Genomic DNA, 57,582 nt, shown 5'->3' with positions numbered 1-57,582 from the left:
TAAAATTAATTACACCCAACGGGTTAATATTAATAAAAAACAAGACGTTGTTTTATTTTAAGATAAGGGAACTATTGAATAGAAAATTTAATTTTTAGTTAAAAACTTTTTTTATTTCAGAAAACCTATTTACATTTGCAACATATTTTATTACAGTATGATTTCAGGTAAATTTGCCATAACGGTTCACATTTTGACTTTACTCACCAATTACCCAAATGATTATTTATCATCTGAGTATATTGCGGGAAGCATTAATTTGAATCCTGTTTTGGTTCGAAAAGAAATTGCCAATTTAAAAGCCAATCATATTGTAGAAAGTAAAGAAGGTAAAAACGGCGGAACAAAACTGGCTGTGGATCCTTCGAAAATCACGCTAAGAGAAATATTTGAAATGACTTTTGAAACCATTAATTTAGGGTATGCAAAAAATCAGCCTAACCCGGATTGTCCGGTTGGAAAAAAAATCAATCAAAATTTAAGTTCTTTATATGCTGATATGAATCAAAAAGTTAGTTTACAATTAGAAGGTATTTCCTTGGAAGATTTTGCTAATCAATTCTAAAACTATTTTTTTACGCAAAACTGTAACATTTTTTATTACTAATTAAAATTATATACTATGAAAATCGCACTTATTGGAGCAACAGGATTTGTTGGCTCAGCTATCTTAAACGAATTGTCGAACAGAAATCATGACATTACTGCCATTGCAAGAACGCCAAACGATACCAAAAACGTTAAATGGGTAAAAGCAGATGTTTTTAATGTAGAGGCTCTGGCAGAAACTCTTAAAGGAAATGATGTTATCATTAATGCTTATAATCCTGGCTGGACAAATCCTAATTATACTGCAGATTTCAGTAACGGATCTAAAGCGATTCAGGAAGCTGCAAAAAAATCGTGCGTAAAACGTTTTATCACTATTGGAGGTGGCGGAAGTTTGTATGTAGCTCCAGGTTTACAAGCGGTTGACACTCCTGATTTTCCTAAAGAATATCACGCTGCCGCATCTGCTGCAAGAGATTATCTGAATATTATTAAAGAAGAAAAAGATTTGGATTGGGCATTTTTTAGCCCGGCTTTCGAAATGCATGCCGGAATTACAACCGGAAGAACCGGAAAATACCGTTTAGGTTTAGAAAGTCCTGTTTTTAATGACGAGCAAAGAAGTATTCTTTCTGTAGAAGATTTGGCTGTTGTTATTGCAGATGAAACCGAAACTCCAAAACACCACCAGGTTCGTTTTACTGCAGGATATTAATTTATTTTTCGCCACGAATTTTACGAATTCTTATCATTTTTTTTATATTAATTATGCTAAGCAAATATTTGATCGAATATTTAATTCGTGAGAATTCGTGAAATTCGTGGCAAACTAACTTTTTGAAACTGTTTTTGTTTTCTGTACTTTTACAGTATCAAAAAGTGCATTTTGTCAAGTTCAAAAAACCAATCCAGTAGTTTGCAAGAGAAAGCCGGAATTTCGCCTCCTGAAATTACCAATGTTGCTGCTATCAATCAAATTAAAATAAACAGAAAACAACAACCCTCTTCTACTGAATTGATTGATGGGATTTTAAACCAAAACAGAACGGCGCTAAGCCGCGCCATAACTTTGGTCGAAAGTACAAACCCGGAGCATACTGCAAGAGCAAATGACGTTATTAAGGGGTGTTTGCCTCATGCCAATAAATCGATCCGAATAGGAATTACGGGGGTTCCCGGTGTTGGAAAAAGCACTTTTATTGAAGCTTTTGGCAGTTTCCTGACACAGTTAGGCAAAAAAGTAGCTGTTCTGGCTGTAGATCCCAGTAGCTCCCTCTCGCACGGAAGTATTTTGGGCGACAAAACCCGTATGGAAGAATTGGTAAAGGACGAAAATGCTTTTATAAGACCTAGTGCTTCCGGAGATACTTTGGGCGGTGTTGCCAGAAAAACACGTGAGTCTATTATTTTATGCGAAGCAGCTGGTTTTGACACCATTATTATAGAAACTGTTGGCGTTGGACAAAGCGAAACCGCTGTTCATAGTATGGTAGATTTCTTTTTACTCTTAAAAATTTCCGGTGCAGGAGATGAACTTCAAGGCATAAAACGTGGTATTATGGAAATGGCAGATGCTATTGTCATCAATAAAGCCGATGGCGATAATATCAAAAAAGCGAATCTTGCAAAATTAGAATTCAACAGGGCTTTGCATTTATTTCCTCCTAAAAAATCAAACTGGCAGCCAAAAGTTACCACTTGCAGCTCGATCACAAAAGAAGGCATTTTGGAAATCTGGACTTCTATTTCGAATTACGTTGAGAGGACAAATGAATCTCATTTTTTTCAGGAAAAACGAAAAGAACAAAATCAGTTCTGGATGATGGAAACCATAAATGAGCAACTCAAACTAAACTTTTACAACCAACCTGAAATCATTTCTCAATTAGAGCAAAACAAAAAAGCAGTGCAAAACGATCAAATATCACCTTTTGCAGCTGCTCAGTTTTTGTTAAAATTGTATTTTAATAAAGGCTCAAAGTAGCAAAGGTTCAAAGCTACAAAGTTTTGTACACTCTGTTTCTTTGAACCTTTGTCCCTTTGAACCTATTTTTTCCTCAACTTGTATTTGTTTTCCTTATACAAATTTCCTGCTGTAATGACATGTGCCAAAGCATCTTTTGCTAATTCCTCATTTAATTTTACCGGAATTAAAGTCGTATCGTTTTTGATTTCGAATTGCAACGGTTTCAAGTTTGGTTGCATGATTACAACTTGATTTTCTACTCTAAATGCATTGATATCATTAAACTGCATGATTGATCGTCCTTGTGTTTTTGGATCCAGTTTATTTAAATTTCTACCTACCATTGGTGTTTCAAAAGAAAGTCCCAAATAACTCAATAATGTTGGCGGAATATCAATTTGACTTGCCAATTTGCTATACGAAACTCCTTTTGGCACTCCTGGTCCCATTATCAAAGCCGGAATATGGAATTTATTAATTGGTACTAGATTTTTTCCGTAGGTTCTTGTGTTATGATCTGCAATAACAATAAAAATAGTGTTTTTGAAATAAGGCTCTTTTTTTGCCATTTCGAAGAATTTACCAATCGAGAAATCGGCATATTTCATGGCATTATTTACCGTTGCCGGTTTTTTATCATAAGGTTTTATTCTTCCCTCAGGATATTCAAATGGCTCATGATTTGAAGTCGAGAACATTAAAGAGAAAAATGGTTTATCACCTTTTGCTTTAAAATAATTATTGGCTTTGGTTACCAAATCTTCGTCAGAGTAACCCCATGTTCCTTTAAAAGCATATTTAGTCCCATCAGATTCAAAATCTTCCTGATCTACAATATCTTCAAAACCGTTTCCGTTAAAAAACGAAGCCATGTTATCAAAGTTCGCCATTCCGCCATAAATAAAACTCGTATCATACCCTTTGCGTTTTAAAGCGTCGGCAAGGGTAAAAAATCCTTGTTGCGAATTTCCTAATTTTACCACACTTTCTGATGGCGAAGGCAAAAATCCTGTTACAACAGCTTCAATACCACGCACACTTCTTGTTCCTGTACAATATAAATTGGTAAACAACAATCCTTCTTTCGATAGTTTATCAAATTCCGGTGTTAAGGGTTTCCCTCCTAAAATACCCACATATTCTGCACCTAAACTTTCTTGTAAAAAAATCACCAAATTATACGGTTTCTTCAGGATTGTATCAGGTTGTTGTACATGCAAAAACGGAATCTCGGCATCTGTAAAATCGTTTGGTCCGGCAATCATGTATTTTTTTACACGAGCGATTGCTTCGGCTTCATCCATTTTACCGTACATCTTGGTGTTTCCTTCATTTTTTATCGAATAAGCTGCAAAAGCTACGGTATAAAATGAATTTAAACCTAACGTATTGGTCAGTTGATCTGTTGAGAAAACAGCGTTACTGGCATTTATAGGTCGTTTTGAAGTAAGACTTGAACGGGCTCCAAAAAACAATAAAAAAGCAACTAACGGAAAAAGAATCAATTTAAATTTATACTCCGTACTAGTGGTATAGAAATATTTTTTTCCTTTTTTGAAAGCAAAGTACAAAACAACCCCTAAAATTAAAAAAGTCACAATGATAGAAGTCAGATAACTTTTGAGAAGCATTCCCACCACTTCTTTAGGATAAATAAGATAATCTAAGAAAATCTTGTTAGGACGTGTATCGTATTGCTTCACAAAATCCGGTGTTGCCAATTCTACAAAAAGAATTAGAAACAGGAATAAAAAACTATAAATTACCAAAAATTTATTGGTGAATTTCAATGCTTTATTGGGCAGAAAAGTAATTAATACTGCGGGTAAAAACGACAAATAACACAATAATATCAAATCCATTCGAAGACCGATTGGAAAAATATACCAGAAATTTGGTGTTTCGGCTACCCTTTCTTTAAAGAGAAAAAATAAAAATATTCTACTTAAAGTAGTAATTAGCAATCCGATTGCTATAAAATTAAAAATGGGTTTTAAAAAACTTAATTTTTTCATTTGAAAGATTTAAATTATTTTTTGATTCAGGAGTATTTTAAAACGTATTTGCCAGACATACTGCTGTGCGTCTCTGCCACGTGTTTCTACTCTTCGTAACGCGTTATTTCTCTGTCGTAAAACTCATTTGCCTGAACAATCAAACCTTCCATTTCAGAATTTAATTCTGCTTCATCAAGATCTTCCGCTTCTTCCATAAACTCAACCTCATCATCTTTTAAGTTGATTATGAATCTTGGATAATCAAGGTGAATGATGAAAATATCATCTGGAAAATCAGTGTTATCTCCGAGTAAAAATTTAGGTAATTCCATTTTTATTTATTTTTTGTTTTTATATTTTTTTTGCCACTGATTTCACAGATTAAAAAGGTTTTATAATCTGTACAAGTCACTTAATTTGGCTTGTTTATGTTTTTTGCCACAAATTTTAAAAGAAATCATTTTAATCTGTGAAATCAATGGCAACTTTATTCAAGCTTCAAATTTAACTATTTGAAAGTGAATTATTGATTAATTTTTTTGTTAAGTAATGAAAGCGGATATAAAGGAATATTGCGGCAGAAGTTAATCCTGCCAAAAGTCCAATCCAGACACCTTGCGCTTTTAGCTCTGTATACTCTGCCAAATAATAAGAGATCGGGAAACCAATTACCCAATACGCAATAAACGTTATGTACATGGGGACTTTTACATCCTGAAGTCCGCGTAGAGCTCCGAGAACAACGACTTGTATTCCGTCAGAAATTTGAAAAACTGCTGCGATCAAAAGTAGCTTTGATGCAATACTTATTACTTCGCTATTGTCCAGAAGCTGACCTCCGTTTTCCATATTTAAGAAAATATGAGGCAGGAAATTATGGAAAGCTACAAACAGAATTGCAAATACCGTTTCGATTATAATTGCCAATAAAAAAATAGAACGCGCCACAACAATTAAGTTCTTAAAATCCTGCAGACCTCTTTGATTACTTACCCGAATCATCGAAGTAACACTAAGTCCCATGGCAAACATAAAAGTAAGCGAAGCCAGACTTAACGCAATTTGATTGGCTGCCTGACTGGTTTTGCCAATATTGCCACAAAGCCAGATCGATGCTGTAAACAATACGACTTCGAAAAGCATTTGCATAGCAGATGGAAAACCAATACTGATGATCTTTTTTATGGTTTCTTTTTTAATCTCATCAAAGCTGAAGTTTTTAAAGAAACGTTTTAAATCTTTTCTTCCTGACAGCATAATATGCATGAACATAACCAGAAAAATTCTTGAGATTACGGTACCAAGTGCTGCACCAATAATACCCATTTTTGGAAAAATCCAAATACCGTAAATCAATACATAATTTATACCTACATGCAGGACATTTGCCATAATCATGGCATACATCGAATATTTTGTCATCGATAATCCGTCAGCAAATTGTTTGTATCCCTGATACACGATTAAAGGAATAAGCGAAAAAGCAACCCAATCCAGATATGGTTTTGCAAGCGCAATAACATCCGCCGGTTGTTGCAGTAATTCCATTATGGGTTTTGCTAAAACAATTATCCCAAAAAGAAATAATCCTAAAATAGTACACAAAAATAATCCATGATGAAAGGCTGAACGAATCTTACTGTCGTTTTTCTCTGCATCACCTTCGGCAACAATTGGCGTAATTGCTGTAGAAAAACCAATCCCGAGTGACATTGCAATAAAAATCATACTGTTTCCTAACGAAACCGCAGCAAGTTCAGTACTCCCTAGTTTCCCTACCATTATATTATCTACGATACCTATTAAGGTATGTCCTACCATTCCTAGTATTATAGGATATGCTAATCTTAAATTATACGAAAACTCTTTGGTGTATTGCTTTAAATTCAATGCTACTCTTTTTTAGTCGGCAAAGATAATCAGAAGCTTTGGATTCTTTGATATTATTAAAAACATAAGCAAACATTAAGCTCTTTTTTCGCCAATCCTAATATTATATAACAATTATTAAAAATTATATAACAAGTCCGTTAGACCTTGAAAGTATTTTTACAGTATTAAAAATTCAAAAAAGATTGTCATGAGAAAATTAAAAATGTTATGCCTAGCTACTTTCGCTTTATTATACGCCAATGCTACTTTCGCTCAAGACAGTGAGGTTAAAAATTATGATCAGGGTTTTAGATTGGGTTTTGGTCTGAATGGAGGAATACCAACTGACAAAGATTACAGATGGGCCCTTGGTGGAGATGTTCGTTTGCAATATGATTTAACAAAGAAAACATCGTTGACATTAACGACAGGTTTCACCAACTTGTTTATGAAAGATGAAAATGGAATTGAAACAAAAGATCTTGGATTTATTCCGGCAAAAGCAGGTTTTAAAGCCTTTGTATGGGAAGATCAATTCTATGTTTTAGGTGAGGTAGGTGCTGGTTTTGCTGTTACAAACGGCTACAATGACACTACTTTTTTATGGGCTCCAGGAATTGGGTATGCCAACAAATACATTGATATCAGTGTTCGTTATGAGGACTACAACAAATTCAAAACCAATCAGGTAGCACTACGTCTAGCCTATGGTTTTGACTTATAGAAGAAAAGGTTTATTTTATTTTTTTGTTTTTGGTATAAACCCGGCAGATCGCATAGTCTGTCGGGTTTTGTGATTTTATACCATTGGTCAAAACAAAAGTGCCATTAGTCAAATGATTTTTTAAGATTGATTGAGAACGCGGTAATTCGCATAAAAATTAATCAAATCATGAACAAAGCAGTTTTTTATCTCTTGCAACTTTTTCTTTTACTATTGGTTGCAATCTCGGCACGATCACAATCCGGAATCTCAGGTGAATTCAAAGTCGATTATGTCCCTTTTTCTAAATATGTACGACCAATGGACAGTACTAAAACAAATGCCGAAAGCAATTTTAAAAGGGTACAACTCGCTTTTGAAATTCCGCTTTCTTTAAAAATGGACCAATACAATCATCCCAGATTATGGACTATTTTTATGGATGGAAGTTATGCCAGAATGCAAAACAAGGATTACGAAATTCAATCTCTTCCGGTAGAATTTCAAGGCGGATTCCCAAATGAATTATTGAATACTCAGATTGGTGTTAAACACTTGCGGTCGATTTCTCCATCCTGGTCTTTGTTGGTCATGGCTTCTGTGGGTGTTTATACAGATATGGTCGAAATCAATAAAGATGATGTCCTGATACAAGGTGGTGTTCTTTTTATCAAACAATTTAATCCTAATCTGGCTTTTGGTATGGGGCCAGTTTTAACCAATAGTTTTGGTGTCCCGATGGTACTTCCCGGAATTTATTTTAATTGGGAATCTAAAGGTGCACTGCATTTTAAAGTGGCTTTTCCGGAAGGTGTTGAATTAGGGTACAGGATGTCTGACACTTTTGACTTAAAACTCGTGGGAGAGTTAAGCGGAATGACTGCCGAAACCAAAATTGCAAATAAATCTTCGTTATTGGGATACCAGCAAATTATTGCAGGTTTAAGACCTCAGCTCAAATTTGGCAAACACTGGACATTAGAACCTACTGCCGGAACAACTCTGGTTCGTAATTTCTCGACTACAAACCGAAAAATCAAAGATATCTTTAAAGAAAAAGATATTGCCAATCCAAGATTTACTACTACTTTTTATGGCGCAATAGCACTAAAATGGAAATTCTAGCGCTATCTGCTCAATAAATTTTTATAGACTACCTCTTTCAGTAATGCTTCACGGCGTGTTCTTGAAATAGGTAGTTCTTGTCCTTTTATGAATAATCGTCCGCCAGAAACAGAATCGATATGCGTGATGTTTACCAAAAATGACTTATGGATTCTAAAGAAAATATCCGTAGGAAGTGTTTCTTCTAATGAAATCATGGTTTGATGAATTACAAGTACTTTTTCTTTAAAATGAAGCTTCGCATAATTCTGCATTCCTTCGATATATAGAATATCTACCCAGGAAATCTTCTGAAATCCTTCTTCCTGGCGCACGTATAAAAACGGATCTAATTGATTTTGTTTTGGTGACTGAATCATTTGATGCCATTGTTTTGCTTTTAAAGAAGCTTGATAAAAACGCTGAAATGTAATAGGTTTCAACAAATAATCTACAACCTGCAAACGATAACCATCCAAAGCGTGTTCTGAATATGCTGTGGTAAAAATAACTAATGGTGGATTATCCAGAGATTCTAAAAACTCCAATCCTGATAAATAAGGCATATTGATATCCAGGAACAACAAATCGACCTGTTTTTCCTGAATGTACGAAGTCGCTTCCAGTGCCGAAGCACAAGTACCAATAACTTCAAGAAAATCAATTTTTGAAACAAAATCTACAATTCCGTTTCTTGCAATAGGTTCGTCGTCAATAACGAGACATTTCATGTTCATAGTTTTTTGTTTCAGGTTTTGGTACTTATTGTTTAAAAAGGTTTCGCGCAAAGTTTATTAGCCACGAATTTCACGAATAAACACGAATTAATTTTTTATAATTTGCTAAATTGCTTCGCCTGTTCTCTATCGTTTGGGTCTGGCGAAAAAAATCTTTTTAATACTTTTTAATCTGTGGCAAAAAAACAACAGCAAAGTTTGCAAAGTTTATTAGCCACGAATTTCACGAATCAACACGAATTAATTTGTGGAAATTTGTGAAATTAGTGGCAAACATTTTTATTATTCCAGATCTAAAACCACTTTTACCGTAAAATCTGAATCAGACTTATCGATACTTAGCTGGTATTTTTCCGGATATTGAATCGACAATCTTTTCTTGACGTTTTCAAGACCTAATCCCTGATTTTTAGACGGTATTTTGTATTGTTCTGTATACGAGTTTTCTATTTTAAAACTCAGTTGTTTGTCGACTTGCTCACACGACAAATGCACATAACCTCTTTGGTTGGGAAGTCTGGAAACATGTTTAAAAGCATTTTCTATCAGCGGGACTAACAGCAAGGGTACAATTTGTAGTTGTCCGTCTTCGATTGTCCATTTGCTTTCTACTTCTAATTCATTGCCCCAACGGGTTTTTTCGACAGCAATTAAGTCTTTCAGATATTTGACTTCAAGATGCAATGGCACATATTCTTTGTTGCATTCGTACAACTGATAGCGCAAAATATCTGAAAACTGAACCAGTAAAACCGAAGCTAATTTTACATCGCTTTGCATTAAAATATGAATATGGTTGAGTACATTAAACATTAAATGCGGATTGATCTGATCCTGCAAAATCTTGATTTGTGCCTCCAGGTGAACCTGCTGTAATTGGGCATGGTTTTTTTCGATCACATTATGTTCCTGATAAAAACGCAGTCCGCACGCTGTGCCACAAATCAAAATCGCAGCAGGAATGCTTCCACAAAATCGAGCCCATAAAAACTGAATAGAAGTCATATTCGCTTCTTCGGGATATAATCGGTCACGTGCGTGTGAATCTGAGAAAACAGCATAAATCACAGCCAGGCAAAGTGATAAAAGTAAAACCACTACAAAAGCCTGTACCGCAAATAGTGTCATTTTGCTTTTGCGTAATGCAAGAGGAAGCATCACATCACTAAGAAAATGTGCCAAAACAATAGAGCTTAATAATATTAAAACCGACTGGCCTGTAGCCGACATTGTGCCATAATCGGCTATGAGTTGCGCCCAAATGGTTATACCCAGTATAAACCAAAAAAAGACTAAAAACATCCAATGCCTACCTTTATTTTTTGTAATCATCTAAAAAGTAAAATAAGTAATTATAAGAAAACTGATCGTCAAAATTAACCCTATAATTTCTAAACAAACAGCAAAGAACCAAAAAGATTCTTTGCTGCTGTTTAGGGTTAAAAGATAAAAATGTCGAATTACAGGAAAAAATATCCAACGCCAATGTTAAACGAATTAGGTTTTGAACTAAAATTTTTACTCACATTATTTAGTCCGCCCTGATACGTTACATCTACAGTAAACTTCCAGACCTCAACTCCTGCTCCTACCTGATAGCCAATATTAAACTTATCAAATTTATGATACGAATCTTTTAGTTGGCTCAGTGACGAAAAATTCTCATCGAGAACATAGGAATAAATTCCTCCTGCAAAAACTCTAACATTTAAGGCGTTAAGGTCAATTACTTTATAACCAATAACCAAAGGCATTTCGATACTTCTCCATTTTGCGTTTTTAGTTTCTGCCAAAGAAGTCCTTTCAATTTTAGAAGATTTCTCACTGTAAAGTATTTCATTCTGAATATAAAATCTCTTATAATCAAATCGCGCCATAACGCCTCCAAAATATCCTACAGCATATTTTGAATTAAAGCCATCTGAAACAGGTAATTCAGAATAATTAGATCCCCCTTTTATTCCAATATGAATTGGAAATGTTGATTGCGCATTCATTTTAGAAGAAACGAATCCTAATAAGAAAATTGTAGTTAACAATAATAATTTGTAGATGTTCATGATAATTGTTTTTATTAATTTGATGCAAAGAAGCACAAACCAAAAACACTATTAAAATTAGTTTGATGAACGGCATTACCATTTTGACCAACGGACAGAAAATGTTTTTTTAGCCACAAATTGCACAAATTTCAAAGAATTTTTTTTTCTCTTACTTCTATTCTCTTCCCCCTATAATCTTGCTTCTATAATCTTTTTTCTATAATCTTTTTTCTATAATCTTGATTCTATTCTCTATTCTCTTACTTCTATTCTCTTACTTCTATTCTCTTCCCTCCAAATACCTGTTATCCGTCAATGTTCTCATAAAAGCAATCAGCTGTTGTTTCTCTTTCTCTGATAAGTTTAATTTGTCTTCGGGCAACGTTTGGTTTGGGAGATCGAATCCTAAACCTAATCCTCCGCCCTGGTCATAAAAATCGACAACTTCTTCCAGCGTTTTATAAACACCATTGTGCATATACGGAGCTGTAAGTTCTATATTTCTTATTGTTGGTGTTTTAAACGAATATTTATGAATAGCCGCTTGTGTTATAACAAACTTGCCTAGATCCCCGTCGAGTTTCTTCTTCTGGTTAGGAACACCTAAAATTTCACTTTCTGATCTGTCAAAACCTGGCGGAACAGTTCCGTTTGTAAGCGGAATAAAATGACATGTTGCACATTTGGCTTTGCCGGCAAATAAATTAAAGCCTGCTTTTTCATCTGCTGTAAATTTGGTTTTGTTTTGCATGTACGCGTCAAATTTCGAATCGTACTGACTTAAGGAACGGATGTAAGATGCCAAAGCATTTTTAATCGCAAATTCATTTATTTCTCCTTTTGCAAAAGCCTTTTCGAAATCCCTTACATAATCTGAATTCTTTTGAATTGCCAATGCTGATTTCTCCAGAGATCCGTGCATTTCGTTTTCATTGCGAATAACAGCGATTGCCTGATCTTCGAGATAACTTACTCTTGAATCTGCAAAGAACGCACGCTGGAATGCAATATTAGATAGCGTAGGTGTGTTGCGCTGTAGCATCGATTTTCCGTCTAATGCAGCTGCTCTTTCCTGCCCGTCTGTAAAAGCTTTGCTGACATGATGACAAGAAGCACAGGAACGTGTATTATTTCCTGATAAAACAGGATCATTGAACAACTTTTTGCCTAAAGCGATTTTTTCAGGCGTCGTTTTATAATCCGGAAAACCTGAAAATGCTTCAGCATCAAAAGCATCCTTATCAAACAACGTTTGCGCTGTTACTTTTAGACCTCTCTGCTCTTTCATGAACGGAATCCCTAATTCAGTTTGCGTTTTAAAAAGTCCTTTGCTTAACGGATTTAAAATTTCTTTTATAAAATACGACCGATCAAAAGCATTAAAATTGGTGTTTGTTTTTAAATACTTTTTACCTTTTTCTACAATATAAAGCACCTCTTTAGAATTCGCAACTGCTTTATCCCCGAGATAAACACGGTAATATTTTTCGATAGTTTCTAATGATACGGTTGCTTCCGGAAGCGAGTTTAATACAACAGGCGAATCAAATCCTGTAATTCCTAAAGTAATGATACGGTAAACTTCTAATCTCATGGCATCAAAAACATGCGCATCAGTTAATTCAGTCGAATTTGAAACTTTTTCTAACCGAATTAAATTTGCTGCTAAAACACCCAATTCCTGAAGCAGTTCTTTTTTACTTTCTTTCTTGTATTCAGGAAAAACGAATTCCTCAATAACCTGAAAACCTTCGGGCCTGACTGTCACTTTATCATTTTCTTCGAACTCCGGTATCGCAGGTCCGTTGATCGATTTAGAAACCTCAGGCAAATAGTATGCACTAATCATTTCGACTTTTTTGTAGCTTTGATGCGCTTCAAGAAATTGTCGCTGAATTTGTGCCTGAGTAGAATCTGCCTGTACAGAATATTTTAGTTTGGCGACTTTTTCTACCAACAACGTAATATCAGACTGAAACATTTTATTGACTTCCTGATGTTTGCTTTTTTTCTGACAAGCAACAAATACCATCAGGAACAATAAGCAATATATTTTTTTCATGTGTATTAACAATTAAAAGAGGAGTATTCAGAAAAACAGAAACCACTACCTCAAATAGAAATAGTGGATAACTGTTTTGTAATAACTTAAAAAATTATCTTGCCAAACCTTTTATAACTACGATTTGACTTGCCTGGTTTTCTTCAGGGCGTTTTGTTCCTCCGTCGACAGCCTTGTATTTTTCGCCTGTCCAGGAATGTGGTTGTATGCTTAGCATAAAAGTATCCGGAATCCCCAATTGCTCAGAGACATCGATTAAGGCTCCATATTCCCAAACCCCTTTTTTGCTTGGATCAAGGTCATTTGTCGCTACATTATATTTTGCTGCGTCAGTTGCCGTACGACGGTGATCTAACTCTAGTACAACTTTCAAATCTTTTGTAGCAATGTTATATTGATAGATGTAAGCATCGTGGGTTTCGTCTCCGTATCCGTTGGCATCTTCCTGAACATACACATAGTTTTTAGTCACACAAATATTATCCGGATTCTGGAATTTACCCGCAATTCCGGAACGGTTATCTCCGTCAAGAATCACCTCCAGAGTTCCTTTTAATGGGTCAGCAGCATCAAGATTTAATCTGTAAACCCTGCCGTATTTAGTTCTTGAACCATCAGCATTAGTTTTTGTAATATCTTGTCCCGTTACGTTAAAATACAATTCACGATCTGCATTATCTCCGCCTTTACGGTAATCCAAATCTTCTACACGACCAAATTTAATCGCTTTCAAAGTATTTACAGCCGCATTTATCTGAGCACCTGTAAGTGTCGTATGATTGTCAATTTTTACAAAAGAAACCGGATATGTTTTACTAACTTCCATATCTTTCTCTCTTTGGTTGTCATCGTTTCTTTTTAGCATATACAAGGAGCCACTTGTCAAATCACCCACAGTATTCGATACATACATAAAAACCTGACCTCCGTAAGTTCCGGAATCATCATCACCAATAACCACTACTGTTTTGCCTTTGTAAGCAGAGGTACGCAATGGCAAAGCATTCTCTGCACTTAAACGACCAAAACCTGCCAATTCTTTAGATACAGATGCAGAACCTGCACTTGCATAAGGATCTAATGCATGCGTACGAGACTCTTCTCCGGACTCTCCACAAGTTAAGTATACCGGTCCAAAACCATTTTCGGCTTGTGTTGCCATTGTAGCACCACACAATCTCCAGGTTCCTCCGTTTGAGTTTAGCAAATATTCGCCTTTAGTAGGTTTGAATGTTTTGTCAAGTGTGATTCTCGAAACCGCAAAGTTGTCTTCGTTATTTACCAAAAAAGTAAAAGTTCCATCATTGTTTTTCAATAAACCAGAACCATCAGCAGAACCTCCAAAAACAAATTTTGGACTGTCCGGAAAAACATCATCGGAACTAAAAAGAGAATAAATCTTCAAACTTTCAAAACCTGCCTGTGCTTTTATTAAACTTGGCGTTACAGATTGATCTTTCAGGACAACGCTTGTTGTTTCTGTTTCATCTTTAGAATCGTTGTTATTGCAAGAGGTAAGCAACGAACCTAAAATAATTAGGGGTAGAATAATTCTTTTCATTTTGCTAAAAATTGGTTTTATTTTTTTTACAAAGTAAATCCCTACTCTTTAACTTAAAATGTATTTGATATTATTAAAAAAACAAGAGATGTAGTACAAATAGTTAATTTACTAAAAAAAATTAACATTAAATTAGTAATACAAAATACTCGTAAACTTGCAATAACATTAAAGCAAAAAAAAGAGCCTTATTTCTAAAACTCTTTTCTAATGGCTGTTGTTCTCTTATAAATGTAAAATGTATCTGTTTTCCATTCTTGTTCCGGTCGATTTTTCTATAACATCCAGATTACGCCTTTCTTCTTTTACTTTTTGCGTAAGCCAAATTGAATCACTTGTTCTTTTTGTAAAATTCCAAATGAGATCTAAGTCATTCATGTCCTTATATCGAATATAAACAACACCTTTTTTTACAATATAATCCTCATAATTTGCTGTATTATGATCCAGAACAAACCTGATATTCTCATAAAAATTTTCAGGTGCTTCTTCCCGTTCTAAAATTTTATAATTTTCGCTCTCAAAAATTGTAGGTCGCTGAACAATATCATTTATAGCCACAGCGTGAAGTTCTACATATCTATTGTTCCAATAATACCAAATAGAGAATAAAATAATTAGGGTTCCTAAAATTATATTTATCTTTTTCATTTTTCTGTATTTAAATTAATCCCTAAATAACTAAGTTTTGAGAATCTTCTTGATGAAAAGTAAGTTATCTAAGATTTTTAATAATACTATCCAGTTCTGTTTGGTTTTCTGTATTTCCATTTACACTGTCCATTTCTCTTTGTGATTTGAACCATTCTATATTACTTGTTCTCGTGGTGTAATTCCAAACCATCTCCATGTCATTTAAAAATTTATTTCTAACATAAATAATTCCGTTTTTTTCAATATAATCAACGCTAGAACGATCCAAAACCCATCTTATATTTTTATAATAATATTTAGGTACTTCGTTGGGTTCAGCAAATTTAAACAGCTGATTATGAAAAGTTTCAGGAAAAAATACAGGTCTGTTTAAAATTTCTTCAGGAACTACAGGACGAAGTTCTACATATCTGTTTTGCCAATAATAATAAACTAAAAACAAAAGAGCCACACTTGTTAACGTTATACCAATTTTCTTTTTCATTTTTTTGTTTTAAAGCAATTCGAAAATCCATGAAATCTTAAGATTTTCATTTAGAAAAAGTAGCTCTTTTAATGGAGTCTTCTTTAATTTCAATTAAAGAAGACTCCATTATCTTTTTCTGCGAATCTACATACTCCTTTTCGTAAATAAGATTAGTACTATCCATTTCTCTTTCTAGTTTAAAAAACTCTGAAGAAGTAGCTCTCGTAGTATAATTCCACATAAGATTCATATCGTTGAAGCGTTTATTTTGGACATATATGATTCCGTTTTCTTCAAGATAATCGACATGACAACGGTCCAAAACCCACTTTAAATGCTTATAGTAATTTGGAGGAACTTCATTTGGTTCTGCAAATTTGTAAAGATCATTGTCAAAAAAAATTATTTGACGATCGTATTCTTTTGCAATTACAGGACGAAATTCCACATACCTGTTTTGCGAATAGTAATAACCAGAATAAGAGGCTAACAAAAGAATTAAAACTATCATTCCTATGTATATTTTCTTTTTCATTTTTCTGTATTTAAATTAATCCCTAAATAACTAAGTTTTGAGAATCTTCTTGATAAAAAGTAAGTTATCTAAGATTTTTAATAATACTATCCAGTTCTTTTTGTTTTTCTGTATCTCCATTAATACTGTCCATTTCTCTTTTTAGATTAAACCAGGTAGGATTAGTGGTTCTAGTTGTGTAATTCCAAATGAGTTCCATGTCGTGCATATATTTGTACTTAATATAAATATCCCCATCTTTTACAATATATTCTTGACCTGAACGGTCTAAGACGTACTTTATATTTTTATAATAATACTTAGGGACTTCGTTTGGTGCAGCAAATTTAAAAAGTTGATTGTGAAAAGTTTCAGAGAAAAATACAAGTCCAACATCTTCGTTCACAACTACAGGGCAGAGCTTTACATATCTGTTTTGCCAATAATAATAAGCAGAAAATAAAAGAACCATACTCACTAAGGCTATGTATATATATTTTTTCATTTATTTTAATTTAAGATTTATGTGTCCGGCAGAATCCATTTGAAATGTTTTATTAAAATTTTGTTGCCACTCACTTCTCATATCAAACGGTCTTGCTCCACAATATTTTTCTACTAATAAGGCATCTGAGTCTTTTACATAGCCAAAACTAGGAATATAGGCATTTGCTCCCTTATGCCAATCATACCTATCCCACCATTTATGGATTATTTTACCCGATAAAACAAAATTATTTGTTTTTTTAGTGATGGCGAAATAACAGGTTGAAGTTATTGTACTTGTTCCGCACACATAATATAATTCCCTAAAAATTCCTCCAGTAAATGAACGGTCAAAATGAGTAACGTAAGTACTAGTTTCTCTCTCAGTTAAAGCGTTAAGGAAAATTAATAAATCAGAATCGTTTTCAAAACGCTCTATATTTGTATTTTCAGCAACAATAACCTCATTGTTCCCTCGAAGCCAATGAAAATCTATCGTTTTCGGAAATCCATTACCATCCAGCCACCACTGCAAACAATCGGCTGCCATATTAAAATTTCTTTCTCTGGATTTTTCAATCATTTTAATATAATTTGCTTTAAGCATCAGGGCTTTTTCTTTTTCACTCAATTGCAAATATATGTTTCTTGCCTTAAAATCTCCTGATTGCCCCCAAAAAGGATCTCCAAACAGGTTCGAATATTCTGATAATTTCAGTCCATGTTTTTCTCCAAATCCAAATGTGCCTGTATCCATAATATATAATTTTTGTAGTACTTATATTATTTTTAGCGAATATAAGAAAAATTCTATATTTTTTAGTTTATCTTAAATAAACCGGCACCTCAGGACTGTAATATATAAACATTCTATTTAAACAAAAACCCCTACAGGTTTTAAAAATCTGTAGGGGTTGCTTATAAAAATCATCAAACCAAAAAATTATCTCACTTAACCCGTTGGGTGTAATTAATTTTAACACATAGAAACATAGTTTTTGGATCTTTAAAAAAGGCGTTTCACTTATGTAAAATCCACATAGCTACCTATGTCAAAGAAATGTATTTCTTTTTGCATTCTTTTTAGCTAAAAAAATATCTATATTTCTATGTGTTAAATATCTATTTTTGACCCAAAGAGTCTCACTTAACTCTTTTCCAGTATTTTCTTGTAATCCTCAAAATTGGCTTTTACCTTATCATCCAGCTCCGGTACTTTTATATCCGTATGTTTTTGCATTTCTTCCCAAATAATTTTGGCTACAATATACCGTGCCATTTCTTTATCATCAGCAGGAATAACATACCAGGGAGCAAGCTCTGTCGATGTTTTGTTTATCGCCTCTTCATAATATTCCTGATATTGATCCCAATATTCACGTTCTTTTAAATCTGCCGGAGAAAATTTCCAATTGTGTTTGCCCTCTTCCAGGCGACGCAATAAGCGCTGGCGCTGCTCTTCTTTACTCAAATGCAGAAAAAATTTCAGAACAATCGTACCGTTCTCTGCAATATGACTTTCAAAATTATTGATTTGTTCAATTCTCTTTTTCCAGAATTTTGGCGTAATATCATCCACAGTATTGATTCCCGGTAAATTCTCTGCCAGAATAAATTCCGGATGTACACGTGTTACCAAAACATTCTCGTAATGCGTACGGTTAAAAATCGCAAACTTTCCTTTTTCCGGCAGTGCAATATAATGTCTCCACAGATAGTCGTGTTCTAATTCGGCCGCATTGGGCGTTTTAAAACTGTGCACCACTACTCCACGCGGATTAAATTCTTTAAAAACTTCCCTAATCAAACTATCTTTTCCGGAAGTATCCATTCCCTGAAGGCAAATTAAAACCGAATATTTGTTATATGCATACATGACATCCTGCAAATCACTCAGTTTTGACTGTACTTTATCCAGTTTTTCTGCTTTTTCGTCATCATCCGCTTTTACCTTCAATAATGTTGGAATCTTTGATAACTTTATTTTATCTGTAACTTTAAAATCATTGGGATCTATCGATTTCATATTTTCTGAATTTTTATATTATAAATATACTAATTTTACGAAGCATATTCCTGCTATTCATTGCAATACTTTTTCAACAAATTGTTTTGTTCCAAGCCACAACAAGAGCTTCCGCCGGTCGCTTTGTTTTGTCAGGAAAAAATACAATTTCTTCTCAAAGCATTTTCATTACCATCAGGGCTGGGCATTCGCATTCAAAAACAACATACATGGAAAAATTTACATTAGAAATATTATTTCAAATCATAGGCATCGGTTCAGCATCCGGATTACTTTTCAACAACGATTCCCTTTATATCATTGGCGATAACAGCGGATTTCTATACGAATACAATATGCAGAACCAACAATTAAACCAACACGCTTTAATTGACAATCCAACGCAAAACATTCCTAAAAACCTAAAACCGGATTTTGAATCCTTGACCAGTCATAATGACACCTTATATGTTTTTGGTTCCGGCTCTACTGAAAACCGAAACAAAATGATCGAGTTCGATCTTAAAAACAAATCTGTACTACAAAAAAACAATCTGGTTGACTTGTACGGTTTAATGCAAAGTTTTGGCGAAATAAAACCGGAAGATTTTAATCTCGAAGGTGCAATCTTTGATGGCGAAAACTGGTACTTATTCAATCGCGGAAACGGAGTATCCAACAAAAACACCATTTTTACGATTCATGCAAAAAATCTGGGTGAAGAATTTGCATTGGTCGCCACCAATTACAAATTGCCAAAAATAAAAGGCGTTCGCTCCAGCTTTACCGATGCAATTTTGGTCGAAGACAAAATTTATTTCCTTTCAACAGCCGAAGACACCAAATCTACTTATGACGATGGAGAAATCCTGGGAAGTTTTATTGGCAGAATCGATCTTAAAACCATGAAAATAGATTTTACGCAAAAAATAACGGCAACCAATAAATTTGAAGGTCTGACTTTCTATAAAAAAGAAAATAACAAAATCGAGTTTTTGCTTTGCGAGGATAACGATACAGAAGTTTTAGAAACTAAAATTTTCAAATTGACTTTGCCTCTTAAATAAGGTACATCATTTTGCTTTGTAAGTCTCTGCAAAAAAGTTTTTCGATTATAATAGTAACGTAGAAGCGCACAGCAGTGCGTCTCTACAAAACCTTTGTACCTCTGAATCTTTGAACCTTTAAAAAAAAAATCATCACCTTCCCAACCTTTTTATCTTTTTAACCCTCTTTAGTATAAAGACAACAATTGTGATAAACGAAACGCTAATTTCTAACTGCAAAAAAATGAACCGCGATGCACAGCGTCAGGTTTATGAGCACATGGCTCCAAAATTGTATCGCCTTTGCAAACGATACCTAAAAAAGGAAGAAGAAATCGAAGAAGCTATGGCTGACGCTTTCTATACCATATTTACAAAACTGGAACAACTTAAAGAAGTTCTGGCTTTTGAGGCATGGGCACGAAAAATAACCGTTAACCATTGTTTGGCAACCATCAGGAAGAACACTAATTTTAATATGTATCTCGATGATGTCAAATTGCTTTCGCAACCTTTTACAGAAGAAATTAATACGCTGGAAGAAGAGGATTTACTCAATTTATTAAACCATATTCCAGACGGCTGCAAAACTGTTTTTAACCTTTTTGTTATTGAAGGTTTCGGACATAAAGAGATAGCCGCAATGCTTAACATTTCTGAAGGCACATCAAAATCACAATTGAATGCTGCTAAAACCAAGCTAAAGGAATTAGTAAATAAATTGTATTACCAAAAAGCAAAATAGTCATGGACAATCAAGATAAAATATTCGATAAGTTTAAAGAAGCCGCAGAAAACTCAGCGCTGAAGGATTTTCCGGGAATGGAAAAAGTCTGGTCACGCGTAGAAGATAAGCTCGACAAAAAAGAAGCTAAAAAAACCATTTCCCTATGGAAAAAAGTTGCCATTGCAGCGTCGCTTTTATTACTAATTTCAGTAGGATCTCAATTTATAAAATCAGATAAAGCAACTACAACTCCAGACAATAAAGTTGTCGTTAATGAAACTACAAAAGAAACGATCGAAAAACAGGAAACCCAAAAAAACAATACTGTGGTCTCTTCAAGTCCTCAAATAGTTCCACAAGCCGAAGCTGTTAAAATTTTAGACAAACAAATTAAACAACAACAAAAAGTAGCCGTTCATGAAGTACAAGGCTCTTTTGCAACTGAACCTCATGCAATGCAAGCACCACCTGTAAGAATTGCTGCCGAAGCTGTTGCCGCACCTATACAACCCTCTTATGCCAGCGAAGACGAAAGTACAGTTACAAAAGACAAAGCAGATCAGGATTCAGGATATTCAAAAACAAGAGAAAGAGAATCAGCAAAAGCAGCGTATGCAGACAGACAATCTCAAATGGCTAAAAAAAGTGCTCCTCTAATTGTCATTAACGGAAACCCTATTTCGCATACTAACGATGAAAAAAGAGACCGAATGATGCAGGCTGAAATTGCTAATTTGCAACCTGAAAATGTAGATTCTCTTGTAGTATTAGATCAGCCTTTGTATATTATCGATGGGGTTTACTACTCAGAAAATGATTTATTTGGTAAGAATCCAACAAGTCCTTATGCCCCATTGAACAAACAGGAAATTAAAACAATTACCGTTCTTCAGGACTTAGAAGCCACATCAAAATATGGCGAAAAAGGAAAAAAAGGAGTCGTAATAATTACTACTAAAACAGGAAAACCAGCGGCTAAAAACTAGCTGTAAAACAATCTTTTTAATTTAAAACTTACTATCATGAAAAACGTAAAACTTATTTCATTAGCCCTTTCTATGCTTGTATGTTTCGTATCTATGGCACAGGAAAAAACAATTACCGGAACAGTTACAGATCAGTCTAAGCAGCCGCTTCCGGGTGTTAGCGTTACTGTTCAAAAATCAAAAAAAACGACTCAAACAAATTTTGACGGCAATTATACCATACAGGCACAACCCGGAGATGTTTTGATGTTTAGTTATATCGGGATGCATAATGAGAATATTATCGTCAAACAATCAAATGTTATTAATGTAAGCATGCGGGACAACAACAATCAATTGCAGGAAGTGGTCGTTGTAGGTTACGGAACATCAGAAAGGGAAGACAATAGCTACAGTCGTGTAGAGAAAAGAAGATCTACTAAAGCCGACAGAGCACTGCAAGGCAAAGTGGCTCCGGTGCAAGTTTCTTCTGGTTATGTTCAGGCAGCTCCAACTAAAACCGTAATGATTAGAGGAACCCAAACTTTATCAGCTGCAAATGAACCATTGTATATTATTGATGGAATTCCGGTTAAGTCAAAACAATTCGCTAAAATTAATCCAAATGATGTTCAGGATATAAAAGTCCTAAAAGATGCCGCAGCAACGTCTGTATACGGAAGCAAAGCCGTAAACGGAGTGATCGTTATTGAGACCAAAAACGGAATTTATAAAAATCTTACGGAGAAAGAACTCAATGCCAAATTAAAAAATGCAAATAATGTTCAGCCTGTAGAACCAAGTCAGGAAGATTATAATACATTCGTAGAAAATGCTTTCGAAAGTCCAAAAACTGCACCACTTTCTACGTTTTCTATAGATGTTGATAATGCTTCGTATACCAATATCAGACGTTTTATCAATAATGGACAGGCAGTTCCTAAAGATGCTGTTCGTGTAGAAGAAATGGTAAATTTCTTTAAATACAGCTATCCGCAACCCAAAGATCAAAACCCTTTTTCTATCACTACAGAATTGAGCGATTCTCCGTGGAACTCTAAAAACAGGATTCTTAAAATTGGATTGCAGGGAAAAATATTCCAACCGAGAACTTGCCGGCTTCAAATCTGGTATTCCTGATAGATGTTTCCGGTTCTATGAGTGATATCAACAAATTGCCATTGCTAAAACAATCCTTAAAAATATTAGTAAATGAATTACGTAAAAAAGATAAAGTAGCAATTGTAGTTTATGCCGGAGCAGCGGGATTGGTTCTTGCTCCTACTTCCGGAGACGAGAAACAAACTATTAATGAGGCCCTTGAAAAACTAAATGCAGGAGGAAGTACTGCGGGAGGAGCCGGAATTGAACTTGCCTATAAAATTGCTGCCGAAAATTTTATCAAAAACGGAAACAACAGAGTAATCCTGGCTACAGATGGCGATTTTAATGTTGGCAGTTCTTCTAACACTGATATGGAAAAATTAATTGAAGAAAAAAGAAAAACAGGTGTTTTCCTGACTTGTCTGGGCTACGGAATGGGAAATTATAAGGATAGTAAAATGGAAACGCTGGCAGATAAAGGAAACGGAAATTATGCCTACATCGATAACATTCAGGAAGCGAATCGTTTTTTAGGAAAAGAGTTTAAAGGTTCTATGTTTGCCATTGCAAAAGATGTAAAAATTCAAATCGAATTTAATCCAAAACAAATTCAGGCATATCGCCTAATTGGGTATGAAAATAGAAAACTACGTCCGGAAGATTTTAAAAATGATGCCATCGATGCCGGCGAATTAGGAAGCAATCATACGGTTACAGCTTTGTACGAAATAATTCCTGCCGGAGTTAAAAGCGATTATCTCGACCAACAACCAGACGATTTGAAATATACCAAAGTAAAAGAGAGCAATAGTAATTATAATGATGAGCTTGCGACTATAAAATTCCGATACAAAAAACCGGATGGTGATAAAAGTATCGAAATGGTACAAGTAATCGAAAACAAATCTGTTGTTTTAGAAAAAGCTTCTGATGATTTTAAATTTAGTACTGCTGTTGCATGGTTTGGATTGAAATTGAGAGATTCTAAACTAATTGCAAACAAATCGTCTGATGCTGTTTTGAAATTAGCCAAACAAGGTCTTTCAAATGATGTTGAAGGTTACAAAGCTGAATTTATTCGTTTGATTGAAGCTGCAAAATTCGATTATTAACCAAGTTTTTTTTACATTTGGGTTCTTTTTGAAAAATTTTCAAAACGGATTCAATTAAAAAATTACTAATCAATTTCAAAAAAAACTTAATGAACCCTATCTTAAATAAAAACCTATTTCTTGTAAAAGAACATATCGGAATGTTTAAAGCTGCCAATAACTACGATATTTATGATCCGGAAAGCAACCAGATCATAATGAATTGCAGAGAAAATAATCTGGGCTTTTTTACTAAAATTTTCCGTTTTACAGATTATAAAAGAATGACTCCTTTTGATATCGAAATTACTACAGCTTCTGGCGAAAAAATAATTTCGGTAAAACGTGGTGTTGCCTGGTTTCGTTCGACTGTAGTTGTTTTTGATGAAAAGGATCGTTTAGTGGGTACATTCAAACAAAAATTATTTTCGATAGGTGGAAAATTCGAAATTCTGGATAAAAACGAGAGATCGGCTGCAACCCTTCAGGGAAAGTGGACAGGATGGGATTTTAAGTTTAGTCATGAAAATAAACAACTGGCTCAGGTAAGCAAAAAATGGGCAGGAATTGGTAAAGAATTTTTTACCAGCGCGGATAATTATGTACTTCAAATCGAAGAAACCGTTGCACCGGACAGTCCGCTTAGACAATTAATTCTTGCAGCTGTAATGTGCATCGATATGGTTCTGAAAGAATAAGAAAGTTGTTAAACTTAGATTAAGAAAATAGCTGAAAGCATCATTTTAGGGAGCAAAAACTGTATTTTTGTGTAACTAAAATGATGCTTTTTGCATTTCTAAAAAATAAATCATGACAGACTTAAAAAATAAAAATGCCCTGATTACAGGTGCAGGAAAAGGAATTGGAAAAGCAATTGCACTTGCACTTGCCAAAGAAGGTGTAAACGTAATTTTAGTTTCAAGAACACAGGCTGATATCGACCAGTTGGCAATTGAAACTGCTGCTTTGGGAGTAAAATCTTTAGCCTTATCTGCTGATGTTTCAGACATCAACTCTATAAATAGTGCTGTAGACAAAGCTTTGGCTGAATTTAAAACAATCGATATTTTAATTAACAATGCTGGTATTGCTGCTTTTGGAAACTTTCTGGAATTAGAACCAACTGCCTGGGAAAAAATCATTCAGGTAAACTTAATGGGAACCTATTATACTACCCGAGCCATTTTGCCCAATATGATCGAAAGAAAAACAGGTGACATTATCAATATTTCGTCGACAGCGGGATTAAACGGAAATGCATTGACAAGTGCTTACAGCGCATCAAAATTTGCTGTTTTAGGACTAACAGATTCTTTAATGCAGGAAGTTCGAAAATACAACATTCGTGTTACTGCTTTAACGCCTAGTACTGTTGCTACGGATTTAGCCTTAGATTTAAAATTAACAGACGGAAATCCGGATAAAGTAATGCAATCTGAGGATGTTGCAGAATTAATTATTGCTCAGTTAAAATTAAGCCGTCGTGTTTTTATAAAAAACAGCAGTATTTGGTCTACGAATCCTTAATACCTCTCCATAACTTTGTAAAGTTATACCCTTGGGTGTAATTACTTCGTCTGTTCGCTTCGCTTGAGTCAAAAAATATATATTTAACACATAGAAACATAGATTTTTTTAGCTAAAAAGAATGCAAAAAGAAATACATTTCTTTATCATAGCCAGGCTATGTGCATTTTAAATAAGTGAAATGCCTTTTTTAAAGATCCAAAAGCTATGTTTCTATGTGTTAAAATTAATTACACACAACGGGTTAAAGTTATAAAAATTTAAAAGCCCTTAAACAACCCTCTCTAATGGAACAATACTTAAGACAATTAATTGCAATAGAATTTACAGATAAAAAAGAGCTTTTTACCGGGTTTCTAATTGATTATTCTGATGACTGGATTTTGCTTAGAAATAATCCCGAAGATTTTATATTGGATGGTTTTGTAATTCTGAAAAATAAAAATATCGAAGCCGTTCATCGCGATCATGATCTTGCCTTTACAGAAAAAGTAATTCGCTTAAAAGGTCTTAAAACAAATGCCGAAGATATAATCCCGATTAGAGATTTGAGTTCCATCCTTACTTATGTAAACAACAAATACGGTATTTTTCAGATTTCAAAAAAATCTGCCAAATCTGCTTATCTGGGAAAAATGCTTGAATTAAACGACGAAGAACTTACAATAGACTTTTTGGACATAAAAGGTCAGTTTGGTGGGGAACTGAGTTTTAATCCGGAGAAAATAAGAGTTATCGAGTTTGATACGGATTATATTAATTCTTTGAAATTGGTTATTCCGGAAAATCAGAAGTAATTATTTCAAAAAACAGAAAAGCCCTTTTAAGAAAGGGCTTTTCTGTTTTATACTGTCTGCTTGTGTCTTTGTGAGGAACGAAGCAATCTCATCTAATATATCTATCAGCAAATTTGCTTATTGTTAGTGTAATTGCTTCGTTCCTCGCGATGACAATATGTATTAAGCTTCTGCCAATTTATTTATAAATTCTAAACGAACACTTCCGTCTTCGTCAATTTTTGTCAAATTAATTTGTTGCAATGTATTCACTAATTCAGGGTTCCACGGTGTTTTTACTTTTACGTAATTTTCGGTAAAACCATGAATATATCCTTCTTTATTTTCGCTTTCGAATAAAACCGTTCTGTTAGAACCAATTTGACTTTCATAAAAAGCACGACGTTTTTTTACGGATAATCCGCGTAACATTTTGCTTCGTTTCGCTCTGACATTTGCAGGAACAATTCCCGTCATATTTGCAGCTTCTGTATTATCTCTTTCAGAATAGGTAAATACGTGTAAGTACGAAATATCCATTTCATTCAGGAAATGATACGTTTCTAAAAAGTGCTCATCGGTTTCACCGGGAAAACCAACAATAACATCGACACCAATACAAGCGTGTGGCATTACTTCACGAATTTTATTAACACGTTCTGTATAGACCTCACGTAAGTAACGACGTTTCATTAATTTTAGAATATCATTGCTGCCTGATTGTAACGGAATATGAAAATGTGGTACAAAAGTTCTGCTTTTAGAAACAAAATCAATTGTTTCATTCTTCAATAAATTAGGTTCTATAGAGGAGATTCTCAAACGCTCGATTCCTTCGACCTTATCCAAAGCCTGAACTAAGTCAAGAAATGTATGCTCGTGTTTTTTATTTCCAAATTCTCCTTTTCCGTAATCACCAATATTTACACCTGTCAGAACAATTTCTCTGATATTTTGAGCTGAAATTTCTTTGGCATTTTGCAAGACATTCTCTAAAGCATCACTTCTTGAAATTCCTCTCGCTAACGGAATTGTACAATAGGTACATTTATAATCACAACCATCCTGAACTTTCAGGAATGCGCGGGTACGGTCACCAATAGAATAACTCCCTACATAAAAATCTGCTTCAGCAATTTCACAGGAGTGAACTTCACCCATATCATTTTTGCTCAGGTCATGAATATAATCGGTGATTTTAAATTTTTCTGTTGCTCCCAAAACCAAATCGACACCATCGACAGCTGCCAACTCTTCTGGTTTTAATTGTGCATAGCAACCTACTGCCGCAACAAAAGCTTTTTCGTTAAGTTTCATTGCTTTTTTTACAACCTGCTTAAATTGCTTATCAGCATTATCTGTTACTGAACAGGTATTGATGACATAAATGTCTGCTATTTCTTCAAAATCGACACGATCAAAACCTTCATCATTAAAGTTTCTGGCAATTGTAGACGTTTCTGAAAAATTCAGTTTGCAACCAAGCGTATAAAAAGCAACTTTTTTTCTATTTTCCATGGGAATAAACTACGTTTTAAGTAGTAAGATATTATATTTACATCTCTTTTGAAGAGTTTGCAAATTTACGTACAATATTCTTTAAAATAAAATCAACAATACACTATATATCAATATTTTGCATGAAACCAATAATTTAGTGTGCCGTAAAAAACTATAGATTAACGCAAACAAACAGGGATTAAAATTTATTTAGATCAGAAAACATATTATTTCAATAAGAATTAAATGACAAAATTATCGATTAAATACACATAATATCGATTAAATACATTTTTAAAGGGTTTAAATTGAAATTTTCTTACATTTAACTTTGTTTAGATTATTTTTTAGAAGTATATTCACTTCATCAAAAGCAGTTAAATAAATTTATATTATTTAAATAATAAATAAGTCATAACAATTTTGTTTTTCCCTCGTTATGTTGTTGTTTTGTTATTATAAAAAATGGGAATGCCGAAAACCAGAAAGAGTAGGCAAAAATTAAAAATTAAAACTCCATATGAAGGCATTTTTACCCACAATCTGCTTGATGTTCTTAACCATTTTTAGCTCTCAAGCGCAAACAAGTGCTCCTGCTGCTAATCCATTTCCATCTATTAGTACATTGACAACCTGGGCGAGCTTAAACTCTCAATCTCAATTTGATATTGCAATTCGTGCGGTTGGATTTAAATTTGAAGTAAAAGAACCGGGTGAAGGCTCTACAGCTTACACTTATATTCGTAAAGTAACCGTAAATGAAGTTAACTATACTGATAGAATTGTTTACAGAATTACGAGTAATAACTCTGCAAGTATTATTTCTTTAGTAACAGCTTCTACAGATTTAGTAAGCTTGTATACACCACAATTGGCAACTTTTAAAAATAACAATTGTAAAACTGAAATGTCGAAAGACAAAAACACAACTTGTAGCTGTTACGAAAGTGCCAATTTTGCAATCGATCTTTGCGACGAGCGTGTAAAACTGACAATGGGTGACGGAAATAAATATTTTGTTTCTGTAGCTAAAAAATAATATCTAATCTAAGTATTAGAAACTACGGGCTGTTTTCCAAATCTTTGTAGATCTTTATAAAGATTACAAAGATTTGGAACGCATTTCTTAGGATTTACAGGTTTGGATTTTTCAATTCATACCAAACATGTAATTCTTCTTCATGTTCAAAAGAATTGACATATTGCAAACCAATCTTTGCTAAAATTTTACGGGAGTTTTCATTTCCCGGATCTGCATACGCATAAACTGCATCTACTTTCATTACATTAAGAGCGTGGTCTATAAAAGCTTTTCCAGCTTCTGTAGCATATCCTTTCCCCCAATGTTTTTCGATGAAACGATATCCTATTTCATAAAAATCTTTATGATTATTGATTTCATTTGTAATAAATTTTATTCCGGACCAACCTATAAATTCATTGGTTTCTTTTAGGATTACTGCCCGGCGACCGGTTCCGAAATCTTTGTATTGCTGTTGAACAAATTCAATATAAGCAAGGCTTTGATCGATATGAGTAATAGGTTTATTCCCAACATAGGTATGTACATTTGGGTTAGATTCCAATTCAAACATTCCCTCAACATCTGAAGGAAGAAATTCCCTTAAAAGTAAACGTTCTGTTTCTATTGGCTCTTTCATATAAAAATAAATTTAATTCAAAATAAAACGTTGTACCACCTCAGCAACTCCATCGTTATTATTTGAAGCTACAATAAGATCTGCTCTATCGCGCAATTCTGGCGTAACATTATCAACCCAAACTCCAAGTCCTGCATATTCAATCATCGTAAGATCATTTCCTGCGTTTCCTACGGCAATAATCTCACTTTGATGAATGTTTAGCTTTTCAGCCAAAAGTTTTAAACTTGCCGCTTTATCAATTCCATTTTGAGCTGCTTCCAGGAAAAAAGGTTTAGACATCGCAACACTCAGGTGAGGCATTGCTGTTTTTAAATCTTTTTCTAACTCTTTTAGATACGAAGGTTCTGCCAGCAAAATACATTTTACGGCAGGTTTAGTAACTGCCTCTTTAAAATTTGGTACTTTACGGTGTGGCAATCCTGTAATTTCTTTTTCGATTTCGATATACTCAGAATCCGTTTCGCTAACAATTTCCCCATCAATATAGGTAATAATATGCGTTTTCATTTTTACACTATAATCGTATAAGTCATGAATTTGTTCTACCGTCAAGGATTGTTCAAATAACACAAGATCCTCTTTTACAGTACTGATTATAGCACCGTTGAACGAAATAATATAAGAGTCGTTTAAATCTAATTCCAGCTCTTTGGCATAAGCCGTCATAGCTGATGTTGGTCGTCCTGAAGCCAAAACAACGTGTACTCCTTTTGCCTGAGCTTCAAGAAGTACTTTTTTATTAAGAGCTGATATTTTATGATCGTCTGTCAACAAGGTATCATCCATGTCGAGCACTAGCATTTTATATTGCATGTTTTTTTTAGTTTTTCAGTCTCAGTTTTCAGTCTCAGTCTCAGTAAGCACTGAAAACTGAGACTGAAAACTGAAAACTTCTTTTAAATACTCATTCTGAATTCTTCGATAACCGGATTTGCTTTTGCAAAATCTGTTTCCTGAATAAATACCTCAACGGCTAAACCTGTACTGCCAAAACCTCCTAAACGAGCAGATTGAATATTATCTTTTTTTGTAGTTTCTACTCCCGCTTCTTCCAATCTTTCTTGTAAAGCAAGTGCCAAAACTTCGCTTCCTGAATACACTTTCATTAATCCCATGACATTCTGTTTTTTGTAATTATTTAAATTCTTTATTCTAATATTATGCGCAGCTGTTTTTGAAAATCATTATTTTCATTCATGCCTGTGTGTTCCTGATCTCTAAGCAGGTAAAAATGTCCGTTATTTTTTAAAAGCCGGCTTAATCGAACCGAATTTTCATAAGGGATCAATTGATCTCTTTTTCCATGAAAAATATAAATTGGTTTTTTAATCCTGGGCAGATATTCGTATGTTTCCATACTAAATTTCTTTAAAAAATCCGGAAAAAAAGGCAATTTGCTACTCGACAATTCTGTAAAACTATAATAAGGCGATTGCAAAATTAAAGCCTTCGGATTGTTATGCGAAGCCAAAATAGTTGCAAGTCCGGAGCCAATTGAATAACCTGTTATAATAATTTTGTTTTCAGGATATCGCTTCGTCAACGTTTTATAGGCAATAGAAATATCTTTATTTAACTGGTCTTCATTCTCTATTTCCCCCTCACTTTTACCAAAACTTCTATAATCTAAGATAAAAATATCATACCCTAAATTAGTATACACTTTGGCAATGCTACCCCAGGTTTCCAGTGTTCCGGCATTACCATGCAGATAAAAAACCAAACCTTTAGAATTTTCTGCCTTAAACAGTAATCCATTTAATTTTGCACCATCAAATGATTCAATATTTAATTCTTCGAATTTATGCTGATAATCAAACTGAAAATCTTTTGGGAGTTTTGCACTCTGAAAAACCATTCTAACCTGACTAAAATAAACATAAGAAACAATGATTACATAAATAATAACAAAAAATACCAGAAGTACAATTGTCAAAAATTTAAGTGTTTTCAGCATCTCCATAAATTATCTTTTAGTTTCCAGTCTCAGTATTCAGTCTCAGGCTGAATACTGAGACTGAGACTTTATTCTTCTTCTTCAATATCGTTTTCTTCTTCGTCCAGTTCTTCTTCCCCTTCTTCATCCATATCAAACAGATAAGGTTCCAGCATTAATTTATCTGCTAAAATTTCGATACGTTCTGTCAATTTTTCTGCAAAAATAATACGCTGTGTTTTTGTGATACTATTCGAAATACGCATGATTTTAGTTTCGTGACGCAATTTTAACATAGGATCTGCATCGTCGATAATAAACATTTTTAAGCGGTTTACGTTGTAACCCGCTGTAGTAAACATATCGCTTAATTTATTTGGTGTACCAATAAGAACATCTATTCCGGTCGAAATATAGTTTTTATCATAATCTGTATCGCCTTTATCGTGTACACCATAAACTTCTAGATTGGTATATTTTCCGTATTTCGCAAAAAGCTCCACCATCTCTAACACTTTGGCTTTGTCCTCAACAAAAATCAAAGCACGTGGCGATTCTTCTGTTTGTCCTGCCAATTGCTGAATGACATTTAATACAATTGTTGTCGATTTCCCGCTTCCTGCCGGAGAAAGAATAATGCAGTCCGCCCCACTTTTTATAGTCGAAAAAGTTTCTTGCTGCAAAACATTTGCCTCTGTTAAACCATTTTCAATTAATGCGTTTTGTAATTTTTCGTTTATTTTTTTTAGTTTCATCTATTGAGATTGAAAAGATTGAAAAATGGAAAGATTAGATCCTGAAAAAAATCTTTCAATTATTAAATCATTAAATTAATTTTATTTGCTTGCAAACATTTTTACATCGGTTTCAGAGATTTCAGTTCCTCCCAAAATGATCAATCTTTCGACTACATTTCGAAGTTCACGGATATTTCCGGTCCAATCGTATTCCTGCAATAATTTTATGGCTTGCGTAGAAAATATCTTAACTGTATTTCCTTGTTCTGAAGCAATTTTCTCTGTAAAATGAGTAATCAAAGCCGGAATATCTTCACGTCGTTCGTTCAATGGTGGAACTTTGATCAGGATAACTGCCAGACGATGGTACAAATCTTCGCGGAAACGACCTTCGGCTATTTCAGTTTTTAAATCTTTATTGGTTGCAGCCACAACACGCACATCGACTTTAATATCTTTTTCGGCCCCAACTCTGGTAATCATACTTTCCTGCAAAGCACGCAATACTTTGGCTTGTGCAGAAAGGCTCATATCGCCAATTTCATCCAGAAAAATAGTTCCTTTATCTGCTGCTTCAAACTTTCCTGCTCGATCTTTAACCGCAGATGTAAAAGCACCTTTTACATGACCAAACAATTCGCTTTCGATTAATTCACTCGGAATCGCAGCACAGTTTACTTCTATTAAGGGAAAATTTGCACGTTCGCTTTTTTCATGCAATTGATGCGCTACTAATTCTTTTCCGGTTCCGTTAGGTCCCGTAATCAAAACTCTGGCTTCTGTTTGCGCAACTTTATCAATCATTACTTTAATATGATTGATGGCTTCGCTCTCTCCTACCATTTCGTAGTTTTTGCTAACCTTTTTCTTTAAGATCTTATTCTCAACTACCAGTTGTTTTTTATCCAAAGCATTACGAACAGTATTCAGTAAACGATTTAAATCCGGTGGTTTCGAGATGTAATCAAAAGCTCCAAGACGCATGGTATGAATCGCCGTTTCCATATCGCCGTGACCTGAGATCATTACCATTGGAATCTCTGGTTTGATTTTTTTTACTTCTTCTAAAACCTCAACACCGTCCATTTTTGGCATTTTGATATCACACAAAACCAAATCATAATCGTTGTTTTTTATTTTGTCCAGACCAGCAAATCCATCTTCTGCTTCCTCTACCTGATACGAATCGTTTTCTTCTGATAAAATTTTTACCAAAACTCTTCTAATCGCTGCTTCGTCTTCTATAATTAGTATTTTACTCATTTTTTTTTTAAAGGTTCAAAGTTGCAAAGGTTCAGAGGTACAAAGTTTAAAATCTTTGTCACTATGGCGCCTTTTAATCTACTATTATTAATACATCTTTTATACTCCTTGCTTGATTCTTAAAGTTTTATTCTAAGTTACAAAATTCAAATTTTACAAAACCTTTGAACCTTTGTCCCTCTGAATCTTGTAACTTAGAATAAAACTAATATTTAAGCCATTTATACAATTCTTTCCAGGTAGGTTTTTTGCCGTACATTAAGATACCAATACGGTAAATTTTGGCTGCAAACCACACTACAAGAAAAAAAGTAGCAAACAATAATGATACCGAAATCGCAATTTGCCACCACGGCACTCCAAAAGGCAATCGCATTAACATTACGATGGGTGATGTAAGCGGAATCATCGAAAACACTACTGCGATAGTTCCGTGAGGATCATTTACAACTGTAAAAAATCCGATATAAACGCTCAGGATAAGCGGCATTAAAATAGGCAAAAGAAATTGTTGCGAATCTGTTTGATTATCAACAGCTGCTCCAATGGCGGCATAAAAAGAACTATACAGGAAATACCCCCCAATAAAGTAAATTACAAAACCAATTATAATGCTGGCAATTGGTAAATTCCATAATTCGCGAATATACATTTGTGCAGTCCCTGACATTTCTTGTTGAGCCGAATGCATTAATTCTGGCGAAATTCGCGCTGTTGGTCCAACATTTACACCAAAAAATGCAGAAGCAGCAAACATAAGTCCTAATCCAATTATCGCCCAGATTACAAATTGCAGTAGTCCTGCCAGAGAAGTTCCAACAATTTTACCAATCATTAACTGAAATGGTTTTACTGATGAAATAATAATCTCGATAATTCGGTTCGTTTTTTCTTCGATTACGCTTCGCATTACCATATTCCCGTAAATGATAATAAACATCATGATCAAATATCCAAATGCTCCGCCAATCGCTATTTTTATTTCATTTAATCCTTTTAGACTTTCTTCTCCGGAAGCCTTTACCAAATGAATATTGACCGCTGACTGTGCTTTTTTGATTGCCAGAGTATCCAGCTTTGCAGATTCGAGATTTATTTTTGTAATTTTTTCTCCTATTACATCTTGTGTTTTTTCGATAAAAGAAATACTTGGACTGTTATTCGAAATAAACTCGATTTTACTTTCTAAATCTTTTAAATTATTTGTTTTCGGGATAATAATTAAACCATCAAAACTCTCGTTAGTAATACTGTCTTTAAGTGCCTGTGTATTAATTTCGGATAAATTAAGATATTTAAAATCTGTTTCTTTTTTATTTTTCTTTACAAAATCATTGGCAAACAAACCCGTTTCGTCATGAATTGCGATTCGTTTGGTTTCGGCTTTCATTGAACTCAGATACCCAATAAATCCAGCAATTGCAACAAACAATAACGGACTTAAAAAAGTCATGACAACAAAAGATTTATTGCGGACTTTTGCAATAAATTCTCTTTTTATAATTAATGAAATTATACTCATTTTTTTATTTTAGATTTTAGATTGTTGACTTTAGATTTTTGATTCCAGGTTTTCACTCTAAAATCTAAAATTTAAACTCTAAACTTTATTTTCGGTTACCGTTTGAATAAAAATATCGTTTACACTTGGAATTTTCTCTACAAAATGTGTTACCTGACCTCTTTGTGTCAAAATATTTAATAACTCATTTGGCGTTGCATTACCAATTTGAATCTCTAATTTTAAATCGTCATTTAATGATTTGAAATTTGCCGGCGAAACCGTAAATTTTTGTGTTAGATCATACATCAATCCTTCGACATTACCGGTCAAAATCCCAACTTCAAAACTATTGGTTTTAAACTGGCGTTTTACATCGCTTAGTTTTCCTTCTATTAACTTATTCGATTTATGAATTAAAGCAATATGATCACAAAGTTCCTCCACGCTCTCCATGCGGTGAGTCGAAAAAATAATTGTCGCGCCCTGCTCTTTTAATGCTAAAATTTCATCTTTAATAACGTTTGCATTTACGGGATCAAATCCGGAAAAAGGCTCATCAAAAATCAGTAATTTTGGCTTGTGCAATACACAAACCACAAACTGAATTTTTTGTGCCATTCCTTTAGAAAGTTCCTGGATTTTTTTATTCCACCAACCCTGAATCCCCAAGCGATCAAACCAATATTCTAACTGCAATTTTGCTTCGGCCTTAGAAAGTCCTTTCATTTGTGCCAAATACAAACATTGTTCGCCTACTTTCATTGAAGTATACAAACCTCTTTCTTCAGGAAGATAACCAATTGTTTGCACATGTTTGGGCTGCAATTTTTCTCCATCCAAAATTATTTCGCCACTATCCGGTAATGTAATCTGATTTATGATTCGGATCAGAGAAGTTTTTCCAGCTCCATTGGGACCTAATAGCCCATAAATACTGCCTTTTGGCACATTTAATGAAACTTCGTTAAGCGCTACATAATCACCGTATTGTTTTACGACTTTATGTACTTCGAGTAAGTTGCTCATGCTATTTTTAAGATTTTCTGCGTCAATTTAACCTTTGTGGTATCGCGTGTGTAAAAGTAAATAATTCGTAGCGAAACTTTACACTATTAACACAAAAAACCCATCCTAATTTAAACTAGAATGGGTTTTTAAATTTATTATCTAAAACATTTTAGAAAAGTTCAGCTTATGAAAACATATCTTTTACTTTCTCAAAAAATGATTTTTCTGATTTTTCAGGACTTGGAACAAAATGTTCGTCGTTAAGCGCATTTTCAAAAAATTGTTTTTGCTCTTTACTTAATGTTTTTGGAGTCCACACATTTACATGAACCAGTAAATCACCACTTCCGTAACCGTTTATACTTGGAATCCCTTTTCCTTTTAATCTTAAGATTTTTCCGGATTGAATACCTTCTTCTAATTTAATACGAACTTTTCCGTTGATTGCTTCAATATCTTTAGAAATTCCCAGAACTGCTTCCGGAAAACTAATGTATAAATCATAATGAATATTTTCGCCTTCACGTTTCAGGAATTCATGCTCTAATTCTTCAATGGCTACAATTAAATCACCTGGAATACTATTTCCAGGGGCATCATTTCCTTTATTAGAAACTTTCAATTGCATACCATCAACAACTCCTGCAGGAATTTTGATCGAAACAGTTTCATCTTCCTGTACCATTCCTTGCGAATCCGCTTCAGAAGGTCTTTTATCTAAAATCTGACCTGAACCTCCACAAGTAGGACATGTTGATGCAGATTGCATTCTTCCTAAAATAGTATTGGTTACACGCATCACTTGTCCCTGACCGTTACAAGTCGAACATGTTTTGTATGTTACTCCTTTAGCCTGAACTTTACGTTTTACTTTTACTTTTTTCTCAACACCATTTGCAATTTCTTCTAAAGTAAGTTTTACTTTAATTCGAAGATTGCTTCCTTTCGCACGACGAGGACCTCCGCCACCGCCTCCGAAACCTCCAAATCCGCCACCAAAAATATCACCAAACTGGCTGAAAATGTCATCCATATTCATACCACCGTGGCCACCACCACCAAAACCTCCGGAACCATCAAAAGCCTGATGTCCATATTGGTCGTATTTTGCTTTTTTATTAGGATCGCTCAAAACTTCATAAGCTTCTGCAGCTAATTTAAAGTTTTCTTCTGCCTCTTTGTCGCCTGGATTTTTATCCGGGTGATATTTCAAAGCACTTTTTCGGTAAGCTTTTTTAATTTCGGCAGCGTCAGCATTTTTTGAAATGCCCAGTATTTCGTAAAAATCTTTTTTCATAATTTAGGTTAAATTCGATCCGATCCCGAAACTTCAGAACAGGATAAATTCTAAAATCAAATTCTTAAAAAATTGATATTCAGAATCTAATTTACATTTTTAGTTTCCGATAACTACTTTAGGAAAACGAATAATCTTATCTCCTAATTTGTATCCTTTTTCAATAACATCAACAATTTTACCTTTTAATTTCTCAGACGGCGCTGGGATTTGGGTAATTGCCTCTGCAAAATCAGCATTAAAAGCATCACCTGCTCTTACTTCAACCTGCTCTAAACCTTTAGAAACCAAAGTACTTTTAAATTTTTCGTGAATCAACTCAACTCCTTTAGACAAAACTTCATCTTCAGATTTATTGATTTCTACAATAGCTCTGTCAAAATCATCCAAAACAGGAAGCATTGCTAACAAAACTTCTTGATTTGCTGTTTTAAACAAATCCATACGCTCTTTTGAAGTTCTTTTTTTGTAATTTTCAAATTCAGCAAATAATCTCAAAAACTTATCTTTTTCTTTTGCCAAGTCTTGAGCCAATTGCTCTTCAACACTTAATTCTTCAACAATTAATTGTTCACCGTTGGCATTGTTCTCTAACGTTACATCATCTAATTCCTGATCGAACTCTGTATTTTCCGTAGTCATATTACTTTTATTTTTAAAAATATTCTTAAACTTCATTTTTTATTCTTTCTGTTGGATTGCAAAAGTACTGCCAAATCTTTCAAAATGTCAAATTGTCACTTTATTGCAACTGAGCCTTTTAAAAAACCACAAACACCAAATAAAATTTAGTATAATTTTAAGACTATTACGTTTTAGTTTATACTATATTTGGAATCCAAAATGGAAACTAAATTATTACCTATCAAAATTGAATTTAAGGGTTGGCCTCGGCTTTATAAATAATTATTAATTCAAGTTTACCTTATATTAAAAAAAGCTTCATCTATTATAGACGAAGCTTTTTTTTATGCTTTTTTTTACTTACCCGAAGTCTCTGATAAATAATTAATAACTATCGTTATTGATCAATTTGTTTCGCACGGGCGGAGGGATTCGAACCCCCATCAACGGTTTTGGAGACCGCTATTCTACCCTTGAACTACGCCCGTATCAAGGCCGCAAATTAAATGCTTTTTTTCTTATCCCGCAATTATTTCACGGAGATTTAAAAAGATTTAAACTAATAATTGACTAACACAATCACCTCCAAAGCTTTATGAAATTTACCTCAATATTTGCGTTCTTTGCGATTCATTTAGCCACGAATTTCATGAATTATCACGAATTATTTTATCAATAATCATCATTAAGCTCTGAGAACGCCGTCTACTTTAATCAACTAAAAACTTTGCTTTAAAAGTCTTAAGCCAGCAAAGCATTTTTCAATCCTTCAAAGTCAACCGAAATTTGTTCTCCCGAAACTAGATTTTTTAAAGAATACGAATTTGATGCGATTTCCTGATCTCCTGCAATTACAGCAAACGGAATCAATCTTTTATCGGCATATTGAAACTGTTTCCCCACTTTTACATTATCAGGATACAGTTCTACTTTTATATTTTCTTTTCTCAATTTCTGGATCGCTTGCGAAGCATACAAAGCTTCGGCATCTCCATAATTAATAAACAATGCTTTTGATGTTGCTGCAACTGTTTCCGGAAATAACTGCAACTCTTCAAGAACTAAATAAATACGATCTAATCCGAAAGAAATTCCAACCCCGCTCATATTTTTCAAACCAAAAATACCCGTTAAATCATCGTATCTACCGCCACCGCCAATAGATCCCATTGAAACCGTTTTTGGTGCTGCTACTTCAAAAATAGCTCCTGTATAATAATTCAGTCCACGAGCCAGAGTCACATCAAGATCTAAAGTAGCCGTAGACAAACCTAAAGTTGCCACATTGTCACAAATAAATTTCAATTCCTCTACTCCTTTCATCCCTTCTTCCGACTCAGCCAGTAAACTGGAAAGCTGAAGGATCTTATCTGCAAATGTTCCTGTAAAATTAAAAAGGGGCTGCACTTTGACCAAAGCCTCTTCCGGAATACCTTTTTCGATCATTTCTTTTTTCACACCGTCTTCGCCAATCTTATCCAGCTTATCAAGAGCAACTGTAAAATCGATCAATTTATCAGATGCACCAATTACTTCTGCAATTCCGGATAATATTTTTCTATTATTGATTTTAATTGTTACACCTTCTAAACCTAAAGATGTAAAAACGGTATCGTACAATTGAACCAATTCTACCTCCTGCCACAATGATTTTGAACCAACAACATCAGCATCACATTGATAAAACTCTCTGAAACGGCCTTTCTGAGGTTTATCTGCTCGCCAAACCGGCTGAATCTGATATCTTTTAAAAGGAAAAACTATTTCGCTTTGATTTTGAACAACATATCTAGCGAACGGCACTGTCAAATCATAACGCAACGCTTTTTCTGATATATAACTAGTCATAAAACTAGATATTGATTTTTTCTGACCTAAAACATTACAAAATTCATTGCTTATTTTTTTTATAACATTGTAATCTGCAATAAACAAACTCTTCTGTAAAAAATCCTCATTTCGCACTTGTTCAAAATCCAAGCCGGTCATCCTTATAAAATCAACAATTTCTGCTAAGAGATAACTTTTTCTTTCTGTCAATTCTTTATCAAAAGCGATTCCAAAATCCCTATCTTTAAACACATTTCTAGAGGTCCATTCTTCAATTTTATACTCAATCATTGCAAGTACTTCCTTGTCAACTAATAACTTTTCAAAGTCTTCAAAAGTTAAAAAACTTTGTCCTTTTATCTTATAATGAAATATATAACTTGTCACATCTCGAAATATTTTTTGAATTGATACATATATTGAAATACTATTCAAATCAAAAAAATCATTCTCCAATTTCTTTTCAAAAAAATCACCGCTGTTCAATATTTTAAAAATCAAACGGTCGCCTTCTTCCCCATATTTCCCCATCAAAGTATCTGAATTTTCAAATGAAGGCGTTTCAATAGGCTGAAAACCAAATTTCTCAAAATTACTTTTTATGATTTGAATAATATATTGACGTTTTGACACCTCTGCTGGTGAAAAATCTCTTGTCCCTTTTGGTATACTTGGTTTTGAAGCCATTTTTTTTATTTTAGATTGTTGCTTTTAGATTTTAGATTCCTTGAAAACCTGCCTCTAAATTCTTTAACATTATTTTCTTTTTAATTTTAATCGTCCGCAAATATCTCACTTTTTAAAATAAATAATGCGAGTTGGAAAACAAACTTGTAACAAAAAACGTATTTTCGTGACAAATTGTTCATGATGCTAAAATTATTTAAAGAAAATATCCGAATTGCTTTTGGTTCTATCAAAACACAATTATTGCGTACTATTCTTACTGTATTAATTATTGCAATTGGAATTACGGCTCTGGTTGGGATTCTAACGGTTGTGACGGCTCTTGAAAATACAATTTCGACAAATTTTGCTTCTATGGGAGCTAATACTTTTAATATTAACCAATACGAAAACAACCTTAAAAATCGTGGAAGTAACGAGCGTGAGATTGTAAACCCTATTATTTCGTATCCGGAAGCAGTTGCTTTCAAAAACAAATACAAATATCCTTTTACAGAGACTTCATTGTCTTTTACCGCTACAAAAACTGCAGAGGTTAAATTTTTAGACAAAAAAACAGATCCTGAAATCAGCGTTCTTGGTGTCGATGAGCATTTTATATCCAACTCCGGTTTAGAAATAAGTTCAGGACGCAGTTTTAATCAATTCGACATCGAAAACAATACTTATTCCTGCGTTGTAGGATCAGATTTTGAAAAAGGTTTATTAAAAGATGTAAACCCTTTAGACAAAATAATTTCGATTCGCGGCGCACGTTTTAAAGTTATTGGCGTTTTAAAAGAAAAAGGATCAACCTTTGGCAACAGTCAGGATTTACGCGTATTAATCCCAATTCAGGTTGCACGTTCCCTATTTACCGCTCCTAATATCAATTATACCATGAGCGCAATGGTTTCTAAAAAAGAACTTTTGGACGAAGCTATCGACAACGCAACAAGCACAATGCGAAGAGTGCGAAAATTGAGCCCTACCCGTGATAATAATTTTGGAATTGGACGCAGTGATGATTTGATAAATCGCATTCTGGGAATCACAAAATATCTTGGCTGGGCTTCCTGGATCATTAGTGTTATTACCATCTTAGGATCTTCAATCGCTCTTATGAATATTATGATTGTTTCGGTTACAGAACGTACCCGCGAAATTGGCGTAAGAAAAGCTTTGGGAGCAAAAAAAATAACAATTGCCGTTCAGTTTTTTATCGAAACATTACTAATTGGGCAAATTGGTGGTTTAATAGGTATTATAATAGGTATCCTTTTAGGATTTGCGATTGCAACTGCCATGAGTTTTGTATTTGTGATTCCGTGGGTTGCTATATTTGCCGCTTTTGCAACCAGTTTTACCGTTGCAATTGTTTCAGGTTTATATCCTGCAATCAAAGCAGCTAAACTAGATCCTATCGAAGCCTTACGCTACGAGTAGTTTTCAGATTACTGTCGCAATTTAGACTAAAAACTGTAGCTCGCACCAAAAAATAGGATCAAGACTAAACAATCCCTTTCATCATTCTGTCATTATCGTAAATATCTCTGCGCAGTTCTATATTTTTGAAATTCATTTTTTCTAACAAATCTCTCATTTCATCTCCTAAGTACTGATTGATTTCAAAATACAATTGTCCGCTTTCCAGTAAATTTTCCTGTGCCAGTGATGCTATTTTCCGATAGAAAACCAAAGCATCATTATCTTCTACAAAAAGTGCCAGATGTGGTTCATAATCCAAAACATTCTTTTTAATTTCTTCCTTTTCTAAATTACGGACGTAAGGCGGATTTGAAACAATAATATCGAAATTGCATTTTAAAGCTTCGGCTTCTAAAATATTCTGAAGCATAAAAGTAACTTCTGCCTTATTATTTGCTGCATTTCTTTTAGCGGTTTCTATTGCTTTTTTCGAAACATCAATACCATAAACTTCTGCATTAGGGATATTCTTAGCCAACGAAATAGCAATGCAGCCACTTCCGGTTCCGATATCCAGAATTTTTATTTTCTTGGCTTTATCAAACTTAGAATTTTCATTGATAATCCACTCTACCAATTCTTCTGTTTCCGGTCTCGGAATCAAAACATTTTCGTTTACCTCGAAATCCAGTCCATAAAAATTAGTTTTCCCTAACAAATACTGAATTGGAACTTCTTTCTTTAATTGAGACAATAAAGAATCCCATATCACAAAATCAATCTCTGAAAAACTCAGTTCATGATTTAGTGCTAGATCAATTTGTCGTAATTTATTTTTGTCTTCTAATATTAAATAGAAAAAACTTTCCGCTTCATACGCATCGTAATAAGGCGATAATTCTTTGATAAAATGAGTCCGGTATTGTTTAATTTTCATTTTGGGTATTTGAGCATTATTCGTTAAGCTAAAACCAATCTTATTACAACATAAGTATCGTAAGACAAAAATTGTTACAATTCTGTTACAAAACTTTCAACATCCACACTGGGCAAGAACTGTGCCCGGTATTCCCTAAGGGAGCTTCTAAATATTCAAATCCTGATTTTTTATATAATTTTTGAGCAGCATGCATAAACGGCATTGTCTCTATATAACATTTCTCAAAACCAAAAACCAGTGCTTGTTCCAAACATTTTTGCATCATTTTAGAACCAATTCCTAAACCTCTTGTTTCCGGCAAAAAATACATCTTTTGCAATTCGCATATCTCAGGATCTCCATTTTCTAATGGCGCAACTCCTGCACAGCCCATAATCTTGCCATCATTTTCGACTACAAAATAAACGGACTTAGGCTTATTATATTCTTCAAACATTAAATCTAAATACGGATCTGCGTATGCCGTTCCAACTTTAGGTATTTCCATTTCGTCAAAAACCATTCGTATTAATTGAGCAACTGCCTGATTGTCTTCCTTTTTTATTGCTCTGATAATCCAATTTTCCATAATTATTTATACGTATAACATAGATACAAAAGTAAAAATACTTTTTTGATAGTTTCTTAACTTACTCCTAAACTCAAAAATAACTACTTTTGTAATGTGAATATACATGAAAAATACATAAAACGCTGCATTAAATTAGCACAAAATGGATTTGGGACTACATATCCAAATCCTATGGTTGGAAGCGTAATTGTTTACCAAAACCAAATCATTGGCGAAGGATGGCACAAAAAAGCCGGAGAACCACATGCTGAAGTTAATGCAATTCGATCTGTAAAAGACAAATCATTATTAAAAAAAGCAACTATTTATGTGAGCTTAGAACCTTGCAGTCATTTTGGCAAAACACCTCCTTGTTGTGATTTGATTATTGAACATAAAATTCCGAATGTAGTTGTTGGAACGGTAGATCCTAACGAAAAAGTAGCCGGAAATGGTATTAAAAAATTAATAGCTGCCGGAGCAAATGTTATTGTTGGTGTTTTAGAAAATGAATGCAACGAGCTTAACAAACGTTTTTTTACGTTTCATCAAAAAAAGAGACCTTATATTATATTGAAATGGGCCGAAAGTCAGGACGGTTTTTTATCTCCAGAAAAAGAAGCTGATCAGGATCGCAAACCCATCTGGATTACCAATCCATACTCAAGGCAACTCGTACATAAGTGGAGAAGCGAAGAGCAGGCTGTTTTAGTAGGTACTCAAACTGTTATCGATGATAATCCAAAATTAAACACCAGAGACTGGTCAGGAAATAATCCGGTACGAGTTGTTTTGGATCAAAATAACAGGATATCAAAAGACAGTTTTATTTTTGACAATACTGTAAAAACTATCGTATTTACAAAATATGAAAGTAACCTTTCGACAGAAAACACTAACTTTGAAGTAATTGATTTTAATCAAAACATAATACCTCAGATTTTGGCTGTTTTGTATCAAAACCAAATTCAATCAATTATTATTGAAGGCGGATTGCAAACGCTACAATCATTTATAGATCTAAATGTTTGGGATGAAGCCCGAATATTTATCGGAAAATCTACTTTTAGAGCAGGAACAAAAGCGCCTGTCATTCAAAAGAAAAGCATAACAAAAACCTACATTCAAAGCGATGAATTACTAAATATTAGAAATCATGATTGATACTATAATTTTTGACTTTGGAGATATTTTTATCAATTTAGACAAACAAGCGACCGTTTCAGGATTACAGAAATTAGGAATGACAGAATGGAATGCAGAATTGGACAGCCTGAATCTTTTGTTCGAAACGGGAGATATTTCACGTACTGATTTTTTGGCTGGTTTTCAAAAAGAACTTCCAAATGCATCGATCGAACAAATTTTGGAAGCCTGGAATGCTGTTCTGGCTGATTTTCCTTTGTATCGATTAGAGTTTTTACAAATGCTCACTCAAAAATATCGTTTGTTTTTATTAAGCAATACAGATTCTATTCATATTCAGACTTTCGAACATAAAAGCGGGATTTCTTTTTATAGTGATTTTTATCAATGTTTTGAAAAAGTGTACTTTTCGTTTGAAATCGGAATGCGCAAACCAAATGCAGAGGTTTTTCAATACCTGATCAACAAACATGAATTATCGCCAAAGCGAACCTTGTTTGTAGATGATAAAAAAGAAAATACAGATGCTGCTGCTGCATTGGGCTTTAATGTTTGGAATTTGCAAGTTGGCCAGGAAGACGTTGTTGATTTATTTGATAAAAAAATATTATAAATTATTTTAGCCACAGATTTCAAAGATTAAATGATTTTTTTTGTTTCTCGCAGATAAAACAAATCTGCTTTATCTGCAAAATCTGCGAGAGAAAAAGCTTAACTCCAAAATAAAAAATACCACGAGAACGTGCTTGTTACAAATTACACTAAATAAGTTTGAGATAATTTGTGAAATTCGTGGCAAAAATTAACACAAAAGAGAAAATCTTTTTAATCTTTTTAATCTGTGGCAAGAAAAACATTAAACATAATTTAGAAACTTACTTTTGGAATATAACGATACGTATCAAACTATAGCTTTTGAATCAGAAGAAGTTCTCTTTAAGGAAAAAGGAAGTAAATTCTTTGGATACGCTTTTCCTATAGAAAACGAAGACGAGGTAAAGCCTATCATCGAAAATTTAAAAAAGCAGCATCCTCATGCTGTTCATTTTTGTTACGCCTATCAATTGGGCACGGCCCCAAAGATTTCTTATCGTGCCAATGACGATGGCGAACCAAGCAATACTGCCGGAGCACCAATTTACGGACAAATACAATCTTTTGGACTAACCAACGTTCTTGTTGTCGTAGTTCGAATTTTTGGCGGAATCAAATTAGGTGTTGGCGGATTAATTGCAGCTTATAAAACAACCGCTCAAATGACACTTGAAATTTGTGAGATCATTGAAAAAACAATCGATGTTCATTTTTTAATCTCTTTTGATTATAAAAACATGAATAAAGTTATGCGTGTTATTAAAGAAAAAAAGCTGGAAATCAGTTCTCAGGAAATGGAAATGGATGAAAATTCAGGTTTACCAATTGGCAAAATCAAAACAAAAACACGTAAAAAAAATGCCGAATCTGTATTCGACATTTTTGATTTAATGTTTGAAATCGATATTAAAATTATATAAATTATTATAAAAACCTATCTCGTTTTAACAATTATACAAGTGTTTTAAACAATTCTAAAATATAATCCGGAGGAGCTGTTGGACGACCTGTTTTTAACGAAATAAATACTAAAATAAAAGCAGCAGTTGTTAATAACTCATTCGCTTCATTATAAATCGCACAGTCAAATTCGATCTTGACAGATGACTGACTTTTGAAAGCGGTATGAATTGTAAGAAGCTCATCATAACGTGCAGATTTTTTATAATTTATTTGCATGGAAACAATGGGTAATCCAATTCCGCTTTCTTCCATGCTTTTATACGAAATCCCTTTATTTCTAAGCCATTCCACGCGTCCAATCTCAAAATATGGGACATAATTTCCGTGATAAACAACTCCCATTTGATCTGTTTCAGAGTACCGAACACGCACTTGCGTTTGATGATTTTTCATTATTTATAGATTAAAAAAAATTAACTTCTTAAAGTTCACTTACAACATTTTTTTATAAAATTAGAGGGCAAAATATTTTTTTTTACAGAAATTTGTTCACATATTTGTTATCCCGAAATACGGAATAAAATTGCTCCTTTTTTATTAGGAGAATCTTTATCAATAATAAAAAAATTTATCTGAATCTATGACTAAAACTGCTCAATCGGTATGGGAAAACTGTTTGTCCTTTATAAAAGACAATATTCAAGATCAAGCATACAAAACTTGGTTTGAACCAATCAAATCAGTTGAGCTAACCGACAACGCGTTATATATTCAAGTACCAAGTAAATTTTTCTACGAATGGCTGGAAGAACATTACGTAAAATTATTGAAAGTTGCGCTTACCAAAGAACTGGGAAAAAACGCAAAGTTACTCTATAAAATTAAAATGGAGAACACTTATGGCAATAAACAACCGTTTACAGAACAGTTGCCAAGTGCCAACAGAGTGCCAATGAAACCGCAAGAGGTTGATGCTCCGTTTAAAAACTTAAATCCTGAGCTTAAAAATCCTTTTGTAATTCCAGGAATTAGAAACCTTAAAATTGAATCGCAATTAAATGCCAATTACAGTTTTGATAATTTCTTAGAAGGAGACTCAAACCGCTTAGCCCGTTCTGCAGGTATGGCTGTTGCCAACAAACCCGGAGGAACATCCTTTAATCCTTTATTGATTTTTGGTGGAGTTGGTTTAGGAAAAACACACTTGGCGCATGCCATAGGTGTAGAAGTAAAAGATAAATATCCTGAAAAAACGGTTTTATACATTTCTGCCGAAATTTTTACACAACAATATATTGATTCTGTAAAAAAGAATAATCGTAATGATTTCATTCACTTTTACCAATTAATTGATGTTTTGATTATTGATGATGTTCAGTTTTTATCTGGAAAATCAGGAACTCAGGACGTATTTTTCCATATTTTTAACTACTTGCACCAAAACGGAAAACAGGTAATTTTGACTTCGGACAAAGCTCCTGTCGACATGCAGGATATTGAACAACGTTTATTATCTCGTTTTAAATGGGGACTATCTGCTGAATTACACCAGCCAGATTACGAAACCAGAATTTCGATCTTAAAAAACATACTATATCATGATGGTGTCGAAATGCCGGAAGATATTATCGAATATGTTGCACGCAATATCAAAAGTAATGTTCGTGAACTTGAAGGCGCTATTATTTCTCTAATCGCACAATCTTCTTTTAACAAAAAAGAGGTTACGATAGAATTAGCCAAAAGCGTTGTAGAAAAATTTGTTAAAAACGTAAAGAGAGAAATCTCTATCGATTATATTCAAAAAATTGTGTCTGATTATTTTCAGTTGGATATTGAAACCCTTCAATCTAAAACCAGAAAAAGACACGTGGTACAGGCCAGACAATTGGCCATGTTTTTTGCTAAGAAATTTACAAAAGCTTCTTTGGCAAATATTGGCTCACAAATTGGAGACCGCGATCACGCTACCGTTTTGCATGCTTGTAAAACAGTCGATAATTTAGTTTCTACAGACAAACAATTCAAGAAATTTGTCGAAGACATCAACAAAAAATTAACGCTATAAACGCGCATCATGCCAGTAAAAATCTTAATGGTTTGCTTGGGAAATATTTGTAGATCACCTTTAGCCGAAGGTATTTTAACATCAAAATTACCCAACACATTTATAGTTGATTCTGCAGGGACCGGATCTTGGCATGTAGGCAAATCACCAGACAAACGTTCTATTGCCGTAGCTAAGAAAAACGGACTATCCATAGACAATCAAAAAGGAAGACAATTTAGACCTTCTGATTTTGATGAATTTGATTACATTTATGTAATGGATAGCTCAAACTATAGTGATGTAACTGATCTGGCAAAAACTACGGAACAAAAAAATAAAGTTCAACTTATCCTGAATGAATTATTTCCGGATGAAAATGTTGATGTACCGGATCCTTATTATGGTGTTGCAAACGGATTTGATACAGTTTATCAAATGCTGGATGAAGCTACAGACCTAATAGCAAAAAAGCTCATCGAGAAACATTCATAGCTTCTTGTTTTTAAACAATATAAAAAAAATGCAAATGAAACTTCCAGGAAAATTATATTTAATTCCAACTACAATGGGCGAAAGTGATCCTATGGATGTTTTGCCGCAAACAGTAAAAAGAAGTATCGATTTTATAGATTACTATATTGTTGAAAATGAAAAAACAGCCCGAAAATCTATAAAAGCTGTTTCTCCCGAAAAAAAACAATCAGAACTTATCCTTTTCACGCTTAACAAACGTACGGAACCAAGCGAGCATTTAGACTTTATCAAACCTTTGCTAGAAGGCAAAAATGTGGGTTTAATGAGCGAAGCAGGTTGTCCCGGCGTCGCTGATCCCGGTGCTGTAATTGTAAAACTGGCGCATGAAAAAGGAATCCAGGTTGTGCCTCTTGTAGGACCTTCCTCTATTTTACTGGCCATGATGGCATCCGGAATGAACGGTCAGAGTTTTACCTTCAACGGGTATTTGCCTATTGATAAAGACGAAAAAAAATCGGCTTTAAAACATTTTGAAAAATTATCACAGGATAAAAATCAATCCCAGATTTTTATAGAAACTCCTTATAGAAACAATAAGCTGGTCGAAGATATTTTGCAAATTGTAAATCCTTCAACGCATCTTTGTATCGCAACTGACATCACTTTACCAACAGAGTTTATTAAAACAATGCGTATTGCAGACTGGAAAAAAATAAAAGTAGACCTTCATAACAGACCAACTATTTTTATCATCCATAAAATGTAAACCTATTTAAAGCAATTATTCGACAAAATAAAAATTGCCTTATATTGTACTCACAAGTTTTTCCTAATCAAACTTTTCTATGAGTAAACTTCCAAATATAACCACCAGCATTTTTACGGTAATGTCTAAAATGGCAACGGAATACAACGCCATTAATCTTTCGCAGGGGTTCCCAAACTTTCCTGTAGATGAACGATTAACAGATATTCTGGCAAGACTAACAAAAGAAAATGTACATCAATATACACCAATGGCAGGTTATCCGCCATTGATGCAACAGATTGCAAAATTAGTACAGAGTTCGTATAACAGAACCGTCATTCCGGAAACCGAAATTCTGGTTACCGCCGGTGCAACTCAGGGAATTTTTACTTCGATTTTGGCATTGGTAAAAACAGGCGACGAAGTTATTATTCTGGATCCGAGTTATGATTCATACGAATCTCCGGTTTTGCTTTGTAACGCAAAACCTGTTCGGGTAGCTCTAAAGGATGATTACACGCCAAATTGGGAAACAATCGAAAAAGCGTGTTCTTCAAAAAGCAAAATGATTATCATCAATAACCCACATAATCCAACAGGCAAAATCTTAACACAAGCTGATTTTTTGCAACTGGAAAAAATACTCTCAAAATATCCTGACCTTATTGTTTTATCTGATGAAGTTTATGAATACATTACTTTTGAAGAAAAACATATTTCTGCCCATACCAAAGATTTTCTTTTAAATCGTTGTATTATGGTTTCTTCTTTTGGAAAATCTTTTCATATTACAGGCTGGAAAATTGGCTACACGGTAGCTCCGGAATATCTAATGAAAGAGATTAAAAAAGTACATCAGTTTTTAGTCTTTAGTGTCAACAGTATTTCGCAAGCCGCCATTAGTCAATATTTAGACATTGTTGATGTAAATTTACTTGGAAAATTCTATCAGGAAAAACGGGATTATTTCAAAAAACTACTTCAAAACAGCCGCTTTGAATTAAAACCTTGCGAAGGAACTTATTTTCAAGTGGCTTCTTATGCTACGATTTCAAACGACGATGACGTTACTTTTTGCAAAAAACTAATTACAGATCACGGTGTGGCTGCAATTCCCATTTCTACCTTTTATTCTGATCATAAAGATCAAAAATTAATACGTTTCTGCTTTGCCAAAGATGATTTTACATTAGAATCAGCAGCAAAAAAACTATGTAATATATAAAGTTTATTAAAATTTTATAACATTATTATGCGTGCATCCTATTTATTTAATTAATATTGTAAGAAAAAGAAAAAAATATGAGCTATACAGATAAAATGTTAAGAGATGACGCTTTAAAAGGTAAAGTCATTGTAGTTACTGGTGGAGGAAGTGGTTTAGGAAAAGCTATGACTAAATATTTCTTAGAATTAGGCGCTCAGGTAGCCATTACTTCAAGAGATTTAGACAAACTAAAGAATACCGCTACTGAGCTTGAAACGGAAACCGGGGGTAAATGTTTACCACTTCAATGTGATGTTCGTCATTATGAAGAAGTAGAAAATATGCTTCAGGAAGTTTTAAAAGCTTTTGGCAAAGTGGATGTTCTTTTGAACAACGCAGCCGGAAATTTTATTTCTCCAACCGAACGTTTATCTGCAAATGCATTTGATACTGTTATAGATATCGTATTAAAAGGATCCAAAAACTGTACACTAGCTTTTGGAAAACACTGGATCGACAGCAAACAAAAATCAGCTACTATTTTAAATATCGTAACCACTTATGCCTGGACAGGATCTGCATATGTGGTGCCAAGTGCTACTGCAAAAGCCGGAGTTCTTGCCATGACACGCAGTTTGGCAGTAGAATGGGCAAAATACGGAATTCGTTCTAATGCAATCGCTCCGGGACCATTCCCTACAAAAGGAGCCTGGGACAGATTATTGCCGGGTGATCTTGCCGAAAAATTCGACATGGCAAAAAAAGTACCCTTAAAACGTGTAGGCGATCATCAGGAATTAGCCAATCTGGCAGCTTATTTAGTATCTGATTTTTCAGCTTATGTAAATGGGGATGTTATCACGATCGACGGTGGAGAATGGTTAAAAGGTGCCGGACAATTTAATTTATTAGAAGCAATTCCCGAAGAACTTTGGGATCAGCTTGAAATGATGATAAAAGCAAAAAAGAATAAATAATTTTAAGTGCTTACTAAATTCAGAATATTTTATTAAAACTATACTGATTGCACTAATCCCGAAGATTTTTCTTTCGGGATTTTTTTGTGTTTATGACCACATAAGTCGTAACCTTTTAACCATTTAACTAATATAAATTTAGCCAAGTACTATTTTGTTTAAATATCTTGCTGCTTACATTTACTTATATCACTTATATGGTTTAAATAAATAATATGTTCAGACAATTGACTTAAATTATTATTTTTGCCAAACAAATATCAAACAAAAAATATATGCTCATTATTGGACTTGCAGGAGGAACAGGAAGTGGAAAAACGACAGTAGTACACCAAATCATGAACGAATTACCAGACACTGAAGTAGGCGTAATTTCTCAGGATTCGTATTATAAACAAACCGATAATTTATCGTTTGACGAAAGAGCATTAATCAATTTCGATCATCCTCGTGCCATTGATTTTGAATTATTGGTTAAACATTTAAAAGCATTAAAAGCTGGAGAAACAATCGATCAGCCCGTATATTCTTTCATACAACACAACAGAACTGATGATACTGTATCAACACATCCTAGAAAAGTGATGATTGTTGAAGGGATCTTAATTTTGACAAATCCAGAGTTACGTGAACTTTGCGACATCAAAGTATTTGTTCACGCAGATTCTGACGAAAGATTAATTCGTCGTTTAAAAAGAGATATTTCAGAACGTGGGCGTGATATCGACGAGGTTTTAACCCGTTACCAAAACACTTTAAAACCTATGCACGAGCAATTTATAGAACCTTCTAAAGCTTTTGCCGATATTATCATTCCTAATGATAAATACAATACCGTAGCAATTGATGTAGTTCGTGCCGTAATTAATCAACGAATTTCATAATTTTTATCGTAAATTTATTGCATTAAAATAAGGAGCTATTTCCCGCTCTCGCCTTTATCTTTTTATCCGCCGCGGCGGATAAAAAGGATACCGGCTCCATCGGGGCTAGAACACCAATCGAATTTATAAGAAGTAATCTGTTAAAGAGAAAATGAAACTAAAAAATCCATACAAAGGCAAACGCTGGTTCAAATTACTGAGCAATAAATATGTTTGGGTTTTACTGTTTTTCGTGGTCTGGATGTTATTTTTAGACAATTACTCTTATTTTGATCATCGTTTTTTAGACGGACAGATTAATGAATTGCAAGACAATAAAAAATACTATCAGGACGAAATAAAAAAAGATCAGGAACAGATCAAGCAACTTAAAAATCCTGAACAAATAGAAAAATATGCTCGTGAAAAGTACTTTATGAAAAAAGACAGCGAAGATATTTACATCATTCAATTTGAAGGTGATACCATTAAAGACACTAAAGAATAACCAGAAAAAAGAACCCAATTCTAATGGCTACTACCCTATTCGACGATTTTAGTCCAATTTCATCCAAACAATGGAAACAAAAAATTCAGTTTGAATTAGACGGAGCTGAATATAACGAAACCGTAATTTGGAATTCTCCGGAAGATATTCAGGTAAAACCATTTTATCATATTGACGAATTTTCTAAAGCTCCTGTAGTAAAAACTCAAGCTTCAAATTTTAAAATTTGTCAGAACATTTTTGTATATGATATCGAAAAATCAGTTCAAAGAGCCATAAATACTATCGAAAGAGGTGCCGAAAGTTTGCGCTTTACAATAGAAAACGAACAGATTGATATTAAAAAACTACTAGAAACTCTTCCTTTAAAAAACAGGATCGTTTACTTTAATTTGTCTTTTATTTCAATCGATTTCGTAAAGATATTAGATACTATTTCGATTCAGAAAAAAGCTGTATTTTACTGTAACATTGACCCAATTGGTCATTTTGCACGCGAAGGAAACTGGTTTTCTACCTCTGATAAAAATAATTTTGAAACGATCGAAAAAATTTCAAAAACGACAACAAACCTTTCTTTATTAAGTATCGATTTAGGTTTATATCAAAATGCAGGTGCAAACATTACGCAACAAATTGCCTATAGCCTAGCACATGCAAACGAGTATTTAAATCGTTTACCCAGTATTGCAAAACCAATTGTTTTTCAGGTATCCGTAGGAACGAATTATTTCTTTGAAATTGCAAAACTTCGCGCTTTAAGATTGCTTTTTAAATTAATTGCTTCAGAATACAATCCTGATTTAGAATGTCATTTATTGGTTACGCCAACCAAACGCAATAAAACAATTTACGATTATAATGTAAATATGCTTCGCACAACAACCGAATGTATGTCGGCTATTTTAGGCGGTGCAGATGCTGTGGCCAATTTACCGTATGATTCTTTGTATCATAAAGACAATGAATTTGGTGACCGCATTGCTCGAAATCAACTGTTGGTTTTAAAACACGAGAGCTATTTTGATAAAGTAAACAATCCAGCAGATGGTAGCTATTATATCGAAAGCCTAACGATGCAATTGGCTGAAAAAAGTCTTACTCTATTTAAAGACATAGAAGCTAACGGAGGTTTCCTTAAACTTTTGAACGACGGAACTATCAAAAAGAAGATTCAGGAAAGTGCCACTAAAGAACAGGAATTATTCGATTCTAAAAAAGAAGTTTTATTAGGAACGAATAAATACCCTAACAAAGACGACAAAATGAAACACGATCTCGAATTGTTTCCTTTTGTAAAAATAAAACCAAGAAAAACATTAATTACACCCATAATCGAAAAAAGATTAGCCGAAAAACTGGAACAGGAACGTTTAGAACTTGAATAATATAGATTTCAAATTCTCACATTTGAATATAAACCTAAATAATTATGGAAGCAATTAGACAAATATTATCAGTAAAAAATCATTCTGTAACTGTTATTTTACCTGATGATTTTACAGCAGATGAAGTAGAAGTAATTATTTTACCTATACAAAATAAGGAATATAAAATTCCTCAATGGCAAATTGATGAGGTTAGAGAAAGAACAGAGAAGTATTTAAAAAATCCAAAGAATGTTACAGACATTGATGATTTTTTAAAAGAAATTGAAAATGATTTATAAAATAGTACTTATTGACGAAGCTAAACTAGATTATAAAAAATCTTTACTTTGGTACAAAGCCATACATCCAAAATTAGCCATTAGATTTAATGACTCATTTAAAAGAAGTTTAGCAATTATAAAAATTAACCCATTACTATTTCAAATAAGATATGACAACATCCGAATCGTATTTTTAAAAACTTTCCCATACGCAATACATTACTCTATTTATGAAAATAGTGTAGTTATTAAATCCATTTTTCACACATCAAGAGATAGTGAATTGAATATATTCTAAACAACATTTTTTACAATTGAGAAAAGACCTTAAACATATAAAGTTAGATGTTAAAAGTGAGAAGTTAAATGCTGATTATACAGATCAACATTTAAAATCTGAGAGCTTTTTTACAGCAGAAGGAATCGAGCTAAAAGAAACTTATTCTGAAAAAGATATCGAAGATTTAGAGTTTCTTGATTTTGGAGCAGGTTTTGCGCCTAATTTACGAGGTCCTTATGCGACTATGTATGTAAGACGCCCTTGGACGATTCGCCAATATGCCGGATTTTCAACTGCCGAAGAAAGCAATGCTTTTTACAGACGAAACCTGGCAGCGGGACAAAAGGGACTATCGATTGCTTTTGACCTGCCAACACATCGCGGTTACGACTCAGATCACGAAAGAGTTGTAGGTGATGTTGGTAAAGCCGGTGTTGCAATAGATTCTGTAGAAGACATGAAAGTATTGTTTGATCAGATTCCATTAGACGAAATGTCTGTTTCAATGACCATGAACGGAGCTGTTTTACCTATTATGGCGTTTTATATTGTTGCAGCAGAAGAACAAGGTGTCGCAATCCAAAAATTATCCGGAACGATCCAGAATGATATTCTAAAAGAATTTATGGTTCGTAACACTTATATTTATCCGCCAACACCTTCGATGAAGATTATAGCTGATATTTTTGAATTTACGAGCAAGAAAATGCCCAAATTCAATTCTATCTCTATTTCAGGTTATCACATGCAGGAAGCCGGAGCAACTGCTGATATCGAATTAGCCTATACCCTTGCGGATGGTTTAGAATATATTCGAACGGGACTTTCGACCGGAATGACTATTGATGAGTTTGCTCCCCGCCTTTCTTTTTTCTGGGCAATTGGTATGAATCATTTTATGGAAATTGCCAAAATGCGTGCAGGTCGAATGATTTGGGCAAAATTAGTACAACAATTTAATCCTAAAAGCGATAAATCTTTGGCTTTAAGAACACATTGCCAGACGAGCGGATGGAGTCTGACGGAACAAGATCCTTTTAATAATGTTGCCAGAACTTGTATTGAAGCAACTGCGGCCGCTTTTGGAGGAACTCAATCTTTACATACTAATGCGCTTGACGAAGCCATTGCTTTGCCAACAGACTTTTCGGCAAGAATTGCTCGTAATACCCAAATCTTTCTACAGGAAGAAACTAAAATCACCAAAACGGTTGATCCCTGGGGAGGAAGTTATTATGTGGAAAGTTTGACGAATGAAATCCTTAAAAGTACCTGGAAACTAATCGAAGAAGTGGAGGAATTAGGCGGAATGACAAAAGCCATTGAAGCAGGAATTCCGAAACTAAGAATTGAAGAGGCAGCAGCCAGAAAACAAGCCAGAATAGATAGCGGTCAGGATATTATAGTTGGCGTAAATCAATTTAGATTAGAAAAAGAAGATCCGTTGCATATTCTGGATGTTGATAATCAAATGGTTCGCAAACAACAAGTAGAAAGACTGGAGCAAATAAAAGCGACAAGAGATACTGAAAAGGTAAATCAATCACTCGAAAAATTAATTCTTTGTGCCAAAACCGGACAAGGCAACTTATTAGAAATTGCTATTGAAGCAGCTCGAAACAGAGCAACATTAGGCGAAATTAGCGATGCTCTCGAAAGTATTTTTGGCAGGTTCAAAGCACAAATTAAATCCTTTAGCGGTGTGTATAGTGCAGCAATAAAAAATGACGAGAATTTTGAAAAGGCAAAACAATTAGCGAATGCCTTTGCCAAACAAGAAGGAAGACGTCCCAGAATTATGATTGCCAAAATGGGACAAGACGGGCATGATCGCGGTGCAAAAGTAGTTGCAACGGGTTATGCTGATGTAGGTTTTGATGTCGATATTGGCCCACTTTTTCAAACTCCTGCCGAAGCTGCCAAACAAGCTGTTGAAAATGACGTACACATCCTGGGTGTTTCATCACTGGCTGCCGGACACAAAACACTGGTGCCGCAAGTTATTGAAGAACTTAAAAACCACGGACGCGAAGATATAATGGTGATTGTTGGCGGAGTAATACCGGCACAAGACTATCAATTTTTATTTGATGCGGGAGCAGTTGCTGTTTTTGGGCCTGGAACTAAAATCAGCGAAGCGGCTATTAAAATTTTAGAAATTCTAATTGACTAAAGAGCAAAAAAAATCCCGAATGATTCGGGATTTTTTTTATGCTTATTCTAAATTTGATCGTGTATTGTAGCATCGCTATCCGCTTCAATACGAGAAAGGTCATAACCTGCAAAAGCTTTCATATAACTTTTTAATGAAGTCCCGTAAGCATCTCTAAAATGCTTGTTCCCTCTATTTTTAAAAAAGTTTTTTACTGAACCTGCGCCTCCAAGATGGGCAGCAGCTAAAATTCCAGATTCCGTAATTTCGACACCATTGATGATTTTTCCTTCGTACTTTTCGATCTCGTTACGCAAGATCCATTTATTTTTGGATAATAACGCAAGAAATGCTTTTTCTTGTAATGCAGGATCTTTTAAAAAGGCTTTGTCATTGTTTATGCCAACAGCTCTTAAGGCTTTAGAACCAAACTGGTATTTTCCCATATAACCCAGTGAATTTACCAATCGGTATTTTCCCTGAGATTCTCGAAAAGCAACCGCTTCTTTAAAACTGATAAGGCGCTTTTCTGTAAATAGGACATTTACCTTTTTTGAAACAGGATAGTCATCCTCTTCAAGCGATGGAAATAAGTATTCAGATCCATCTGTTTTTTCTATTAAAAACCAAGGTTTGGTTTCTAGATTAAAGGGTTTAAAACCCAAACTCAAAAATGTAATAATAACGATCAAACTCGCATAAAAATACCACTTCTTTATCATAAATTGTTTTTCTTCAAAACGCTGTCACCCTCTTGAAATTTCTACGGTGCAAAGATAAGAAATACAAAACAATCCTAATAATCAACACGTTACATGTTTTTAAAAATACAAATATAGGCTTGAATCCCTTTACTGACGCAGTTTTCGAGCGTTAAGGCAAGACTGCTATTTTGTTGAAAAAGCACCTAAAAAAAAATCCTAAAAATGTCATTTTTATCAAATTTTTATCAAATTTGTTAAAAAAGAAAGATTTAGACTACATAATTTTAGGTTTTTTTAAGCATAATGAATCGCAAAAAAAAATAATTTTTTATCCATTTATCGAAAAACTAAAATTTACTTTCTAATAAATTTCATTTTTACGAATATATAAAATTTGCCATTCAAGGTTACTTGTTCTTTAACT

The 57,582-nt window shown here is 33.9% G+C and carries 56 protein-coding genes, 1 tRNA gene and 1 pseudogene; 27 read left to right on the top strand and 31 right to left on the bottom strand.

Annotation, left to right across the window (positions count from 1 at the left end; translation table 11 throughout):
* The first annotated feature begins 157 nt into the window (after positions 1-157).
* The 3 genes from B0A64_RS05935 to meaB all read left to right on the top strand — a co-directional run bounded on the left by B0A64_RS05935 (position 158) and on the right by meaB (position 2,533).
* Entirely contained in the window at positions 158-565 is a 408-nt protein-coding gene (locus B0A64_RS05935; protein WP_089478609.1) for an Rrf2 family transcriptional regulator, read from the top strand.
* A gap of 57 nt (positions 566-622) precedes the next feature.
* Positions 623-1,264, top strand: coding sequence for an NAD(P)-dependent oxidoreductase (locus B0A64_RS05930; RefSeq protein ID WP_089478608.1), 642 nt, complete (start codon positions 623-625; stop codon positions 1,262-1,264).
* Positions 1,265-1,435: 171 nt separating this feature from the next.
* Complete coding sequence (meaB, locus tag B0A64_RS05925) at positions 1,436-2,533, top strand: methylmalonyl Co-A mutase-associated GTPase MeaB (protein WP_089478607.1); 1,098 nt, start codon at positions 1,436-1,438, stop codon at positions 2,531-2,533.
* 62 nt (positions 2,534-2,595) lie between these two features.
* Here the strand turns inward: meaB and B0A64_RS05920 are convergent, their stop codons facing one another.
* From B0A64_RS05920 to B0A64_RS05910, 3 genes are all read right to left on the bottom strand, one after another.
* Positions 2,596-4,530 carry an LTA synthase family protein gene (locus B0A64_RS05920; RefSeq protein WP_089478606.1) on the bottom strand — a complete coding sequence of 645 codons (1,935 nt, stop codon included), beginning with the start codon at positions 4,528-4,530 and terminating at the stop codon, positions 2,596-2,598.
* A gap of 86 nt (positions 4,531-4,616) precedes the next feature.
* Positions 4,617-4,844, bottom strand: coding sequence for a hypothetical protein (locus B0A64_RS05915; protein WP_089478605.1), 228 nt, complete (start codon positions 4,842-4,844; stop codon positions 4,617-4,619).
* A gap of 172 nt (positions 4,845-5,016) precedes the next feature.
* Positions 5,017-6,402, bottom strand: coding sequence for an MATE family efflux transporter (locus tag B0A64_RS05910; RefSeq protein WP_089478604.1), 1,386 nt, complete (start codon positions 6,400-6,402; stop codon positions 5,017-5,019).
* A gap of 190 nt (positions 6,403-6,592) precedes the next feature.
* Between B0A64_RS05910 and B0A64_RS05905 the strand changes: the two genes are divergently transcribed.
* Entirely contained in the window at positions 6,593-7,108 is a 516-nt protein-coding gene (locus tag B0A64_RS05905; RefSeq protein WP_089478603.1) for a hypothetical protein, read from the top strand.
* A 168-nt stretch (positions 7,109-7,276) separates the two neighbouring features.
* Entirely contained in the window at positions 7,277-8,212 is a 936-nt protein-coding gene (locus B0A64_RS05900) for a DUF6268 family outer membrane beta-barrel protein (RefSeq protein ID WP_089478602.1), read from the top strand.
* Positions 8,213-8,214: 2 nt separating this feature from the next.
* Here the strand turns inward: B0A64_RS05900 and B0A64_RS05895 are convergent, their stop codons facing one another.
* The 11 genes from B0A64_RS05895 to B0A64_RS05845 all read right to left on the bottom strand — a co-directional run bounded on the left by B0A64_RS05895 (position 8,215) and on the right by B0A64_RS05845 (position 18,739).
* Complete coding sequence (locus B0A64_RS05895) at positions 8,215-8,928, bottom strand: LytR/AlgR family response regulator transcription factor (protein ID WP_089478601.1); 714 nt, start codon at positions 8,926-8,928, stop codon at positions 8,215-8,217.
* Between the two features lie 282 nt (positions 8,929-9,210).
* Positions 9,211-10,230, bottom strand: a complete 1,020-nt coding sequence (locus tag B0A64_RS05890) for a sensor histidine kinase (RefSeq protein WP_244285356.1) — start codon at positions 10,228-10,230, stop codon at positions 9,211-9,213.
* 158 nt (positions 10,231-10,388) lie between these two features.
* Positions 10,389-10,988, bottom strand: coding sequence for a porin family protein (locus tag B0A64_RS05885; protein WP_089478599.1), 600 nt, complete (start codon positions 10,986-10,988; stop codon positions 10,389-10,391).
* A gap of 262 nt (positions 10,989-11,250) precedes the next feature.
* A complete protein-coding gene (locus B0A64_RS05880; RefSeq protein ID WP_089478598.1) occupies positions 11,251-13,032 on the bottom strand; it encodes a cytochrome-c peroxidase in 1,782 nt (593 codons plus the stop codon).
* 94 nt (positions 13,033-13,126) lie between these two features.
* On the bottom strand, positions 13,127-14,593 hold the full coding sequence (locus B0A64_RS05875; RefSeq protein ID WP_089478597.1) for a PhoX family protein: 1,467 nt from the start codon (positions 14,591-14,593) through the stop codon (positions 13,127-13,129).
* Between the two features lie 225 nt (positions 14,594-14,818).
* Complete coding sequence (locus tag B0A64_RS05870) at positions 14,819-15,244, bottom strand: hypothetical protein (RefSeq protein WP_089478596.1); 426 nt, start codon at positions 15,242-15,244, stop codon at positions 14,819-14,821.
* Positions 15,245-15,308: 64 nt separating this feature from the next.
* A complete protein-coding gene (locus B0A64_RS05865; protein WP_089478595.1) occupies positions 15,309-15,731 on the bottom strand; it encodes a hypothetical protein in 423 nt (140 codons plus the stop codon).
* A gap of 46 nt (positions 15,732-15,777) precedes the next feature.
* Positions 15,778-16,248 (bottom strand): hypothetical protein, encoded by a 471-nt coding sequence (locus B0A64_RS05860; protein ID WP_123875878.1) that lies wholly within the window; start codon positions 16,246-16,248, stop codon positions 15,778-15,780.
* A gap of 64 nt (positions 16,249-16,312) precedes the next feature.
* Complete coding sequence (locus B0A64_RS05855) at positions 16,313-16,732, bottom strand: hypothetical protein (protein WP_089478593.1); 420 nt, start codon at positions 16,730-16,732, stop codon at positions 16,313-16,315.
* Positions 16,733-17,470 carry a hypothetical protein gene (locus tag B0A64_RS05850; protein WP_089478592.1) on the bottom strand — a complete coding sequence of 246 codons (738 nt, stop codon included), beginning with the start codon at positions 17,468-17,470 and terminating at the stop codon, positions 16,733-16,735. It abuts the gene before it with no gap.
* 390 nt (positions 17,471-17,860) lie between these two features.
* Complete coding sequence (locus tag B0A64_RS05845; RefSeq protein ID WP_089478591.1) at positions 17,861-18,739, bottom strand: PPK2 family polyphosphate kinase; 879 nt, start codon at positions 18,737-18,739, stop codon at positions 17,861-17,863.
* Between the two features lie 209 nt (positions 18,740-18,948).
* Between B0A64_RS05845 and B0A64_RS05840 the strand changes: the two genes are divergently transcribed.
* The 7 genes and pseudogenes from B0A64_RS05840 to B0A64_RS05810 all read left to right on the top strand — a co-directional run bounded on the left by B0A64_RS05840 (position 18,949) and on the right by B0A64_RS05810 (position 25,975).
* Complete coding sequence (locus tag B0A64_RS05840) at positions 18,949-19,785, top strand: DUF6929 family protein (protein WP_089478768.1); 837 nt, start codon at positions 18,949-18,951, stop codon at positions 19,783-19,785.
* A 223-nt stretch (positions 19,786-20,008) separates the two neighbouring features.
* Positions 20,009-20,509 carry an RNA polymerase sigma factor gene (locus tag B0A64_RS05835; RefSeq protein WP_089478590.1) on the top strand — a complete coding sequence of 167 codons (501 nt, stop codon included), beginning with the start codon at positions 20,009-20,011 and terminating at the stop codon, positions 20,507-20,509.
* A gap of 2 nt (positions 20,510-20,511) precedes the next feature.
* The gene (locus tag B0A64_RS05830) at positions 20,512-21,477 is read left to right on the top strand and encodes a hypothetical protein (protein WP_089478589.1); all 966 of its coding nucleotides are present in this window, start codon (positions 20,512-20,514) and stop codon (positions 21,475-21,477) included.
* 36 nt (positions 21,478-21,513) lie between these two features.
* Positions 21,514-23,672: pseudogene (locus B0A64_RS05825) on the top strand (YfbK domain-containing protein).
* A gap of 89 nt (positions 23,673-23,761) precedes the next feature.
* The gene (locus tag B0A64_RS05820; protein WP_089478588.1) at positions 23,762-24,349 is read left to right on the top strand and encodes an LURP-one-related/scramblase family protein; all 588 of its coding nucleotides are present in this window, start codon (positions 23,762-23,764) and stop codon (positions 24,347-24,349) included.
* Positions 24,350-24,461: 112 nt separating this feature from the next.
* The gene (locus B0A64_RS05815; RefSeq protein ID WP_089478587.1) at positions 24,462-25,178 is read left to right on the top strand and encodes a 3-ketoacyl-ACP reductase; all 717 of its coding nucleotides are present in this window, start codon (positions 24,462-24,464) and stop codon (positions 25,176-25,178) included.
* A 287-nt stretch (positions 25,179-25,465) separates the two neighbouring features.
* Positions 25,466-25,975: a hypothetical protein gene (locus B0A64_RS05810; RefSeq protein ID WP_089478586.1), complete on the top strand. Its 510-nt coding sequence runs from the start codon at positions 25,466-25,468 to the stop codon at positions 25,973-25,975.
* 162 nt (positions 25,976-26,137) lie between these two features.
* Here B0A64_RS05810 and mtaB read toward each other — a convergent pair whose 3' ends face one another.
* A complete protein-coding gene (gene mtaB, locus B0A64_RS05805) occupies positions 26,138-27,472 on the bottom strand; it encodes a tRNA (N(6)-L-threonylcarbamoyladenosine(37)-C(2))-methylthiotransferase MtaB (protein WP_089478585.1) in 1,335 nt (444 codons plus the stop codon).
* 502 nt (positions 27,473-27,974) lie between these two features.
* Between mtaB and B0A64_RS05800 the strand changes: the two genes are divergently transcribed.
* The gene (locus tag B0A64_RS05800) at positions 27,975-28,493 is read left to right on the top strand and encodes a hypothetical protein (RefSeq protein ID WP_089478584.1); all 519 of its coding nucleotides are present in this window, start codon (positions 27,975-27,977) and stop codon (positions 28,491-28,493) included.
* A 94-nt stretch (positions 28,494-28,587) separates the two neighbouring features.
* On the opposite strand, the gene B0A64_RS05795 is transcribed toward B0A64_RS05800, so the two are convergent.
* The 12 genes from B0A64_RS05795 to hisS all read right to left on the bottom strand — a co-directional run bounded on the left by B0A64_RS05795 (position 28,588) and on the right by hisS (position 40,004).
* Entirely contained in the window at positions 28,588-29,115 is a 528-nt protein-coding gene (locus B0A64_RS05795; RefSeq protein ID WP_089478583.1) for a GNAT family N-acetyltransferase, read from the bottom strand.
* Between the two features lie 12 nt (positions 29,116-29,127).
* Positions 29,128-29,931, bottom strand: coding sequence for a Cof-type HAD-IIB family hydrolase (locus B0A64_RS05790; protein WP_089478582.1), 804 nt, complete (start codon positions 29,929-29,931; stop codon positions 29,128-29,130).
* Between the two features lie 83 nt (positions 29,932-30,014).
* Positions 30,015-30,233: a putative signal transducing protein gene (locus B0A64_RS05785; protein WP_089478581.1), complete on the bottom strand. Its 219-nt coding sequence runs from the start codon at positions 30,231-30,233 to the stop codon at positions 30,015-30,017.
* A gap of 32 nt (positions 30,234-30,265) precedes the next feature.
* Positions 30,266-31,075, bottom strand: a complete 810-nt coding sequence (locus B0A64_RS05780) for an alpha/beta hydrolase (RefSeq protein WP_244285355.1) — start codon at positions 31,073-31,075, stop codon at positions 30,266-30,268.
* A gap of 68 nt (positions 31,076-31,143) precedes the next feature.
* Positions 31,144-31,809: a DEAD/DEAH box helicase gene (locus tag B0A64_RS05775; RefSeq protein WP_089478579.1), complete on the bottom strand. Its 666-nt coding sequence runs from the start codon at positions 31,807-31,809 to the stop codon at positions 31,144-31,146.
* Between the two features lie 81 nt (positions 31,810-31,890).
* Positions 31,891-33,054 (bottom strand): sigma-54-dependent transcriptional regulator, encoded by a 1,164-nt coding sequence (locus tag B0A64_RS05770; RefSeq protein WP_089478578.1) that lies wholly within the window; start codon positions 33,052-33,054, stop codon positions 31,891-31,893.
* Positions 33,055-33,259: 205 nt separating this feature from the next.
* Positions 33,260-34,576, bottom strand: coding sequence for an ABC transporter permease (locus B0A64_RS05765; protein WP_089478577.1), 1,317 nt, complete (start codon positions 34,574-34,576; stop codon positions 33,260-33,262).
* Between the two features lie 78 nt (positions 34,577-34,654).
* Positions 34,655-35,584: an ABC transporter ATP-binding protein gene (locus B0A64_RS05760; protein ID WP_089478576.1), complete on the bottom strand. Its 930-nt coding sequence runs from the start codon at positions 35,582-35,584 to the stop codon at positions 34,655-34,657.
* A 166-nt stretch (positions 35,585-35,750) separates the two neighbouring features.
* Complete coding sequence (dnaJ, locus tag B0A64_RS05755; RefSeq protein WP_089478575.1) at positions 35,751-36,863, bottom strand: molecular chaperone DnaJ; 1,113 nt, start codon at positions 36,861-36,863, stop codon at positions 35,751-35,753.
* Positions 36,864-36,962: 99 nt separating this feature from the next.
* Entirely contained in the window at positions 36,963-37,541 is a 579-nt protein-coding gene (locus B0A64_RS05750) for a nucleotide exchange factor GrpE (RefSeq protein WP_089478574.1), read from the bottom strand.
* A gap of 363 nt (positions 37,542-37,904) precedes the next feature.
* Positions 37,905-37,975: transfer RNA gene (locus B0A64_RS05745), tRNA-Trp, on the bottom strand.
* Between the two features lie 253 nt (positions 37,976-38,228).
* Entirely contained in the window at positions 38,229-40,004 is a 1,776-nt protein-coding gene (hisS, locus tag B0A64_RS05740; RefSeq protein WP_089478573.1) for a histidine--tRNA ligase, read from the bottom strand.
* Positions 40,005-40,184: 180 nt separating this feature from the next.
* On the opposite strand from hisS, the gene B0A64_RS05735 reads away from it, so the two are divergent.
* Positions 40,185-41,429: an ABC transporter permease gene (locus B0A64_RS05735; RefSeq protein WP_165769767.1), complete on the top strand. Its 1,245-nt coding sequence runs from the start codon at positions 40,185-40,187 to the stop codon at positions 41,427-41,429.
* A gap of 64 nt (positions 41,430-41,493) precedes the next feature.
* Here B0A64_RS05735 and prmC read toward each other — a convergent pair whose 3' ends face one another.
* On the bottom strand, positions 41,494-42,348 hold the full coding sequence (gene prmC / locus B0A64_RS05730) for a peptide chain release factor N(5)-glutamine methyltransferase (RefSeq protein WP_089478572.1): 855 nt from the start codon (positions 42,346-42,348) through the stop codon (positions 41,494-41,496).
* Positions 42,349-42,433: 85 nt separating this feature from the next.
* Positions 42,434-42,919 (bottom strand): GNAT family N-acetyltransferase, encoded by a 486-nt coding sequence (locus tag B0A64_RS05725; protein WP_089478571.1) that lies wholly within the window; start codon positions 42,917-42,919, stop codon positions 42,434-42,436.
* Between the two features lie 96 nt (positions 42,920-43,015).
* On the opposite strand from B0A64_RS05725, the gene ribD reads away from it, so the two are divergent.
* The 3 genes from ribD (at position 43,016) to B0A64_RS05710 (ending at position 45,561) form a co-directional block, all read left to right on the top strand.
* On the top strand, positions 43,016-44,065 hold the full coding sequence (ribD, locus tag B0A64_RS05720; RefSeq protein WP_089478570.1) for a bifunctional diaminohydroxyphosphoribosylaminopyrimidine deaminase/5-amino-6-(5-phosphoribosylamino)uracil reductase RibD: 1,050 nt from the start codon (positions 43,016-43,018) through the stop codon (positions 44,063-44,065).
* Positions 44,058-44,660 (top strand): HAD family hydrolase, encoded by a 603-nt coding sequence (locus tag B0A64_RS05715; RefSeq protein WP_089478569.1) that lies wholly within the window; start codon positions 44,058-44,060, stop codon positions 44,658-44,660. The genes ribD and B0A64_RS05715 overlap by 8 nt, the downstream gene beginning before the upstream one ends.
* 268 nt (positions 44,661-44,928) lie before the next feature.
* Entirely contained in the window at positions 44,929-45,561 is a 633-nt protein-coding gene (locus tag B0A64_RS05710; protein WP_089478568.1) for an IMPACT family protein, read from the top strand.
* 31 nt (positions 45,562-45,592) lie between these two features.
* Here the strand turns inward: B0A64_RS05710 and B0A64_RS05705 are convergent, their stop codons facing one another.
* Positions 45,593-45,997, bottom strand: coding sequence for an acyl-CoA thioesterase (locus tag B0A64_RS05705; protein WP_089478567.1), 405 nt, complete (start codon positions 45,995-45,997; stop codon positions 45,593-45,595).
* Positions 45,998-46,184: 187 nt separating this feature from the next.
* Between B0A64_RS05705 and dnaA the strand changes: the two genes are divergently transcribed.
* The 10 genes from dnaA to scpA all read left to right on the top strand — a co-directional run bounded on the left by dnaA (position 46,185) and on the right by scpA (position 56,475).
* Positions 46,185-47,612, top strand: a complete 1,428-nt coding sequence (gene dnaA, locus B0A64_RS05700) for a chromosomal replication initiator protein DnaA (protein ID WP_089478566.1) — start codon at positions 46,185-46,187, stop codon at positions 47,610-47,612.
* A 9-nt stretch (positions 47,613-47,621) separates the two neighbouring features.
* Entirely contained in the window at positions 47,622-48,086 is a 465-nt protein-coding gene (locus tag B0A64_RS05695) for a low molecular weight protein-tyrosine-phosphatase (protein ID WP_089478565.1), read from the top strand.
* Between the two features lie 34 nt (positions 48,087-48,120).
* Positions 48,121-48,834, top strand: a complete 714-nt coding sequence (locus B0A64_RS05690; RefSeq protein ID WP_089478564.1) for an SAM-dependent methyltransferase — start codon at positions 48,121-48,123, stop codon at positions 48,832-48,834.
* A gap of 79 nt (positions 48,835-48,913) precedes the next feature.
* Positions 48,914-50,041, top strand: a complete 1,128-nt coding sequence (locus B0A64_RS05685) for a methionine aminotransferase (RefSeq protein ID WP_089478563.1) — start codon at positions 48,914-48,916, stop codon at positions 50,039-50,041.
* Positions 50,042-50,118: 77 nt separating this feature from the next.
* Complete coding sequence (locus tag B0A64_RS05680; RefSeq protein WP_165769766.1) at positions 50,119-51,000, top strand: SDR family oxidoreductase; 882 nt, start codon at positions 50,119-50,121, stop codon at positions 50,998-51,000.
* Between the two features lie 275 nt (positions 51,001-51,275).
* A complete protein-coding gene (gene udk / locus B0A64_RS05675) occupies positions 51,276-51,884 on the top strand; it encodes a uridine kinase (RefSeq protein WP_089478562.1) in 609 nt (202 codons plus the stop codon).
* Between the two features lie 151 nt (positions 51,885-52,035).
* Positions 52,036-52,371: an FtsB family cell division protein gene (locus B0A64_RS05670; protein ID WP_089478561.1), complete on the top strand. Its 336-nt coding sequence runs from the start codon at positions 52,036-52,038 to the stop codon at positions 52,369-52,371.
* 23 nt (positions 52,372-52,394) lie between these two features.
* The gene (locus B0A64_RS05665; RefSeq protein WP_089478560.1) at positions 52,395-53,759 is read left to right on the top strand and encodes a methylmalonyl-CoA mutase subunit beta; all 1,365 of its coding nucleotides are present in this window, start codon (positions 52,395-52,397) and stop codon (positions 53,757-53,759) included.
* 44 nt (positions 53,760-53,803) lie between these two features.
* A complete protein-coding gene (locus B0A64_RS05660) occupies positions 53,804-54,040 on the top strand; it encodes a hypothetical protein (RefSeq protein ID WP_089478559.1) in 237 nt (78 codons plus the stop codon).
* Between the two features lie 296 nt (positions 54,041-54,336).
* Positions 54,337-56,475 carry a methylmalonyl-CoA mutase gene (scpA, locus tag B0A64_RS05650; RefSeq protein ID WP_089478557.1) on the top strand — a complete coding sequence of 713 codons (2,139 nt, stop codon included), beginning with the start codon at positions 54,337-54,339 and terminating at the stop codon, positions 56,473-56,475.
* Positions 56,476-56,522: 47 nt separating this feature from the next.
* Here scpA and B0A64_RS05645 read toward each other — a convergent pair whose 3' ends face one another.
* Positions 56,523-57,176, bottom strand: coding sequence for a peptidoglycan-binding protein LysM (locus tag B0A64_RS05645; protein WP_089478556.1), 654 nt, complete (start codon positions 57,174-57,176; stop codon positions 56,523-56,525).
* Between the last annotated feature and the right edge of the window lie 406 nt (positions 57,177-57,582).

The sequence above is a fragment of the Flavobacterium araucananum genome (assembly GCF_002222055.1).
Classification (GTDB): domain Bacteria; phylum Bacteroidota; class Bacteroidia; order Flavobacteriales; family Flavobacteriaceae; genus Flavobacterium; species Flavobacterium araucananum.
This window is presented reverse-complemented; position numbering and strand designations above follow the sequence as displayed.

Coding starts and splice junctions, on each gene's coding strand:
- B0A64_RS05900 (WP_089478602.1), top strand. CDS start 7,277: ATGAACAAAGCAGTTTTTTATCTCTTGCAACTTTTTCTTTTACTATTG.
- B0A64_RS05800 (WP_089478584.1), top strand. CDS start 27,975: ATGAAGGCATTTTTACCCACAATCTGCTTGATGTTCTTAACCATTTTT.
- B0A64_RS05870 (WP_089478596.1), bottom strand. CDS start 15,244: ATGAAAAAGATAAATATAATTTTAGGAACCCTAATTATTTTATTCTCT.
- B0A64_RS05815 (WP_089478587.1), top strand. CDS start 24,462: ATGACAGACTTAAAAAATAAAAATGCCCTGATTACAGGTGCAGGAAAA.
- B0A64_RS05905 (WP_089478603.1), top strand. CDS start 6,593: ATGAGAAAATTAAAAATGTTATGCCTAGCTACTTTCGCTTTATTATAC.
- B0A64_RS05705 (WP_089478567.1), bottom strand. CDS start 45,997: ATGAAAAATCATCAAACGCAAGTGCGTGTTCGGTACTCTGAAACAGAT.
- B0A64_RS05665 (WP_089478560.1), top strand. CDS start 52,395: ATGGCTACTACCCTATTCGACGATTTTAGTCCAATTTCATCCAAACAA.
- B0A64_RS05875 (WP_089478597.1), bottom strand. CDS start 14,593: ATGAAAAGAATTATTCTACCCCTAATTATTTTAGGTTCGTTGCTTACC.
- B0A64_RS05865 (WP_089478595.1), bottom strand. CDS start 15,731: ATGAAAAAGAAAATTGGTATAACGTTAACAAGTGTGGCTCTTTTGTTT.
- B0A64_RS05795 (WP_089478583.1), bottom strand. CDS start 29,115: ATGAAAGAGCCAATAGAAACAGAACGTTTACTTTTAAGGGAATTTCTT.
- B0A64_RS05855 (WP_089478593.1), bottom strand. CDS start 16,732: ATGAAAAAATATATATACATAGCCTTAGTGAGTATGGTTCTTTTATTT.
- B0A64_RS05685 (WP_089478563.1), top strand. CDS start 48,914: ATGAGTAAACTTCCAAATATAACCACCAGCATTTTTACGGTAATGTCT.
- B0A64_RS05690 (WP_089478564.1), top strand. CDS start 48,121: ATGAAACTTCCAGGAAAATTATATTTAATTCCAACTACAATGGGCGAA.
- B0A64_RS05750 (WP_089478574.1), bottom strand. CDS start 37,541: ATGAAGTTTAAGAATATTTTTAAAAATAAAAGTAATATGACTACGGAA.
- B0A64_RS05680 (WP_165769766.1), top strand. CDS start 50,119: ATGAGCTATACAGATAAAATGTTAAGAGATGACGCTTTAAAAGGTAAA.
- B0A64_RS05780 (WP_244285355.1), bottom strand. CDS start 31,075: ATGCTGAAAACACTTAAATTTTTGACAATTGTACTTCTGGTATTTTTT.
- B0A64_RS05765 (WP_089478577.1), bottom strand. CDS start 34,576: ATGAGTATAATTTCATTAATTATAAAAAGAGAATTTATTGCAAAAGTC.
- B0A64_RS05775 (WP_089478579.1), bottom strand. CDS start 31,809: ATGAAACTAAAAAAAATAAACGAAAAATTACAAAACGCATTAATTGAA.
- B0A64_RS05835 (WP_089478590.1), top strand. CDS start 20,009: ATGAACCGCGATGCACAGCGTCAGGTTTATGAGCACATGGCTCCAAAA.
- mtaB (WP_089478585.1), bottom strand. CDS start 27,472: ATGGAAAATAGAAAAAAAGTTGCTTTTTATACGCTTGGTTGCAAACTG.
- B0A64_RS05880 (WP_089478598.1), bottom strand. CDS start 13,032: ATGAAAAAAATATATTGCTTATTGTTCCTGATGGTATTTGTTGCTTGT.
- B0A64_RS05760 (WP_089478576.1), bottom strand. CDS start 35,584: ATGAGCAACTTACTCGAAGTACATAAAGTCGTAAAACAATACGGTGAT.
- B0A64_RS05810 (WP_089478586.1), top strand. CDS start 25,466: ATGGAACAATACTTAAGACAATTAATTGCAATAGAATTTACAGATAAA.
- hisS (WP_089478573.1), bottom strand. CDS start 40,004: ATGGCTTCAAAACCAAGTATACCAAAAGGGACAAGAGATTTTTCACCA.
- B0A64_RS05845 (WP_089478591.1), bottom strand. CDS start 18,739: ATGAAATCGATAGATCCCAATGATTTTAAAGTTACAGATAAAATAAAG.
- B0A64_RS05935 (WP_089478609.1), top strand. CDS start 158: ATGATTTCAGGTAAATTTGCCATAACGGTTCACATTTTGACTTTACTC.
- B0A64_RS05915 (WP_089478605.1), bottom strand. CDS start 4,844: ATGGAATTACCTAAATTTTTACTCGGAGATAACACTGATTTTCCAGAT.
- B0A64_RS05840 (WP_089478768.1), top strand. CDS start 18,949: ATGGAAAAATTTACATTAGAAATATTATTTCAAATCATAGGCATCGGT.
- B0A64_RS05885 (WP_089478599.1), bottom strand. CDS start 10,988: ATGAACATCTACAAATTATTATTGTTAACTACAATTTTCTTATTAGGA.
- B0A64_RS05695 (WP_089478565.1), top strand. CDS start 47,622: ATGCCAGTAAAAATCTTAATGGTTTGCTTGGGAAATATTTGTAGATCA.
- B0A64_RS05670 (WP_089478561.1), top strand. CDS start 52,036: ATGAAACTAAAAAATCCATACAAAGGCAAACGCTGGTTCAAATTACTG.
- B0A64_RS05785 (WP_089478581.1), bottom strand. CDS start 30,233: ATGGGATTAATGAAAGTGTATTCAGGAAGCGAAGTTTTGGCACTTGCT.
- B0A64_RS05850 (WP_089478592.1), bottom strand. CDS start 17,470: ATGGATACAGGCACATTTGGATTTGGAGAAAAACATGGACTGAAATTA.
- B0A64_RS05930 (WP_089478608.1), top strand. CDS start 623: ATGAAAATCGCACTTATTGGAGCAACAGGATTTGTTGGCTCAGCTATC.
- dnaJ (WP_089478575.1), bottom strand. CDS start 36,863: ATGAAAAAAGATTTTTACGAAATACTGGGCATTTCAAAAAATGCTGAC.
- B0A64_RS05820 (WP_089478588.1), top strand. CDS start 23,762: ATGAACCCTATCTTAAATAAAAACCTATTTCTTGTAAAAGAACATATC.
- udk (WP_089478562.1), top strand. CDS start 51,276: ATGCTCATTATTGGACTTGCAGGAGGAACAGGAAGTGGAAAAACGACA.
- B0A64_RS05895 (WP_089478601.1), bottom strand. CDS start 8,928: ATGAACATGAAATGTCTCGTTATTGACGACGAACCTATTGCAAGAAAC.
- B0A64_RS05770 (WP_089478578.1), bottom strand. CDS start 33,054: ATGAGTAAAATACTAATTATAGAAGACGAAGCAGCGATTAGAAGAGTT.
- prmC (WP_089478572.1), bottom strand. CDS start 42,348: ATGAAAATTAAACAATACCGGACTCATTTTATCAAAGAATTATCGCCT.
- B0A64_RS05715 (WP_089478569.1), top strand. CDS start 44,058: ATGATTGATACTATAATTTTTGACTTTGGAGATATTTTTATCAATTTA.
- B0A64_RS05830 (WP_089478589.1), top strand. CDS start 20,512: ATGGACAATCAAGATAAAATATTCGATAAGTTTAAAGAAGCCGCAGAA.
- B0A64_RS05660 (WP_089478559.1), top strand. CDS start 53,804: ATGGAAGCAATTAGACAAATATTATCAGTAAAAAATCATTCTGTAACT.
- dnaA (WP_089478566.1), top strand. CDS start 46,185: ATGACTAAAACTGCTCAATCGGTATGGGAAAACTGTTTGTCCTTTATA.
- B0A64_RS05860 (WP_123875878.1), bottom strand. CDS start 16,248: ATGAAAAAGAAAATATACATAGGAATGATAGTTTTAATTCTTTTGTTA.
- B0A64_RS05725 (WP_089478571.1), bottom strand. CDS start 42,919: ATGGAAAATTGGATTATCAGAGCAATAAAAAAGGAAGACAATCAGGCA.
- B0A64_RS05735 (WP_165769767.1), top strand. CDS start 40,185: ATGATGCTAAAATTATTTAAAGAAAATATCCGAATTGCTTTTGGTTCT.
- B0A64_RS05920 (WP_089478606.1), bottom strand. CDS start 4,530: ATGAAAAAATTAAGTTTTTTAAAACCCATTTTTAATTTTATAGCAATC.
- B0A64_RS05890 (WP_244285356.1), bottom strand. CDS start 10,230: ATGTTTTTAGTCTTTTTTTGGTTTATACTGGGTATAACCATTTGGGCG.
- B0A64_RS05790 (WP_089478582.1), bottom strand. CDS start 29,931: ATGCAATATAAAATGCTAGTGCTCGACATGGATGATACCTTGTTGACA.
- B0A64_RS05645 (WP_089478556.1), bottom strand. CDS start 57,176: ATGATAAAGAAGTGGTATTTTTATGCGAGTTTGATCGTTATTATTACA.